Origin of the sequence: Polynucleobacter sp. Tro8-14-1, assembly GCF_018881655.1 — a bacterium.
Classification (GTDB): Bacteria; Pseudomonadota; Gammaproteobacteria; order Burkholderiales; family Burkholderiaceae; genus Polynucleobacter.
Genome location: NZ_JACVPX010000002.1, coordinates 54,882 through 110,043, shown reverse-complemented (window position 1 = coordinate 110,043; position 55,162 = coordinate 54,882). Strand labels below are relative to the sequence as shown.

Genomic DNA, 55,162 nt, shown 5'->3' with positions numbered 1-55,162 from the left:
TGCGAAAGAACGGCAGCAATTTCTTTGCTCCCCATATAAGGGCTCAGCGCATTAGCCCACAACAAGAGAGCTGAATGCTCTGGAGTCTCATCGCTATTGGCTGATCGCCCTGCAACCACGATGACAAATTCACCCTTAAGGCTCTCTGCCACCTCTAGCCAGTGAGTAACGTCTTGCGCTTGAAGTGGCACTAGTTGCTCAAATTTTTTGGTTAACTCACGGCAGACTAAAAGCTGACGATCAGCCTCTAAATTTTTTGCAAGCAATGCAAGTGTTTCTTTAATGTGGTGCGGAGACTCGAAAAAGATGCTTGCCTTTTTGCTGCTGGAGATATCGTGCAGCAGAGCATCACGCTCTTTAGTTTTATTGGGCCAAAAACCTAAAAACTGAAAGCGTCCTTCCGAGTGATGCATCACTGAGCCGGCTGCTGAGATGGCGCTTGATACAGCGCTTGCGCCCGGAATGGGAATTACTCTTAGCCCTGCTTTTTGAACCTCATTTACCAGCTTTGCCCCTGGGTCCGAGACTCCCGGGGTTCCGGCATCTGAAATATAAGCCCAGCGCTCATTGTTCAAAAGGTGTTGTATGACTGTTTGAGCGCCGCCAATTTCATTGTGTTCGTGCAACGCTAAACATTTTTTATGAATGCCAAATTGTTGGAGTAATGCCGCACTATGTCTGGTGTCTTCACAAGCAATCCCATCGACTGAATTGAGAACATGCAGGGCGCGTAAAGTAATGTCGCCCAAATTGCCGATAGGTGTCGCAACCATATACAGAGCTCCTACAGGTAAATCCTGCTGCTTTAAGAAATCGAAAGAGCTAAGTTCCATGGGGGCTGCCTGCAAAAAGTTAAACAATTAGTAAGAGGATACGTTGCTTTTGGGATAAGCTGATTGCTACTGAAATTAGGACATCTTTGGCGCATAATATTGTTATGGAAAAAGATATCAACGAACGTTTGCGTCTGCGTGCCTCCCAGCATTTTCTGGACAGCATTGCCGTGAAACAAGAGGCTGAAAAACTGCTCCCCGAATCTGTTGCTAGGGGCGTACTGGCGATGGTCGATTGTTTGCGTGCCGGCGGTAAGATCATGGCCTGTGGCAATGGTGGTTCTGCAGCCGATGCGCAGCACTTTGCAGCAGAGCTCGTTGGTCGTTTTGAAAGGGAGCGCCAAGAGTTGGCTGCAATTGCTTTGACGACCGACACTTCAATTCTTACGGCCATTGGAAATGACTATAGCTACGATGAGATTTTTAGTAAGCAAGTTCGCGGTCTTGGGAAAAAAGGTGACATTCTGTTGGGTATTTCAACCTCAGGGAATTCGAAGAACGTGATTAAAGCCATTGAGGCTGCCAAAAAGCTCGGTATGAAAATTATTGCATTCACCGGCAATGGTGGCGGCAAGATAGCTCAGTTATTAGATAAAGATGATATTCACTTGTGCGCACCATCAACGCGTACAGCGCGCATTCAAGAAACGCATTTGGTTTTGCTGCATGCTTTATGTGATGGCGTAGATCATGTTTTGCTTGATTAAAAATTATTGATAGCTCACATTAGAAAACATATCCATGAAAATTTTTTCCACGTTTAAATTACTTATTGTTTTACTCATAGTCACGCAGTTAACTGCGTGTGGGGTATTGGCTGTTGGCGGTGTTGCTGCTGGAGCAACAGTGCTCGCAGACCGTCGCACACCAGCCGTACAAGCAATCGATAAAGGAATTGAGTTAGAGGCAGAAAATGCGTTAGCAAAACGCTTTGGCGATAACGCACACATTAACGTGACTTCATTTAATCAAAAAGTATTGCTCACTGGCGAAGTGAAGGATGCTGATATTAAGGGTGAGGCAGGCGCTTATGTCAAGGCGATGAAAAATGCGCGAGCCGTGTTTAATGAATTGGTTATTGGACCCAACAGTAGCTACACATCACGTGCAAACGATTCTTATCTTGAATCTAAGATCAAAACACAAATGGTCTTTACAGATCAGTTGCCGTCAAACTCTATGGTTATAGTTGCAGAAAGTAGCAGCGTTTATCTTATGGGCATCTTGACTCAAAGTGAGGCTGACCTTGCTAAGAAAGTTGCGAGTAATGCAAATGGCGTAAAAGATGTTTACGTTTACTTTGACATCATTTCTGAAGAAGAAAAAGTGCGTCTAGAAAAGCAAGGCAAAGCAGATCAAACTCAACCTAGTAGCCCTCCAAAATTTCAATAATTTTTTCGTAGGTTGGTGATGTTTAAAAAGCGAGCGATTGTAAAAATAGTTTTTTTATTTACAGTGCTCGCTTATTTCTTGCCTACTGCGCAGGCGAATATTCAAGACGAGAATGCATTCGCACTTGCAAAACAAAATGCTTGCTTGGGCTGCCATGCAATCAATAAAAAAATTGTTGGCCCTAGTTTTCAAGCGGTGGCAGAAAAATATAAGAGCGACCCCAATGCTCAAGCATTTTTAAAAAATAAAATTGCTAAAGGAGGGTCTGGTTCTTGGGGCATTGTGCCTATGCCGGCCAACTCAAAATTGAGTGATGCGGATTTATCTACATTAACTAGCTGGATATTGCGTGGCGCACCCAACAAAAACTAAGGCTAGAAGTTAAGGCGCTAGACCGGGTCTTCCTAAGAGCCACCACCAGGCTTGATTAGAGCGTTTGAGGTTTTCTTTTAGGGCGTAGTCCATGCCAGCCCACTGCGCATTGGCAGCCTCTTCCACAATAGTCGCGGGATTTGCTGGGGGCAACTTAAGGCAAGCATCAGCATCGCCATAGGCGTATTCAACGGTCATCCCTGCCTTTTGAGCCAAATGCATCATGGCTTTGTTATTGGCAAGACAATGAACGTAAAGGGTTTCAATGCTGGTATTGCGTGAGTGAACGGCTGAGCGTTGTAACAACGCTGTGCCCAGGCCCTGGGAGCGCCCTTCTGGTAACACAGACACACCAAATTCAGCAGCTCGCGCCTCACCCTTATGCTCAGGCAAATAGGCTAGATGGGCCATACCAACTAGCTTCAGATCTAAATTGAAAACACCAAAAATGACATCCCGATTGAAATCAAGACCTTCTACATAGTGACGAATCACCTCATCAGGAGTCTGGGTACCAAACCGTAGCCGCCTATCTTCATCATTTAGTTGTAGTAAATGATTCAATATTTCCCGTCTATATCCAGCGTGAAGTTCGCGAACGGGCACAGCCTGCCCAGCCATATAAGGGCTTGAAGGTAAGTGACTATTCGCTAATTTATTGTGCATAGCAATATTTTAGCAGGGATAGCTAAAAATTACAGGGTTTTCCCTAAGTTTGTTGCAAATAGGCCAAATCAGCATCAAAAAACAGCGTAATTTTTGGTTTGTTTAGGGCTAAACCTTAAAAAATAAGAAATTTCGAAAAAAAGTTGAAATTTTTTTCGAAATATAACCCATTGTTTTAATTGGATATATTTTTAAACTAAGAAAAAACTTAGCCTTTTTTAATTAAAAGAGTACGAAAGGTGTTGACGACCCTAAAAATGTGGGATATAGTCTCACCTCTCTGCTGAATGTTTTACGAAATACGAAAAACAAGTCAGCCCTCTTTAAAAATTAGTCAACCGATAATTGTGGGTACTAAGTGAAAGCATCCAGTCCTTCGGGACAGATGTAAATAAATAGTACTCATAGACAGTAAAAAGATTTGGTTTTATTACCAAGTCAATTTCTTGAATGAGTGCGACGATCCGCAAGGATCACAGGAATTGAACTGAAGAGTTTGATCCTGGCTCAGATTGAACGCTGGCGGCATGCCTTACACATGCAAGTCGAACGGCAGCACGGGTGCTTGCACCTGGTGGCGAGTGGCGAACGGGTGAGTAATACATCGGAACGTACCTTATCGTGGGGGATAACGCAGCGAAAGCTGTGCTAATACCGCATACGCCCTGAGGGGGAAAGCGGGGGATCGAAAGACCTCGCGCGATTAGAGCGGCCGATGCCTGATTAGCTTGTTGGTGGGGTAAAAGCCCACCAAGGCGACGATCAGTAGCTGGTCTGAGAGGACGATCAGCCACACTGGGACTGAGACACGGCCCAGACTCCTACGGGAGGCAGCAGTGGGGAATTTTGGACAATGGGGGAAACCCTGATCCAGCAATGCCGCGTGAGTGAAGAAGGCCTTCGGGTTGTAAAGCTCTTTTGTCAGGGAAGAAACACCGGCTCTAACACAGTCCGGGAATGACGGTACCTGAAGAATAAGCACCGGCTAACTACGTGCCAGCAGCCGCGGTAATACGTAGGGTGCAAGCGTTAATCGGAATTACTGGGCGTAAAGCGTGCGCAGGCGGTTATACAAGACAGGCGTGAAATCCCCGGGCTTAACCTGGGAATGGCGCCTGTGACTGTATAGCTAGAGTGTGTCAGAGGGGGGTAGAATTCCACGTGTAGCAGTGAAATGCGTAGATATGTGGAGGAATACCAATGGCGAAGGCAGCCCCCTGGGATAACACTGACGCTCATGCACGAAAGCGTGGGGAGCAAACAGGATTAGATACCCTGGTAGTCCACGCCCTAAACGATGCTGACTAGTTGTTCGGGATTTACATCCTGAGTAACGTAGCTAACGCGTGAAGTCAGCCGCCTGGGGAGTACGGTCGCAAGATTAAAACTCAAAGGAATTGACGGGGACCCGCACAAGCGGTGGATGATGTGGATTAATTCGATGCAACGCGAAAAACCTTACCTACCCTTGACATGTCACTAACGAAGTAGAGATACATTAGGTGCTCGTAAGAGAAAGTGAACACAGGTGCTGCATGGCTGTCGTCAGCTCGTGTCGTGAGATGTTGGGTTAAGTCCCGCAACGAGCGCAACCCTTGTCTTTAGTTGCTACGCAAGAGCACTCTAAAGAGACTGCCGGTGACAAACCGGAGGAAGGTGGGGATGACGTCAAGTCCTCATGGCCCTTATGGGTAGGGCTTCACACGTCATACAATGGTGCATACAGAGGGTTGCCAACCCGCGAGGGGGAGCTAATCTCAGAAAATGCATCGTAGTCCGGATCGTAGTCTGCAACTCGACTACGTGAAGCTGGAATCGCTAGTAATCGCGGATCAGAATGTCGCGGTGAATACGTTCCCGGGTCTTGTACACACCGCCCGTCATACCATGGGAGTGGGTTTTGCCAGAAGCCGTTAGCCTAACCGCAAGGAGGGCGACTGCCACGGCAGGGTTCATGACTGGGGTAAAGTCGTAACAAGGTAGCCGTATCGGAAGGTGCGGCTGGATCACCTCCTTTCTAGAGAAAAGATGCTGAATCCTAGTGCCCACACTTATCGGTTGACAATAAAAGCCACGGGTCTGTAGCTCAGCTGGTTAGAGCACTGTGTTGATAACGCAGGGGTCGTAGGTTCAAGTCCTACCAGACCCACCACCAGCCAGAAACAAGACTTAGTGGGACGTTGGGGGATTAGCTCAGCTGGGAGAGCACCTGCTTTGCAAGCAGGGGGTCGTCGGTTCGATCCCGTCATCCTCCACCATCATCTAAATGTCAAAACTAAGCGAATATTTAATCGTTTAGTTTTGCCATTTATGGCTGTTCTTTAAAAATTTGAGTAAGCAAAGTGTCAAATGTTTCTTTGAGAGGACATTTGACAATGTAATAAGGGTAAAGATTGAATCATCAATCAGTAATACAAACGAGTTTTACCAAGTTCTTAACAAAGTACTTACAGTTTGGATTACGGCAAACATGTCAGAAGTAGAAGTAAACCTGTAACAGGTACTAGCAATGGTGCTCGTTATAGGATCAAGTGAATAAGTGCACATGATGGATGCCTTGGCGATTACAGGCGACGAAAGACGTTATAACCTGCGATAAGCCCCGGGGAGCTGGTAAATAAGCTTTGATCCGGGGATTTCTGAATGGGGAAACCCACCACTTTTGTGGTATCCATACCTGAATACATAGGGTATGAGAAGCGAACCTTGTGAACTGAAACATCTAAGTAGCAAGAGGAAAAGACATCAACCGAGATTCCCAGAGTAGTGGCGAGCGAAATGGGAAGAGCCTTCTAGTGATATCTCAGTAATTAACAGAATGGAATGGAAAGTCCAACAATAAAGGGTGATAGTCCCGTATGTGAAAATTATTGAGTGGTACTAGGCTAGAGACAAGTAGGGCGGGACACGTGAAATCCTGTCTGAATATGGGGGGACCATCCTCCAAGGCTAAATACTCGTAATCGACCGATAGTGAACAAGTACCGTGAGGGAAAGGCGAAAAGAACCCCGGGAGGGGAGTGAAATAGATCCTGAAATTGTGTGCATACAAACAGTAGGAGCCTCGTAAGGGGTGACTGCGTACCTTTTGTATAATGGGTCAGCGACTTACATTCAGTAGCAAGCTTAACCGAATAGGGAAGGCGTAGCGAAAGCGAGTCCGAATAGGGCGCTAGTTGCTGGGTGTAGACCCGAAACCAGTTGATCTATCCATGGCCAGGTTGAAGGTGCGGTAACACGTACTGGAGGACCGAACCCACTAACGTTGAAAAGTTAGGGGATGAGCTGTGGATAGGGGTGAAAGGCTAAACAAAACTGGAAATAGCTGGTTCTCTCCGAAAACTATTTAGGTAGTGCCTCGTGTATCACTGTAGGGGGTAGAGCACTGTCATGGTAGTGGGGTCCATTGCGGATTACTGCGCCATAGCAAACTCCGAATACCTACAAGTGCAAGCACGGGAGACAGACATCGGGTGCTAACGTCCGGTGTCAAGAGGGAAACAACCCAGACCGCCAGCTAAGGTCCCTAATATATGCTAAGTGGGAAACGAAGTGGGAAGGCTAAAACAGTCAGGAGGTTGGCTTAGAAGCAGCCATCCTTTAAAGAAAGCGTAATAGCTCACTGATCGAGTCGTCCTGCGCGGAAGATGTAACGGGGCTAAGCATATAACCGAAGCTGCGGATCACAGCAATGTGATGGTAGGAGAGCGTTCTGTAAGCCTGTGAAGGTGTCTTGTAAAGGATGCTGGAGGTATCAGAAGTGCGAATGCTGACATGAGTAGCGATAAAGGGGGTGAAAAGCCCCCTCGCCGTAAGCCCAAGGTTTCCTGTTCAACGTTCATCGGAACAGGGTGAGTCGGCCCCTAAGGCGAGGCAGAGATGCGTAGCTGATGGGAACAAGGTTAATATTCCTTGACCATTGTTAGATGCGATGGGGGGACGGATCGCGGAAAGTTGTCCGGGTGTTGGAAGTCCCGGTTCTTGCGTTGGAGATGGCTATTAGGTAAATCCGGTAGCGTAATTCAAGGGCGTGAGACGAGCGAATTTATTCGCGAAGCAATTGGAAGTGGTTCCAAGAAAAGCCTCTAAGCTTCAGTCTAACAAGACCGTACCGCAAACCGACACAGGTGGGCGAGATGAGTATTCTAAGGCGCTTGAGAGAACTCAGGAGAAGGAACTCGGCAAATTTGTACCGTAACTTCGGGATAAGGTACGCCCTGGTAGTTTGACCCTGTACAAGGGGAGGACGAAAGGGTTGCAATAAAAAGGTGGCTGCGACTGTTTAATAAAAACACAGCACTCTGCAAACACGAAAGTGGACGTATAGGGTGTGACGCCTGCCCGGTGCTGGAAGATTAAATGATGGGGTGCAAGCTCTTGATTGAAGTCCCAGTAAACGGCGGCCGTAACTATAACGGTCCTAAGGTAGCGAAATTCCTTGTCGGGTAAGTTCCGACCTGCACGAATGGCGTAACGATGGCCACACTGTCTCCTCCTGAGACTCAGCGAAGTTGAAATGTTTGTGATGATGCAATCTACCCGTGGCTAGACGGAAAGACCCCATGAACCTTTACTGTAGCTTTGCATTGGACTTTGAATCGGTCTGTGTAGGATAGGTGGGAGGCGTTGATAACAGGATGCTAGTTCTGTTGGAGCCAACCTTGAAATACCACCCTGATTTATTTGAGGTTCTAACCTTGGCCCGTTATCCGGGTCGGGAACAGTGCATGGTAGGCAGTTTGACTGGGGCGGTCTCCTCCCAAAGTGTAACGGAGGAGTACGAAGGTACGCTTGGTACGGTCGGACATCGTACCTAAAGTGCAATGGCAAAAGCGTGCTTAACTGCGAGACCGACAAGTCGAGCAGGTGCGAAAGCAGGTCATAGTGATCCGGTGGTTCTGTATGGAAGGGCCATCGCTCAACGGATAAAAGGTACTCTGGGGATAACAGGCTGATACCGCCCAAGAGTTCATATCGACGGCGGTGTTTGGCACCTCGATGTCGGCTCATCTCATCCTGGGGCTGTAGCCGGTCCCAAGGGTATGGCTGTTCGCCATTTAAAGAGGTACGTGAGCTGGGTTTAAAACGTCGTGAGACAGTTTGGTCCCTATCTGCCATGGGCGTTGGAGATTTGACGGGGGCTGCTCCTAGTACGAGAGGACCGGAGTGGACATTCCGCTGGTGTACCTGTTGTTTCGCCAGAAGCATCGCAGGGTAGCTATGAATGGAAGAGATAACCGCTGAAAGCATCTAAGCGGGAAACTTGCCTGAAGATGAGATCTCCCGTAGGTTTAACCTACATAAAGGGTCGTTGAAGACCACAACGTTGATAGGTCGGGTGTGGAAGTGCAGTAATGCATTAAGCTAACCGATACTAATTGCCCGTTAGGCTTGATCCTATAACCAGCACTATTGTGTTGGATGTTTGCCAGATTTAATCTGCATCCTTATTACATGCTTACTCAAATAGAGTTGTTGATTTAATCAGCAACTCGACCCTCTACGCCCGGTGACCATAGCAAGTTGGAACCACTCCTTCCCATCCCGAACAGGACAGTGAAACGACTTTACGCCGATGATAGTGCGGATTACCCGTGTGAAAGTAGGTAACTGCCGGGCACCAATGCGACGCCCAGACCCTCTTAGGTCTGGGCGTTTTTACTTGTGCAAAGCGTTTAGAGATATTGACAGAAACTCCATTTGGAGTCAGAATATTGGGTTCGCGGAGGGGTGTCCGAGCGGCTAAAGGAGGCAGACTGTAAATCTGTTGGCTATGCCTACGTAGGTTCGAATCCTACCCCCTCCACCAGATGTGCGGGATTAGTTTAATGGTAAAACAGCAGATTTCCAATCTTCGGTCAAGAGTTCGATTCTCTTATCCCGCTCCAGAATTTGTTGCATTAGATTTCGCCCATGTGGCTCAGTGGTAGAGCACTCCCTTGGTAAGGGAGAGGTCGGCAGTTCGATCCTGCCCATGGGCACCATGTTTGATTTTATTAATTGTGTATTTCGTGTTTGGTTTAAGAGTTAACTAAAGGCAGATTAAAAATGGCAAAAGAAAAATTCGAGCGGACAAAACCGCACGTAAACGTAGGCACCATCGGTCACGTTGACCACGGTAAAACTACATTGACAGCAGCAATTGCAACCGTGCTTTCTAAAGCATTCGGTGGCGAAGCTAAAGCATATGATCAGATCGATGCTGCTCCTGAAGAAAAAGCACGCGGTATTACGATTAATACAGCGCACGTTGAGTACGAGACAGCAAACCGTCACTACGCACACGTGGATTGCCCAGGACATGCTGACTACGTGAAGAACATGATTACTGGTGCTGCTCAGATGGACGGCGCTATTTTGGTTTGTTCTGCTGCTGACGGCCCAATGCCACAAACACGTGAACACATCCTCTTGGCACGCCAAGTGGGTGTTCCTTACATCGTGGTGTTCTTGAACAAATGCGACATGGTTGATGACGCTGAATTGTTAGAGCTCGTTGAAATGGAAGTTCGTGAGCTTTTATCTAAGTACAACTTCCCTGGCGATGACACACCAATCATTCAAGGTTCTGCTAAGTTAGCCCTTGAAGGCGACGAAGGCCCATTGGGTAAAGAAGCCATCATGAAATTGGCTGAAGCATTAGATACTTATATCCCAACTCCAGAGCGTGCTGTTGATGGTGCCTTCTTGATGCCAGTAGAAGACGTGTTCTCTATCTCCGGTCGCGGTACTGTTGTGACTGGTCGTATCGAGCGCGGTATCGTTAAAGTAGGCGAAGAGATCGAAATCATCGGTATCAAGCCAACACTCAAGACCACTTGTACTGGTGTTGAAATGTTCCGTAAATTGCTCGACCAAGGTCAAGCAGGCGATAACGTTGGTATCTTGTTACGCGGTACAAAACGTGAAGAAGTTGAGCGCGGCCAAGTATTGGCTAAGCCAGGTTCAATCACCCCACATACTCACTTTACAGCCGAGGTGTACATCTTGGGTAAAGACGAAGGTGGTCGTCATACACCGTTCTTTAACAACTATCGTCCACAGTTTTACTTCCGCACAACGGACGTAACTGGTTCAATCGAGTTGCCAAAAGACAAAGAAATGGTCATGCCTGGCGATAACGTCACGATTACCGTAAAACTCATCGCGCCAATCGCGATGGAAGAAGGTTTACGTTTTGCGATCCGTGAAGGTGGCCGTACTGTTGGCGCCGGCGTGGTTGCAAAGATTTTGGCTTAAGTAGTAAGTTTTAATTAGTTTTTATAAAGGGGTGTAGCTCAATTGGCAGAGCGTTGGTCTCCAAAACCAAAGGTTGGGGGTTCGATGCCCTCCGCCCCTGCCACGATTTGAACTGAAAGCAAAATGTCTCATCAAACAGCAAGTCATACTGAAGAAAAAAGCAGCTGGGTCACTGTACTCGCTGCTTTAATCGTCGTTGCAGCGTTAGTTCTGTACTACACGCTCGCTGATCAATCTATGTTGATTCGTCTTGCTGTTTTATTTGGCGGCATTGCAGCTGCAGTTTTGATTGTGGCAATTTCTCCTGATGGGCGTCGTTTCATCGCCTACGCAAAAGATTCTTGGTATGAAGTAAAAAAGGTTGTTTGGCCAACTCGTAAAGAGACTACCCAAATGACTCTAGTCGTATTTGGCTTTGTTCTGATCATGTCCTTGTTTTTGTGGACTGCAGACAAATTGATTGAATGGCTAGTTTTTTCAGTCTTTTTGGGCTGGAAGTGAGTAAAAAATGATTGATTCTGAAGTAGCTACTAATCCACAAGCTATCGGCAATATGCGCTGGTACGTCATTCATGCTTATTCCGGAATGGAAAAGAGCGTGAAAAGAGGCCTTGAAGAGCGTATTGCTCGCTCTGGAATGCCTGAGAAATTTGGCCGTATTTTGGTCCCTTCCGAAGAGGTTGTAGAGATCAAGTCCGGCACCAAGTCAGTTTCCGAGCGTCGTTTCTTCCCAGGATATGTCCTGATTGAGATGGAAATGACCGATGAGAGCTGGCATTTGGTGAAGAACACACCAAAAGTAACCGGTTTCGTAGGCGGCGTTCGTAATCGTCCAAGCCCAATTTCTACGGCTGAAGTAGCCAAAATCATGGATCAAATGCAGGCTGGGGTGGATAAACCTAAGCCTAAGACCCTATTTGAGGTTGGCGAGATCGTGCGAGTTAAAGAAGGCCCATTTGTTGATTTCAACGGAAATATCGAAGAAGTCAATTATGAGAAGTCAAGATTGCGCGTTTCTGTTACAATTTTTGGCCGCGGTACCCCAGTTGAGCTGGAGTTCGGCCAGGTAGAAAAGATGTAAAAACAAGGACTTAGTCCTGGTTTTAGTAGTTAGTAGTTAAGTGGTTAGCAATAACCGAGGAGCGGAGCTAGAAAGCCAAAAACTAGCGAAGCGTTTACTCAACAGCGGTCTTTCCTAATGAGGTTAGGCGCGCTTTAAGGAGCACACATGGCAAAGAAGATTATTGGCTTTATTAAGCTGCAGATCCCTGCAGGTAAAGCAAATCCATCACCACCCGTAGGTCCAGCATTGGGTCAACGCGGCCTTAACATTATGGAATTCTGTAAGGCGTTCAATGCTCAAACTCAGAGCATGGAACCAGGCCTTCCAATTCCAGTCGTGATTACAGCGTTTGCTGATAAGAGCTTCACATTCATCATGAAGACTCCTCCAGCAACCATCATGATTAAGAAGGCTGCGAAGATTGAAAAAGGATCACCACGTCCTCATACCGATAAAGTGGGTTCAATTACTCGTGCTCAAGCGGAAGAAATCGCTAAAGCAAAAATGCCAGATTTGACAGCAGCCGATATGGACGCAGCTGTTAGAACAATCGCTGGTAGCGCCCGTTCCATGGGCATCACTGTGGAAGGTCTCTAATCATGACTAAATTATCTAAACGCGTTAAAGCAATTCAATCTAAAGTTGATCGCAACAAATTCTATTCATTAGATGACGCATTGAACCTCGTTAAAGAGTGTGCAACTGCTAAGTTTGATGAGTCTATCGACGTTGCAGTTCAGTTAGGTATTGATGCTAAGAAATCTGACCAAGTTGTGCGTGGCGCAGTAGTGCTCCCGGCTGGTACAGGTAAGCATGTTCGTGTAGCTGTTTTTGCTCAAGGTGAGAAGGCTGAACAAGCTAAAGCCGCTGGTGCAGAAATCGTTGGCATGGAAGAGCTTGCTGAACAAATTAAAGGCGGCAAAATTGATTTCGATATTTTGATCGCATCCCCAGACACAATGAAAATTGTTGGTACTTTAGGTCAAGTATTGGGCCCACGTGGTTTGATGCCGAATCCAAAAGTTGGAACAGTGACTCCTGACGTTGCTACTGCAGTTAAAAATGCAAAAGCGGGTCAAGTTCAGTTCCGCGTGGACAAAGCCGGTATCGTGCACGCAAGCATTGGCCGTCGTTCATTCGAGCCAACTGCATTGAAATCCAACTTGCTCGCATTGCTCGAGGCTTTGAATAAAGCGAAGCCACCTGCATCTAAGGGTATTTATTTAAAGAAGGTTGCCGTAAGCAGCACCATGGGTGCAGGCGTACGCGTAGACCAAGCATCGTTACAGGCAGCAGCTTAATTAGCCTGTAGCAAAAAAGAACTTTGGGTCGACGCCCACTCTTTGAGTGAGAGTCGAACATCAAAGACCGTTGGTGAATGAGTTTGCTTTTATAGGGATGAATTCTTAATCGTTACGAAAGTAATAGCCAGCGCAGATGGCGACCCTGAAAAGATTTTCACAAGAACCTTGTGAACAAATGATCAGACGCTGGTGTGTAACCCCAACTGGAAACAGTTGGTTTTTTAGGAGTTAAACCGTGCCTTTGAATGTACAAGACAAAAAAGCGATTGTTGCTGATGTCGGCGCTCAATTGGCTGGAGCCCAAACTGTCGTGCTCGCTGAATACCGTGGTATTCCAGTAGAGCAGTTGACAAAGCTACGTGCTAGCGCACGTGACCAAGGTGTATATCTTCGCGTTTTGAAGAACACATTGGCACGCCGTGCTGCACAAGGCACACAGTTTGAGCCTCTTGCCGATTCGATGGTTGGCCCCTTGATCTACGGCATTTCTGCTGATCCGATTGCTTCGGCAAAAGTATTGCAGAACTTTGCTAAGACTCAAGACAAGCTGGTCATTACTGCTGGCTTATATAACGGCAAGTTGTTGGACGTAGCGGGTGTTAAATCCCTCGCGTCTATTCCAAGCCGCGACGAGTTGTTATCTCAGTTGTTGGGTGTGATGTTGGCCCCAGTTTCTGCGATGGCTCGCGTATTGGGCGCAGTAGCAGCACAAAAGGCAGAAGGAGCACCTGCTCCTGTTGCAGCACCGGTAGCAGAAGTAGCAGCAGCCCCAGCAGAAGTAGTTGCTGAAGCCGCCGCTCCAGAAGCAAGTGCTGAGCCTGCAGCCTCAGCCCCAGAAGCTGGAACAGAAACACCTGAAACCCCTGCCGCTGAATAAGCGACAGATTAACTATTTAAGTATTAGGAGCTAAAAATGGCGATTACTAAAGAAGAAATCATTGATGCAGTAGGTAGCATGTCCGTTATGGATTTGAACGACTTGGTTAAGGCGTTCGAAGAGAAGTTTGGCGTTTCCGCTGCAGCGATGGCTGTTGCTGGTCCTGCTGGTGCAGCTGGCGGCGCTGCTGCTGAAGAGCAAACAGAATTCACTGTTAACTTGCTCGAAGCTGGCGCAAACAAGGTTTCAGTAATTAAGGCAGTTCGCGAAATTACTGGTCTTGGCTTGAAAGAAGCTAAGGACTTGGTTGACGGTGCACCGAAGCCAATCAAAGAAGCTGTTGATAAGAAGACGGCTGAAGAAGCTAAGAAGAAGCTTGAAGAAGCTGGCGCTAAAGCAGAACTCAAGTAATACATACAATGCTGGCGCCTCTCAAAAAGGGGCGTTAGCCATGTTGGGTTTGACCTCTAGAGGTCAAACCCGATTTCATTTCTGATTGAAATCGGGTTTGCCTTCTGATACGACTGCAGAATGCAAGTTTGGTCGGACACTAAATCTATCGGTTTAGTGTTGTCCGCCAGTGATTGGTAGTGGCCAATCGCCAAATCTTTGTACAGTCGCTGAATTCGGAGATGAAATGAACTATAGCTTCACCGAACGCAAGCGAGTCCGTAAAAGCTTTGCTAAGCGAGTAAATAACCACCAGGTTCCGTACCTGATCGCAACGCAGCTGGAATCCTACGCTAAATTTTTACAGGCTGAAAAGCCAGCAATGTCTCGTCTTACTGAGGGACTTCAAGCTGCCTTTACATCAGCATTCCCAATTGTGTCTAACAACGGCTATGCACGTATGGAATACGTGTCTTACCAGTTATCACAGCCACCATTTGACGTTAAAGAATGTCAACAGCGTGGTTACACATACCACTCTGCCTTGCGCGCAAAAGTTCGCTTGATTATTTATGATCGCGAAGCGCCTACTAAGGTTAAAGAGGTAAAAGAGAGCGAAGTCTACATGGGTGAAATTCCACTCATGACAGAAAATGGCTCTTTTGTGATTAACGGTACTGAGCGCGTAATCGTTTCTCAGTTGCACCGTTCCCCAGGCGTGTTCTTCGAACACGATAAGGGCAAGACACACAGCTCAGGTAAGTTGCTGTTCTCAGCACGCATCATTCCTTACCGTGGTTCATGGCTCGATTTTGAGTTTGATCCGAAAGACATTCTCTATTTCCGCGTTGACCGTCGTCGTAAGATGCCTGTCACCATTTTGCTCAAAGCAATTGGTTTAAACAACGAACAGATTCTTGCGAACTTCTTTAACTTTGATCATTTCTCATTAACTGCTAACGGCGGTTCAATGGAATTTGTGCCAGAGCGTTTGCGTGGTCAGTTGGCTAGCTTTGATGTGCTCGATAAGAATGGCGTTGTTGTCATTCAAAAAGACAAGCGTATCAATGCAAAGCATATTCGTGAACTCGAAGCTGCTAAAACTAAAACAATCGCTGTACCAGACGACTATTTAATTGGTCGTGTAGTAGCGCGCAATATCGTTGATCCAGATTCTGGTGAAATCTTGGCCTACGCTAATGATGAAATCACTGAAGAGGTATTGGCTACATTGCGCGATGCAGGCATCAAGCAATTAGAAACTATCTACACCAATGATTTGGATTCTGGTGCATACATTTCTCAGACATTGCGTACTGATGAAACAGCAGATCAAATGGCTGCTCGTATCGCCATTTACCGCATGATGCGTCCTGGCGAGCCTCCAACAGAAGATGCTGTTGAAGCCTTGTTCCAGCGCTTGTTCTATAACGAAGATACTTACGATTTGTCGCGTGTTGGCCGCATGAAGGTCAACAGCCGTTTGAACCGTCCAGAAATGGAAGGTCCAATGGTTCTGTCGAACGAAGATATTCTCGACACTATTAAGTCCCTCGTAGATTTGCGTAACGGCAAAGGCGAAGTAGACGATATCGATCACTTAGGTAATCGTCGTGTACGTTGCGTTGGCGAGTTGGCTGAAAACCAATTCCGTGCTGGTTTGTCACGTGTTGAGCGTGCGGTTAAAGAACGTCTTGGCCAAGCCGAAACAGAAAACCTCATGCCGCATGACTTGATTAACAGTAAGCCAATCTCTTCTGCGATTCGTGAGTTCTTCGGTTCTTCACAGTTGTCCCAGTTTATGGACCAAACCAACCCGCTTTCAGAGATCACGCACAAGCGTCGTATTTCTGCGTTGGGACCTGGTGGTTTGACCCGCGAGCGCGCAGGCTTTGAAGTGCGCGACGTGCATCCAACCCACTATGGACGTGTTTGCCCAATTGAAACTCCCGAAGGACCAAACATTGGTTTGATCAACTCACTCGCGTTATTTGCGCGTTTGAATGAGCATGGTTTCTTAGAAACTCCATACCGTAAGGTTTCCAATAGCAAGGTAAGCGATGAAGTGGTTTACCTCTCTGCGATTGAGGAAGCAAAGTATGTGATTGCTCAGGCAAACGCAACAATCGACAAGAGCGGTAAGTTGGCCGACGAATTAGTTTCTGCTCGTCAAGCTGGTGAAACCATGATGGTTAGCCCAGAGCGCATCGATTTCATCGACGTTGCTCCTAGCCAGATCGTTTCTGCTGCCGCTTCACTCGTTCCATTCTTAGAGCACGATGATGCAAACCGTGCGTTGATGGGTGCGAACATGCAGCGTCAAGCAGTTCCTTGCTTGCGTCCGGATAAGCCATTGGTTGGTACAGGTTTAGAGCGTATTGTTGCGGTTGACTCTGGCACTGTTATTTTGGCGTCCCGCGGCGGTATCGTTGATTATGTTGACGCTAACCGTGTTGTGATTCGTGTAAACGATGATGAGACAGCTGCTGGTGAAGTTGGTGTGGATATTTATAACCTCATCAAGTACACCCGTTCAAACCAAAACACCAACATTAACCAACGTCCTATCGTTCAGGCTGGTGATCGCGTAGCGCGTGGTGACGTTGTTGCTGACGGCGCATCTACCGATTTGGGTGAATTGGCTTTGGGTCAAAACATGACTGTGGCATTTATGCCATGGAACGGTTACAACTTCGAAGATTCAATCTTGATTTCTGAGAAAGTTGTTGCTGACGACCGCTACACCTCTATTCATATTGAAGAGTTGTCAGTGGTTGCGCGTGATACCAAGCTGGGTTCAGAAGAAATTACTCGCGATATCTCCAATTTGGCAGAGTCACAACTCTCCCGTTTGGATGAAAGCGGTATTGTTTACATCGGTGCTGAAGTTGAAGCTGGCGACGTATTGGTTGGTAAAGTAACTCCAAAGGGCGAGACTACTCTCACTCCTGAAGAGAAGTTACTACGTGCGATCTTCGGTGAAAAAGCATCTGACGTTAAAGATACTTCTTTGCGCGTTCCATCAGGAATGATCGGTACTGTTATTGATGTTCAGGTCTTCACCCGTGAAGGTATTGAGCGTGATGCACGTGCACAGTCAATTATCCAAGAAGAATTACAACGCTATCGTTTGGACTTGAACGACCAGTTGCGTATTGTTGAGGGCGATGCCTTCATGCGTTTAGAAAAACTGTTGATTGGTAAAGTTGCCAATGGTGGTCCTCAGAAATTAGCTAAAGGCACTAAGATTGACAAGGAATACCTTGCCAGCTTAGATAAATACCATTGGTTTGACGTTCGTCCAGCAGATGATGAGGTTGCCTCACAAGTTGAAGCAATTAAATCTTCTATCGAAGCGAAGCGTAAGCAATTTGATGAGGCTTTTGAAGAGAAGCGCACCAAGCTTACCCAGGGCGATGATTTACAGCCTGGCGTAACAAAGATGGTTAAGGTGTACTTGGCCGTTAAGCGTCGTTTACAGCCTGGTGACAAGATGGCCGGTCGTCACGGTAACAAAGGTGTGGTTTCTAAAATCGCCCCAGCTGAAGATATGCCATTTATGGCTGACGGACGCCCTGTTGACATCGTCTTGAACCCATTGGGTGTTCCTTCCCGTATGAACGTTGGCCAGATCTTGGAAACCCATTTAGGTTGGGCTGCCCAAGGTATTGGTAAGCGTATTGACGAGATGGTTCGTGAGCACGCTAAGCAAACTGAATTACGTAAGTTCTTCAAGCAGCTTTATAACGAAACAGGTCGTGTTGAAGACATCGACAACTTCACTGATGAGCAGATCAATGTTTTGGCTGAGAATCTCCGCCAAGGCTTGCCATTTGCTACTCCAGTGTTTGATGGTGCTACTGAAGCTGAAATCGGACGCATGCTCGAGTTGGCGTATCCAGAAGATGTTGCTAAATCTTTGAAGATGACCCCTTCACGTCAGCAAATGATTTTGTGCGACGGCCGAACTGGCGACCAATTTGAGCGTCCAGTCACTGTTGGCGTAATGCACGTCTTGAAACTCCACCATTTGGTCGATGACAAGATGCATGCACGTTCAACCGGACCTTACTCTTTAGTAACGCAACAGCCATTGGGCGGTAAAGCTCAGTTCGGTGGTCAGCGCTTTGGTGAGATGGAAGTCTGGGCCCTCGAAGCATACGGTGCTTCATATGTCTTGCAGGAAATGCTGACAGTGAAGTCCGATGACGTCGCAGGCCGTACCAAGGTTTATGAAAACATCGTCAAGGGCGAGCACACGATTGATGCTGGCATGCCCGAATCCTTCAACGTGCTGGTAAAAGAAATCCGTTCGTTGGGTATTGACATTGACATGGAGCGCAACTGATATGAAAGCATTGCTCGATTTATTTAAGCAAACGCAGGGCGAAGAGCAGTTTGATGTCATCAAAATTGGTCTCGCATCTCCTGAGAAAATTCGCTCATGGTCTTTTGGTGAAGTACGCAAACCAGAAACCATCAATTACAGGACTTTTAAGCCCGAGCGTGATGGTTTGTTCTGCGCCAAGATTTTTGGACCAACCAAAGACTACGAGTGCTTATGCGGTAAGTACAAGCGTTTAAAGTTCCGTGGCGTAATCTGCGAGAAGTGCGGCGTTGAAGTTACTCTCGCTAAGGTGCGTCGTGAGCGCATGGGCCACATTGAGTTGGCAGCCCCTGTAGCGCACATTTGGTTCTTGAAGTCATTGCCATCCCGTTTGGGTATGGTTCTCGATATGACATTGCGTGATATCGAGCGCGTTCTTTACTTTGAAGCATATGTAGTAGTTGATCCTGGTATGACTCCTGAAGGCGCGATGAAGCGCGGTCAGATCATGTCTGAAGATGAATACATTGCTAAGACCGAAGAGTATGGTGACGGTGCATTTACCGCCATCATGGGCGCGGAAGGTATTCGTGATCTCTTGCGTTCGATTGATATCGATCGTGAAGTAGAGACTATTCGCGCTGACTTAAAAGCCACTGGTAGCGATGCCAAGATCAAGAAATACGCTAAGCGCTTAAAAGTGCTCGAGGCGTTCCAGACTTCAGGCATCAAGCCTGACTGGATGATCATGGAAGTATTGCCAGTATTGCCACCTGAATTGCGCCCATTGGTGCCATTGGATGGCGGTCGCTTTGCTACTTCAGATTTGAACGACCTCTACCGTCGTGTGATCAACCGTAACAACCGTTTAAAGCGTTTGTTAGAGTTGCGCGCACCAGAGATCATCGTTCGTAACGAAAAACGGATGTTGCAAGAAGCGGTTGACTCATTGCTCGACAACGGTCGTCGCGGTAAGGCTATGACTGGCGCTAACAAGCGTCCTCTCAAGTCCTTGGCCGAGATGATTAAAGGTAAGAGCGGTCGTTTCCGTCAAAACTTGTTGGGTAAACGTGTTGACTACTCTGGTCGTTCAGTCATCGTGGTTGGCCCTACATTGAAGTTGCATCAGTGCGGCTTACCAAAATTAATGGCCTTGGAATTATTCAAGCCATTCATTTTCAACAAGCTTGAGACTTTGGGTATTGCAACCACGATTAAGGCTGCAAAGAAAGAAGTTGAAAGCCAGACTCCAATCGTTTGGGACATTCTCGAAGAAGTCATTCGTGAACATCCAATCATGTTGAACCGTGCGCCTACATTGCATCGTCTTGGTATTCAGGCTTTCGAGCCAATGCTGATTGAAGGTAAAGCAATCCAATTGCACCCATTAGTCTGCGCGGCATTTAATGCGGACTTTGACGGTGACCAAATGGCGGTTCACGTTCCTTTGTCGCTCGAAGCGCAAATGGAAGCACGTACATTGATGTTGGCTTCGAACAACGTATTGTTCCCAGCTAACGGCGAGCCATCAATCGTTCCGTCACAGGACGTGGTGTTGGGTCTGTACTACGCTACACGTGACAAGATCAACGGTAAGGGTGAAGGCATGGTTTTCGCTAACATTACTGAAGTAGTACGTGCATACGAAGCAGGTCAAGTTGAATTGGCTTCTCGTGTTGCTGTTCGTATTACTGAGTTTGAGATTGTGGACAAGAAGGCAGAGGGCGATGCCCGTTTTGCTGAAAAGACCAAGATCTATCAAACATCAGTTGGCCGTGCAATCTTGTCTGAGATTTTGCCTAAAGGCATGTCTTTCGAGGAAATTAACAAGCCTTTGAAGAAAAAAGAAATCTCACGCTTGATCAACACTTCATTCCGTAAGTGCGGTTTACGTGAAACTGTGATTTTTGCCGACCGCCTCTTGCAGTCTGGTTTCCGTTTGGCAACCAACGCTGGTATCTCAGTTGCGATCGACGATATGCTGATCCCAACTTCTAAAGAGCGCATCATCACTGAGGCATCTGCCAAGGTTAAGGAGTATGACAAGCAGTTCATGTCAGGTCTCGTAACCAATCAAGAGCGTTATAACAACGTAGTTGATATTTGGGGTGCTGCAGGCGACCAAGTTGGTAAAGCAATGATGGATGAGTTGTCACACGTTGACGTACTCGATCGTAACGGTAAGACTGTGCGTCAAGAATCCTTTAACTCCATCTACATGATGGCGGATTCTGGTGCGCGTGGATCTGCAGCGCAGATTCGTCAGTTGGCTGGTATGCGTGGTTTGATGGCTAAGCCTGATGGCTCCATCATTGAAACCCCAATTACTGCGAACTTCCGTGAAGGTTTGAACGTATTGCAGTACTTCATCTCAACCCACGGCGCTCGTAAAGGTCTGGCAGATACAGCGTTGAAGACAGCGAACTCGGGTTACTTGACACGTCGTTTATGCGACGTCACTCAAGATCTCGTGGTGATCGAAGATGATTGCGGCGCAACTAATGGTGTAACCATGAAGGCGCTGGTTGAAGGCGGCGAAATTATCGAAGCATTGCGTGACCGTATTTTGGGTCGTGTATGTATCGGTGACATCGTTCATCCTGACACACAAGAAGTCATTGTTCCGAACGACACCTTGCTCGATGAAGATCACGTTGATCAAATCGTTGCATTGGGTATCGACGAAGTTAAAGTTCGCACAGTATTGTCTTGCTTAACTCGCTTTGGTTTGTGCGCGAAGTGCTACGGACGCGATCTAGGTCGCGGTGGTTTGGTAAACGTTGGTGAAGCAGTTGGCGTGATCGCTGCTCAGTCCATCGGCGAGCCAGGCACACAGTTGACTATGCGTACTTTCCATATTGGTGGCGCAGCGTCACGTGCATTGGTTGCAAGCAACATCGAAGCTAAGTCTAATGGTGCTTTGAAATTCTCTGCCACGATGCGTGTTGTCAAGAATGCGAAGGGTGAGCAGATCGTGATTTCACGTTCTGGCGAAGCCTTGATCGTTGATGAGAATGGTCGTGAGCGCGAGCGTCATAAAGTGCCTTATGGTGCAACTCTCTTGTTGAAAGAAGATGCAGCTGTTAAGGCTGGCGCAAGCTTGGCGACTTGGGACCCATTAACACGTCCGATTATTTCTGAGTACGCTGGTATCGCCCGCTTCGACAACGTTGAAGAAGGTGTAACCGTTGCTAAGCAGGTAGACGAAGTTACCGGTCTTTCCACCTTGGTGGTAATTGACGGTAAGCGTCGTTCTGCAGCAAGCAAAGGCGTTCGCCCAGTGATCAACTTGGTTGATGACAAGGGTAACGAAGTCATGATCGCCGGTACTGATCACCCAGTAAACATTGGCCTCCAAGTGGGCGCGTTGATTACTGTTAAAGATGGTCAAAAAGTCGAAGTTGGTGAAGTATTGGCGCGTATTCCAATCGAATCACAGAAGACTCGCGACATTACCGGCGGTTTGCCACGCGTCGCTGAATTGTTCGAAGCACGTTCACCTAAAGATGCAGCTGTCTTGGCGAAAGTTACTGGAACAGTTTCCTTCGGTAAAGAAACCAAAGGTAAACAACGTTTGGTGATTACCGATATGGACGGCGAAGCCAATGAATTCTTGATTCCTAAAGAAAAGCAAGTTCTCGTTCATGACGGTCAAGTTGTGAACAAGGGCGAGATGATTGTGGAAGGCCCAGCTGATCCACATGACATCTTGACTCTCAGAGGTATTGAAGAGTTGGCGATCTACATCGTTGATGAAGTTCAAGACGTTTACCGTTTGCAAGGCGTGAAGATTAACGACAAGCACATTGAAGTGATCGTGCGTCAAATGTTGCGTCGTGTGCAGATCACTGATGGCGGCGATACCGCTTACATCACTGGTGAGCAAGTTGAGCGTTCAAAACTGTATGACGCTAACGATTTAGTGATTGCCGCAGGTAAGCGCCCAGCTCAGTTCGAAAACGTGCTGTTGGGTATTACTAAAGCATCCTTGTCGACCGACAGCTTCATTTCAGCGGCTTCTTTCCAAGAAACCACCCGTGTATTGACCGAAGCCGCAATTATGGGCAAGACCGATACACTCCGTGGCCTCAAGGAAAACGTCATTATTGGTCGTCTAATCCCTGCTGGTACCGGCTTGTCTTACCGCCGTGCACGCAAGGTCAGAGAGCAATTCGAGCGTGACCGCGCTCAAATGATTGCCGCCGAAGAGGAAGCAATAGCCAATATGCCTGTAGAAATAGAGGCTGAAGTCGTTGCTCCTGCTGGGGAGGCTGATCCGAGCTAATTTGGTAATTCTGGCCAGAAATGGCCAGTTTTTTCCCCATTTGGTTGACGGAAAAGGCTGGCCAAGCTAGAATGCTGAGTTCTACTGATTCAGAAGAGGGTCTTTTTGACCTAGAAATTCTCTAAGTCATTGATTTTCTTGAAGAAAGCAACAAAGAAGTACTAACCGAGCTATTTTATGCCAACAATTAATCAATTAATACGTAAGCCAAGATCCAGGCTGATCGTTAAAAGCAAGAGCCCTGCACTGGAAAACAGTCCGCAGCGCCGTGGTGTTTGTACACGTGTGTACACCACTACTCCTAAAAAGCCTAACTCTGCACTTCGTAAAGTAGCCAAAGTTCGCTTAACCAATGGTTTTGAAGTTATTTCATACATTGGCGGTGAAGGCCATAACCTCCAGGAACACTCGGTAGTGTTGATTCGTGGTGGTCGTGTAAAGGATTTGCCAGGTGTTCGTTACCACATCGTTCGTGGCTCACTTGACTTGCAAGGTGTTAAAGACCGTAAGCAATCACGTTCCAAGTACGGTGCTAAGCGCGCTAAGAAATCTGCTTAATCTTTCAATAGATTTTTGCTGAAGTATTTGTAGTAAGTCTTCGTTTGTCAGACTTAAAAGACAAGTAAGTGGTTGTCCCGTCTAAGAATCTTCTTAGATAGTAGGGCAACCGGAGCGGGTGATCCATGTGGGTCGCCCCTAACTGAACTGAAGGAGTAGTTATGCCACGTCGTCGTGAAGTTCCCAAACGGGAAATTTTGCCGGATCCAAAATTCGGTAATGTAGAAGTAGCTAAATTCATGAACGTCCTCATGTTGGACGGCAAGAAATCGGTTGCAGAGCGTATCGTTTACGGTGCCTTTGATCACATCGAGAAAAAAGCAAACAAAGAACCACTCGAAATTTTCTCAACAGCTATGGGCAACGTTAAGCCAATGGTTGAGGTGAAGAGCCGTCGTGTTGGTGGCGCTAACTACCAGGTTCCTGTTGAAGTTCGCCCATCACGCCGTTCTGCTTTGGCAATGCGCTGGGTGCGCGAAGCCGCTAAAAAGCGCGGTGAGAAATCTATGGCTCAACGTTTGGCCAACGAATTATTAGAAGCTGCAGAAGGTCGCGGCGGAGCAATGAAGAAGCGTGAAGAAGTTCACCGTATGGCAGAAGCTAACAAAGCTTTCTCACATTTCCGCTTCTAATCGCACAGCAAAGAAAAGGTACCAACAGTGGCACGTAAAACCCCCATCGACAGATACCGCAATATTGGTATCTCTGCGCACATTGACGCAGGCAAGACAACAACTACAGAACGCGTTTTGTTCTACACCGGTGTTAATCATAAGATTGGTGAAGTACATGATGGCGCTGCAACCATGGACTGGATGGAACAAGAGCAAGAGCGTGGTATCACGATTACTTCTGCTGCTACTACAACGTTCTGGAAGGGTATGGCTGGTAATTTCCCAGAGCACCGCATCAATATTATTGATACCCCAGGACACGTAGATTTCACTATTGAAGTTGAGCGTTCAATGCGCGTTTTGGATGGTGCTTGCATGGTTTACTGTGCGGTAGGTGGTGTACAGCCCCAATCTGAAACTGTTTGGCGTCAAGCTAACAAGTATCAAGTTCCACGTTTGGCTTTCGTAAACAAGATGGACCGCACCGGTGCGAACTTCTTTAAGGTCTATGACCAGATGAAGTTACGCCTTAAAGCAAATCCTATCTTGATCCAGATTCCTATTGGCGCTGAAGAAAACTTCAAGGGCGTTGTGGACTTGGTAAAAATGAAGGCCATCTATTGGGATGAGGCTTCACAAGGCACTAAGTTTAGCTACGAAGAGATTCCTGCTGAATTAAAGGCATCTGCAGATGAGTGGCGCGAAAAGATGGTTGAAGCCGCTGCTGAAAGTTCAGAAGAGTTGATGGAGAAGTATCTCGGTGGCGAAGAGTTAACCGAAGAAGAAATCAAAAAAGCGTTGCGTCAACGTACGATTGCTAATGAAATCATTCCAATGATGTGCGGAACTGCGTTCAAAAACAAAGGCGTTCAGGCAATGTTGGATGCGGTGGTTGAGTTATTGCCATCCCCATTAGACGTTCCACCAGTTCCTTGTGAATTGGAAGACGGAACTCCAACAACACGTAAAGCTGACGATGCTGAGAAATTCTCTGCATTGGCATTTAAGATCATGACTGACCCATTTGTTGGCCAGCTTATCTTTTTCCGCGTTTATTCAGGTGTAATGAAATCTGGCGACACAATCTACAACCCAATCAAGGGTAAGAAAGAGCGTGTTGGTCGTTTGTTGCAGATGCATGCAAACCAACGTGAAGAAATTAAAGAAGTTTATGCAGGCGATATCGCTGCTGCAGTTGGTCTAAAAGACGCAACTACTGGCGAAACATTATGTGACCCAGATAGCATTGTTATTTTGGAGCGCATGGTATTCCCAGAGCCAGTAATCTCACAAGCAGTTGAGCCAAAGACAAAACCAGACCAAGAAAAAATGGGTCTTGCTTTGAACCGCTTGGCACAAGAAGATCCTTCTTTCCGCGTTAAAACGGATGAAGAGTCTGGCCAGACAATTATTTCTGGAATGGGCGAGCTCCATTTGGAAATTTTGGTTGATCGTATGCGTCGTGAATTTGGTGTTGAAGCCACTGTTGGTAAGCCACAAGTTGCCTATCGCGAAACTATTCGTAAAGTTTGCGAAGAAATCGAAGGTAAGTTTGTTAAGCAGTCTGGTGGTCGCGGTCAATACGGTCACGTGGTATTGAAGCTTGAGCCACAAGAGCCAGGTAAAGGTTTTGAATTCATTGACGCTATTAAGGGCGGTGTAGTTCCACGCGAATACATCCCTGCAGTAGAAAAAGGAATTCGCGAAACATTGAATTCCGGTATTTTGGCTGGCTATCCAGTTGTAGATATCAAAGCTACATTGTTCTTCGGTTCATACCATGACGTTGACTCCAATGAAAACGCATTTAAGATGGCGGGTTCTATGGCATTCAAAGACGGTATGCGTAAAGCAGCACCAGTATTGCTTGAGCCGATGATGGCTGTTGAAGTAGAAACACCAGAAGATTTCATGGGTAACGTAATGGGTGATCTTTCATCCCGTCGCGGTATTTTGCAGGGTATGGATGACATTCCAGGCGGTGGCAAGATCGTCCGTGCTGAAGTGCCGTTAGCAGAGATGTTTGGTTACTCAACTGGCTTACGCTCGTTGACCCAAGGTCGCGCTACCTACACCATGGAATTTAAGCATTATTCCGAAGCACCGAAGAACGTTGCTGAAGCAGTTATGGCTGCTAAAGCGAAGTAATTTATCTACATTAATTTTGAATATTGACTAGCTAAAGAAGGCAGACAAAAATGGCAAAAGAAAAATTCGAGCGGACAAAACCGCACGTAAACGTAGGCACCATCGGTCACGTTGACCACGGTAAAACTACATTGACAGCAGCAATTGCAACCGTGCTTTCTAAAGCATTCGGTGGCGAAGCTAAAGCATATGATCAGATCGATGCTGCTCCTGAAGAAAAAGCACGCGGTATTACGATTAATACAGCGCACGTTGAGTACGAGACAGCAAACCGTCACTACGCACACGTGGATTGCCCAGGACATGCTGACTACGTGAAGAACATGATTACTGGTGCTGCTCAGATGGACGGCGCTATTTTGGTTTGTTCTGCTGCTGACGGCCCAATGCCACAAACACGTGAACACATCCTCTTGGCACGCCAAGTGGGTGTTCCTTACATCGTGGTGTTCTTGAACAAATGCGACATGGTTGATGACGCTGAATTGTTAGAGCTCGTTGAAATGGAAGTTCGTGAGCTTTTATCTAAGTACAACTTCCCTGGCGATGACACACCAATCATTCAAGGTTCTGCTAAGTTAGCCCTTGAAGGCGACGAAGGCCCATTGGGTAAAGAAGCCATCATGAAATTGGCTGAAGCATTAGATACTTATATCCCAACTCCAGAGCGTGCTGTTGATGGTGCCTTCTTGATGCCAGTAGAAGACGTGTTCTCTATCTCCGGTCGCGGTACTGTTGTGACTGGTCGTATCGAGCGCGGTATCGTTAAAGTAGGCGAAGAGATCGAAATCATCGGTATCAAGCCAACACTCAAGACCACTTGTACTGGTGTTGAAATGTTCCGTAAATTGCTCGACCAAGGTCAAGCAGGCGATAACGTTGGTATCTTGTTACGCGGTACAAAACGTGAAGAAGTTGAGCGCGGCCAAGTATTGGCTAAGCCAGGTTCAATCACCCCACATACTCACTTTACAGCCGAGGTGTACATCTTGGGTAAAGACGAAGGTGGTCGTCATACACCGTTCTTTAACAACTATCGTCCACAGTTTTACTTCCGCACAACGGACGTAACTGGTTCAATCGAGTTGCCAAAAGACAAAGAAATGGTCATGCCTGGCGATAACGTCACGATTACCGTAAAACTCATCGCGCCAATCGCGATGGAAGAAGGTTTACGTTTTGCGATCCGTGAAGGTGGCCGTACTGTTGGCGCCGGCGTGGTTGCAAAGATTTTGGCTTAAGTAGTAAGTTTTAATAAAAATATTTAGCGGTTTGCTAACCGGTGACATCAGTGCTGCTGATGTCACCGAGCTCTTTAGATGTATAACGTGGCAGCACCACAACGCTCTTTGGAATTAATATGCAAAACCAAAAAATTCGTATTCGCCTTAAAGCATTTGATTACCGTTTAATCGACCAGTCTGCAGCTGAAATCGTTGATACAGCTAAGCGTACTGGTGCAGTTGTTAAGGGTCCAGTACCTTTGCCAACCCGTATTGAGCGTTTTGATATCTTGCGTTCACCACACGTGAACAAGACATCCCGTGATCAGTTAGAGATCCGCACCCATCTCCGTTTGATGGATATCGTTGATCCTACAGAGAAAACTGTAGATGCTTTGATGAAATTAGACCTCCCAGCAGGTGTGGATGTCGAAATTAAGTTGCAGTAATTTGTATTTTCCAGTCTTTTTGCTTGTCAAGACTGGGTTTTCGGGATAGAATCTAAGGCTTCGCTCAATTATTTGAGCGAAAATCTTAGTTTTATCAGCACTAAAAACGTTGTAAGTTATTGATTTAGAAGTACTTTTACTTGTAAATCACTTAAATTAATTTTGCCGACCAATCGAAGTCGGCGTGGAGCATGAATATGAGCTTAGGCTTAATCGGCCGCAAGGTCGGCATGACCCGTCTATTTACGGACGAAGGGGATTCAATCCCTGTGACCGTAATTGACGTGAGCGACAACAGAATCGCTCAAATCAAGACCCAGGCAACTGATGGCTATGATGCTATCCAGTTAGCACATGGCACACGTAGAGCTACTCGCGTTACTAAGGCAATGGCTGGTCACTTCGCCAAAGCTGGTGTGATGGCAGGTAACGGCCTCAACGAATTCCAATTAGACGCAGCAAAAATCGCAGAAATGACGCCAGGACAAGTAATTCCTGCTGACACTGCATTTACTGCTGGTCAAAAAGTGGACGTACAGGGCGTGTCTATCGGTAAGGGCTACGCAGGTACCATCAAGCGTTATCACTTCGCTTCTGGTCGTGCATCCCACGGTAACTCACGTTCACATAACGTACCAGGCTCAATCGGTATGGCGCAAGATCCAGGTCGTGTTTTCCCTGGTAAGCGTATGACCGGTCACTTGGGTGACGTTACACGTACAGTTCAAAATTTAGTCATCGCACGCATTGATTCAGAACGTAACCTGATCATGGTTAAAGGCGCTATTCCAGGTGCCCCAGGCGGTAAAGTTATTGTTACTCCAGCGGTTAAAACACCGTTGAAGAAGAAATAAGGAGAGCGAATATGGAACTTAAGCTTCTCCAAGACAACGGTACTTTAGGTGCAGGCGTACAAGCTTCACCAGAAGTATTCGAACGTGAATATAACGAAGCATTGGTACACCAAGTTGTAGTGGCTTACCAAGCTAATGCACGTAGCGGTAACCGTGCACAAAAAGACCGTGAGCAAGTTAAGCACACAACCAAGAAACCTTGGCGTCAAAAAGGTACTGGTCGTGCACGTGCTGGTATGAGCTCTTCCCCGCTGTGGCGTGGAGGTGGCCGTATATTCCCGAATTCTCCAGAAGAGAATTTCAGCCAAAAAGTAAACAAGAAAATGTACCGCGCTGGTATGAGATCTATTTTGTCTCAGTTAGCTCGCGAAGGTCGTTTGAATGTTGTTGATCAATTTTCTCTTGACGCTCCAAAGACTAAAGTTTTAGCTGACAAAGTTAAAGCAATGGGCCTGGATTCAGTCTTGATTATTGTTGATCAGGTTAGCGAGAATTTGTACTTGGCATCACGTAACTTGCATAAAGTTGCTGTATGTGAGCCACAGCACGCTGATCCATTAGCTTTGGTCCAATACAAAAAAGTATTGGTTAGCAAAGCTGCGATCGCAAAAATTGAGGAGTTGCTGAAATGAGCCAAGTCCGTAAAAATGATCACAATCTAATGAGGGTTCTGCTTGGACCGGTTATCTCTGAAAAAGCCACTATGGTTGCAGAGAAAAACGAACAAGTAGTTTTCCAAGTAGCTCGCGACGCAAATAAGCTCGATGTAAAACAAGCAGTTGAATTGCTCTTCAAAGTGCAAGTTGACTCTGTTCAGATCGTGAATCAAAAGGGTAAGCCTAAGCGCTATGGCCGTTTTGAGGGTCGTCGTGACCACACTAAGAAGGCCTACGTAAGCTTGAAGCCAGGTCAAGAAATTAACTTTGAAGCGGAGGCGAATTAATCATGCCTTTGATGAAGACAAAACCGACCTCACCAGGTCGTCGTTCAATGGTCAAGGTGGTAAATCCTGACCTGCACAAGGGCAAACCTTTTGCAGCGTTGGTAGAGCCACAATTCCAAAAAGCGGGTCGTAACAATAATGGTCACATCACTACCCGTCATAAAGGTGGTGGTCATAAGCATCACTATCGTGTTGTTGATTTCAAACGCAATGACAAAGACGGTATTCCAGCAAAAGTTGAACGCTTGGAATACGATCCAAACCGTAGTGCAAATATTGCATTGATCGTGTTTGCTGATGGTGAGCGCCGCTACATTCTGGCAGCTAAAGGAATGACTGTTGGTCAAGCCTTGATGAGTGGTTCAGAGGCTCCAATTAAGTCTGGCAATAACTTGCCAATCCGTAATATTCCTGTTGGTAGCACAATTCACTGTGTAGAAATCATGCCAGGTAAGGGTGCTCAAGTAGCGCGCTCAGCCGGTGGTTCAGCGGTGTTGCTAGCCCGTGAAGGCGTATACGCTCAAGTGCGTTTGCGCTCAGGCGAAGTGCGTCGTGTTCTGATTGAGTGCCGCGCCACTATTGGTGAAGTTGGTAACGAAGAGCACAGCTTGCGTGTTATCGGTAAAGCTGGTGCAAATCGCTGGCGTGGTATTCGCCCAACCGTTCGCGGTGTGGCAATGAACCCAGTAGATCACCCACATGGTGGTGGTGAAGGTAAAACTGGCGAAGGCCGTGTACCAGTATCTCCATGGGGCACTCCAACCAAAGGTTATCGTACACGTCGTAACAAGCGTACAACATCGATGATCGTTCAACGTCGTCAAAAGCGTTAAGCGATTAAGGAAAAATAGATATGACACGTTCAGCTAAAAAAGGCCCATTTTGCGAAGCCAGCTTGGTAAACAAGGTTGAAGTCGCACAAGCCAACAAAGACAAAAAGCCGATCAAAACTTGGTCACGCCGTTCAACAATCCTCCCAGACTTCATTGGTCTGACGATTGCTGTGCATAACGGTCGTCAACACGTTCCGGTTTATGTATCAGAAAACATGGTGGGTCATAAGTTAGGCGAATTTGCCTTGACCCGTACTTTCAAAGGTCACGCTGCTGACAAGAAAGTAACGAAGAAGTAAGGGGATGATGATGGAAGTTAAAGCTATTCACAAGAGCGCCCGCATTTCTGCGCAAAAGACACGTTTGGTCGCAGACCAAATTCGTGGTTTGCCAATTGCACGCGCATTAAACATTTTGAATTTCAGCCCCAAGAAAGCTGCCTTCATTGTGAAAAAAGTTGTTGAGTCTGCAGTGGCCAACGCTGAACACAATAAAGGTGCTGATATTGATGAGCTCAAGGTTTCAACAATTATTGTTGATAAAGGCACTTCCTTGAAGCGCTTCACAGCACGCGCTAAGGGTCGTGGTAATCAAATTGAAAAACAAACATGTCACATTACCGTGACCTTGAGTAACTAAGGAAAGATATGGGACAAAAGATAAACCCAACCGGATTCCGACTCGCGGTAACGAAGAATTGGACATCACGTTGGTATGCAAACAATACTGACTTCGCGAAGATGTTGAAAGAGGACGTAAATGTCCGCATCTATCTCAAGAAGAAGTTGAAGAATGCATCCGTAAGTAAGGTTGTGATTGAGCGTCCTGCAAAGAATGCCCGTATTACTATCTATAGCTCACGTCCAGGCGTTGTAATCGGTAAAAAAGGCGAAGATATTGAAGTGCTCCGCCGCGAATTACAAAAGCGTATGGGTGTTCCAGTCCACGTAAACATTGAAGAAATTCGTAAGCCAGAAGTTGATGCGCAATTAATTGCTGACTCAATTACTCAGCAGCTCGAAAAACGTATTATGTTCCGTCGTGCGATGAAGCGTGCAATGCAAAATGCAATGCGTCTTGGCGCACAAGGCATCAAGATCATGTCATCAGGTCGTTTAAATGGTGCTGAGATTGCTCGTCGCGAATGGTATCGCGAAGGTCGCGTTCCACTTCATACATTGAAGGCTGATATTGATTACGCTACATCAGAAGCTGAAACAACATACGGCATCATTGGTGTAAAAGTTTGGGTATACAAAGGCGACACATTGGGTCGTGGTGCAGAAGCTCAAGTAGCTGCTCCATCCGCTGAACCAGCTGCCGAAGAAAAGAAAACTCGTCGTGCCCCAAGCAAGACAGCTGCTCGTAAACCAGCCGCTGGCACAGACAAGCCATTAGTTGCTGCTAAGCCAGCAGTAAAGCGTGTGCGTAAGGTTGAAACACCTGCCGCAGATACGCAGAAGTCAGGAGAGTAAGCATGCTACAACCAAAGCGTCGCAAGTATCGTAAGGAACAAAAAGGTCGTAACACTGGCGTGGCAACACGTGGTAGTTCCGTAGCCTTTGGTGACTTTGGATTGAAGGCCGTTGGCCGTGGTCGTTTGACTGCTCGTCAAATCGAGTCAGCACGTCGTGCAATGACTCGTCACATTAAACGTGGTGGCCGTATTTGGATTCGTATTTTCCCAGATAAGCCAATTTCACAAAAACCTGCTGAAGTACGTATGGGTAACGGTAAAGGTAATCCAGAGTACTACGTAGCTGAAATTCAACCAGGCAAAGTGCTCTACGAGATGGACGGTGTTGACGAGCAATTGGCGCGCGAAGCTTTCAAGCTTGCTGCTGCTAAGTTGCCTTTACAGACCACTTTCGTGATTCGCCACTTAGGTTGATCGGGATAGAGATTATGAAAAATACAGAATTAGCTTCAAAAGATCTGAATGCATTGAATGCAGAGTTAACCGAGTTGCTAAAGACCGGTTTCAAGCTCCGTATGCAAAAAGGCACTCAGCAACTCACAAATACCAGCCAATTGGGTAAAAATAAGCGCGACATCGCTCGTGTGAAGACTTTTATCGCCCAAAAGACTGCACAGAAATAAGGAAAAAGGGATATGACAGAATTATCTAAACCCTTGCGCCGCACCCTTGTGGGACGCGTTGTTAGCGACAAAATGCAAAAAACTGTGACGGTGTTGGTTGAGCGTCAAGTTAAGCATCCAGTGATTGGTAAATACGTTGGCCAATCTAAAAAGTACCACGCTCATGACGAAGCTGGCACATACAAGATGGGTGATACCGTTGAAATTGCTGAATCTAAGCCAATTTCACGCACTAAATCTTGGGTTGTGACCCGTTTGGTTGAGGCTTCAAAGGGTATTTAAAGAAATATTGGGGATTTTGGTGAAGATTCTTCCCAAATCCCTTTTTTACGTAGTAGAATAGAAGGCTTCTCTGGTTTTATTGGAGAAGCAGTGTTTTTCATTAATTCCGGGTTTTAACTCTCGTTAAAGCCCATAGACGGAACCAAGACTGTTTGCCTTTGGCCAATAAGTTGGGGATTAGAAATGATACAAACCGAAAGTAGATTACAGGTTGCCGATAACACAGGCGCCAGTGAAGTGTTGTGCATCAAGGTATTGGGCGGCTCTAAGCGTCGTTACGCCAGTATCGGTGATGTCATCAAAGTCAGCGTTAAGTCTGCTGCTCCACGTGGCCGTGTTAAAAAAGGTGACATTTATAACGCCGTAGTAGTGAGAACTGCTAAGGGTGTTCGCCGTCCAGATGGTTCATTGATTAAGTTCGATGGCAACGCTGCGGTATTGCTCAACGCTAAGTTAGAGCCAATTGGCACACGTATCTTTGGACCAGTGACGCGCGAGTTGCGTACTGAAAAGTTCATGAAGATCGTTTCTCTCGCCCCCGAAGTTATTTAAGAGGCTGATATGAAAAAGATTCGTAAAGGTGATTCCGTAGTTCTGTTGACTGGTCGCGATAAAGGCAAGCAAGGAACTGTTACAGCCGTTCTCGAGAACAAGTTAGTGATCGAAGGCGTAAACATTTATAAAAAGAGCGTTAAGCCAAATCCAGCGGCCGGTGTTACTGGCGGCATGATTGACAAGACGATGCCTGTTCACATTTCTAATGTGGCTGTGGTTGACGGTAACGGCAAGCCATCACGTGTTGGTATCAAACTCGTTGATGGTAAAAAGCAGCGTTTCCTCAAAACCACTGGCGCAACTTTAAGCGCATAAGGGGCACGGAGAAATTATGAGCACACGTTTTCAAGAACACTATCAAGCTAAAGTTGTTGCAGATTTGATCGCCAAATTTGGTTACAAATCTGTAATGGAAGTTCCACGTATCACCAAAGTTACCCTGAACATGGGCTTGGGTGATGCAGTGAACGATAAGAAAATTATCGAAAATGCAGTTGGCGATTTAACTAAAGTTGCGGGCCAAAAGCCAGTTGTAACTAAAGCCAAAAAAGCGATTGCAGGTTTCAAAATTCGTCAAGGCTACCCAATCGGTGCCATGGTGACATTGCGTGGTGCACGCATGTACGAATTCTTGGATCGTTTCGTTACTGTTGCATTGCCACGAGTACGTGACTTCCGCGGTATCTCTGGTAAAGCATTTGACGGCCGTGGTAACTACAACATCGGCGTTAAAGAACAAATCATTTTCCCTGAAATCGAATACGACAAGATTGATGCCCTCCGCGGTCTCAATATCAGTATTACGACGACTGCTAAAACCGACGAAGAAGCAAAAGCTTTGTTGGCAGCATTCAAATTCCCTTTCCGCAATTAAGAGGCTAACGTGGCAAAACTATCCCTAATTGAGCGCGAGAATAAGCGCGCAAAAACTGTAGAGAAGTACGCTGTAAAGCGTGCCGAACTCAAAGCGATCATTGCTGATCAGTCACGCAGCGATGAAGAGCGCTATGAAGCTCGCTTGAAGCTACAGGCACTTCCACGTAACGCAAGCCCGATTCGTCAAAGAAATCGTTGTTCATTAACCGGTCGACCACGTGGCACATTCCGTAAATTCGGTTTGGCTCGTAGCAAGATTCGTGAAATCGCCTTCCGTGGCGAAATCCCCGGTTTAACCAAGGCCAGCTGGTAAGCGGCGAAAGAATTAGGAGAACTCATGAGTATCAGCGATCCAATCGCCGACATGTTGACAAGGATCCGCAATGCGCAAGCAGTGCAGAAACCCGTAGTCTTGATGCCGTCGTCAAAAGTAAAAGTAGCCATCGCAAAAGTTTTGCAAGATGAAGGCTATATCGAAAGTTTTGAAATCAAAGGTGAAGCAGCTAAGCCAGTGCTCCACATCGATCTCAAATATTATGCAGGCCGTCCTGTTATTGAGCGTATTGACCGTGTATCAACACCAAGTCTACGTATCTATAAAGGCCGTCATGACATTCCAGAGGTAATGAATGGCTTGGGCATTGCAATTATTTCAACCCCTCAAGGTGTAATGACAGACCGTAAAGCACGTGCAACAGGCGTGGGCGGCGAAGTTATTTGCTACGTAGCTTAAGGAGCGAAATATGTCCCGCGTAGGTAAATCACCAATTACAGTTCCCAAGGGCGCTGAAATCAGCATCAACGGTGCAAACGTTACTGTTAAAGGCCCATTGGGTACTTTGACACACAACTTGCATCCTTCTGTTGGTTTGAAACAAGAAGATGGCGTATTGACAGTTGTTTTAAATAACGACTCACCAGAAGCTGGTGCACAGTCAGGTACAGCCCGTGCTTTGGTTAACAACATGGTTGTTGGCGTAACTGCTGGCTTTGAGCGCAAGCTCAGCTTGGTAGGCGTTGGTTATCGTGCTGCTGCTCAAGGCGAAACATTGAAATTGCAGTTAGGTTTCTCACACGACATTATTTACAACCTGCCAAAGGGTGTGAAGGCTGAGACTCCAACTCAAACTGAAATCATTATCAAAGGTTCCAACAAGCAGCAAGTTGGCCAGGTCGCAGCTGAAGTTCGCGCATACCGTTCACCAGAGCCATACAAAGGCAAAGGCGTTCGCTACGTGGATGAGGTTGTGCATCTGAAAGAAACTAAGAAGAAGTAAGCGAGATTAAAAAATGAATAAAGACGAATCCAGACAAAGACGCGCTAGGCAGACTCGTATTCGCATTGCCGAAGCTTTGGCAAATCGCTTAACAGTTATCCGTAGCAATACTCATATTTCTGCCCAGGTTTATAGCCCATGCGGAACCAAAGTTGTAGCAGCTGCTTCAACAATGGAAAAAGATTTGCGCCAAGCAATCAAAAACGGCGGCAACGCTGAAGCGGCAAAACAAATCGGCAAGTTAGTTGCTGAGCGTGCTGTTAAGGCAGGCATTGTTGATGTTGCATTTGATCGCTCCGGTCATCGTTACCACGGCCGTATTAAGGCCTTAGCTGAAGCTGCGCGTGAAGCCGGCCTGAAGTTCTAATAGGGTTTAGGAAAAAACATGGCAAAAATGCAAACTAAGATGCAAAACGAAGAGCGTGATGATGGTCTTCGCGAGAAGATGATTGCTGTTAATCGTGTAACTAAAGTGGTTAAGGGTGGTCGTATTCTCGGCTTCGCTGCACTCACTGTAGTTGGCGATGGCGATGGCCGCATCGGCATGGGTAAAGGCAAATCAAAAGAAGTTCCAGTTGCAGTTCAAAAAGCAATGGACGAAGCTCGTCGCAAGATGATCAAGGTAACTTTGCGTAAAGGTACTTTGCAGCACACTGTTACTGGCCAACATGGCGCATCACGCGTTTTGATTTCTCCAGCTAAAGACGGTACTGGAATTATCGCTGGTGGCCCAATGCGCGCAATTTTCGACGTAATGGGCGTAACAAACGTGGTTGCTAAGTCACTTGGCTCTACAAACCCATACAACTTGGTTCGTGCAACCATTGATGGTTTGAGCAAAATGAGTACTCCTGCTGAGATTGCTGCTAAGCGCGGTAAGTCAGTTGAAGAGATTCTCGGCTAAGACCAAAAATTAGGAATCTACAAATGACAACAACTAACTCCAAAGTCAAACTGCAATTAGTACGCAGCTTGATCGGTACACGCGAAAGCCACCGTGCAACTGTACGAGGCTTAGGCCTTCGTCGCATCAATTCAGTTTCTGAATTGGAAGACACTCCAGCTGTTCGCGGCATGATTAATAAAGTTTCTTATCTAGTTAAAGTCGTTGGCTAATAACTAGCAAGTAAATAGGCGAAGAATATGCAACTCAACACAATTAAACCTGCAGAAGGCTCCAAGAAAAACCGTCGTCGCGTTGGACGCGGCATTGGTTCTGGTCTTGGTAAAACTGCTGGCCGTGGTCACAAAGGTCAAAAATCCCGTTCTGGTGGTTTCCACAAGGTTGGATTTGAAGGCGGTCAGATGCCTATGTATCGTCGTTTGCCTAAACGCGGTTTCGTGTCTTTGACACGTCGTCACGTTGGTCAAATTACATTGAACGATTTAGCAAAAATCAATTTGCCAGAAGTGGACTTATTGGTATTGAAGGCACACGGCTTTGCTGGTGAGCAAATCAATGCAGTTAAGGTTATCAAGACTGGCGAACTCAAGATTGCTGTAACCCTCAAGGGTATTACAGCAACTGCCGGCGCAAAAGCAGCTATCGAAGCAGCCGGCGGCAAATTGGTTGAATTAGTTTAATAGGTCTTTTAGTAGATATGGCATTAGCACCTACCAATAACGCAAGCACTGCAGCAACAGGTGGTAAGTTTGGCGAATTACGCCAACGCTTAGTCTTTCTGGTGTTGGCTTTGCTCGTGTTCCGTTTGGGTGCTCATATTCCAGTCCCTGGAATCGATCCAGATCAATTGGCACAGTTGTTTTCTGGTCAAAAAGACGGCATCTTGGGAATGTTCAACTTGTTCTCTGGTGGCGCCTTATCTCGCTTCACGGTATTTGCTTTGGGAATCATGCCGTACATTTCTGCATCGATCATCATGCAGTTAATGACGATTGTTGTGCCTTCTCTAGAGTCTTTGAAAAAAGAAGGCCAAGCAGGTCAACGGAAGATTACTCAGTACACGCGCTACGGCACTGTATTCTTGGCTACATTCCAAGCATTAGGTATTTCCGTTGCTTTGCAGGCTCAACCAGGTTTAGTGATTAACCCAGGTTTGATGTTTGAATTGAATACAGTAGTTACTTTGGTAACAGGCACAATGTTCTTAATGTGGTTGGGTGAGCAAATTACTGAGCGTGGCTTGGGTAATGGTATCTCCATCATCATTTTTGGCGGTATTGTTTCTGGTTTACCAAATGCATTGGCAAGCTTGTTAGAGTTGGTACGTACTGGCTCAATGAATATTATTTCTGCTCTCTTGATCGTTGTGATCGTAGTAGCGGTAACTTATTTTGTGGTGTTTGTAGAGCGTGGTCAGCGCCGGATCTTGGTGAACTACGCCAAGCGTCAAGTTGGTAATAAGATTTACGGCGGCCAATCTTCTTACTTCCCATTGAAGTTAAACATGGCAGGTGTTATTCCTCCGATTTTTGCTTCATCGATTATTTTGTTCCCCGCAACGATTGCTGGCTGGTTTACATCAGGTGAGCCAACCAATATGTTCAGCAGAATTATTAAAGACTTAGCAGCGACTTTAGCTCCCGGTCAACCTGTGTATACGATTTTGTACGCAGCTGCGATTATTTTCTTCTGCTTCTTCTATACCGCATTGGTGTTTAACAGCCGTGAAACTGCTGAGAACTTGAAGAAGAGTGGCGCATTTGTTCCTGGTATTCGTCCGGGCGACCAAACAGCGCGTTATATCGATAAGATCTTGGTGCGCTTAACTTTGGCCGGTGCAATTTATATGGTTTTGGTTTGCTTGTTGCCAGAATTCTTAGTATTGAAGTACAACGTGCCGTTCTATTTCGGCGGTACTTCATTGTTGATTATTGTTGTTGTTGCAATGGATTTCATGGCTCAAGTCCAGTCATTCGTGATGCAGCAGCAGTACGGCTCTTTGATGAAGAAAGCCAACTTTAAGATGGGCGCTTAACTGAATGTCTAAAGACGATGTAATTCAGATGGCGGGAGAAGTTGTAGAGAATTTGCCGAACGCGATGTTTCGCGTAAAGCTGGAAAACGGACATGTGGTTCTAGGGCACATTTCCGGAAAGATGCGGATGCATTACATCCGTATTTTGCCGGGAGACAAGGTGACGGTGGAGATGACTCCTTACGACCTAACGCGCGCCAGAATCATTTTCCGTGCGAAGTAAAGATTAAGAAGTACCAATTTTTTTAGAGGTGAGTTATGAAAGTTTTAGCATCCGTTAAGTGTATTTGCAGAAATTGCAAGATCATTAAGCGCAAACGCGTTGTTCGCGTGATCTGTTCTTCAGACGCACGTCATAAGCAGCGTCAAGGCTGATCTGGTTAATTAAGAGGAAATCTCATGGCACGTATCGCTGGGGTAAACATCCCAAATCATCAACATACTGTTATCGGTTTAACAGCTATTTTTGGCATTGGCACAACTCGTGCTAACAAAATTTGTCAAACCACAGGTGTTGCAATCAATAAAAAAGTTAAAGACCTTACTGACGCTGACTTGGAAAAGTTGCGCGATGAAGTAGGTAAATTCATTACCGAAGGTGACCTTCGTCGTGAAGTAACTATGAGCATCAAGCGTTTGATGGACTTAGGTTGCTACCGCGGTGTTCGTCATCGTAAGGGCTTGCCTGTACGTGGTCAACGTACTAAGACTAATGCGCGTACCCGCAAGGGCCCACGCAAGTCTGGTGTGCAACTCAAGAAATAATCAAGAAAGTTTATTGACATGGCAAAACAACAATCCGCTTCCGCCGCTTCACAGCGCGCTCGTAAGAAGGTTAAAAAGAACGTTGCTGACGGTATTGCACACGTTCACGCTTCTTTTAATAACACCATTATTACGATCACTGATCGTCAGGGAAATGCGCTTTCATGGGCAACTTCTGGCGGCCAGGGTTTCAAGGGCTCACGTAAATCAACACCTTTTGCTGCTCAGGTAGCTGCAGAAGTTGCTGGTAAAGCAGCTGTTGAATGCGGCATCAAGAACTTGGAAGTTCAGATCAAAGGCCCAGGCCCAGGTCGTGAATCAGCAGTTCGTGCATTGAACTCATTAGGTATCAAGATCACTGAGATTCAAGACGTAACTCCAGTTCCACATAATGGTTGCCGTCCTCCTAAGCGTCGTCGTATTTAAGCTTGGAAGTTGGCAGTACAACAGTTTCAGTAGTTTTTTATTAAAGCCCACTGTTCGCCTGTTTTAAAAGGCGAACTCACCGTCGGTCGTAAGACTGCGGCAAAGAAAGGAAAGCATCGTGGCACGTTACTTAGGGCCTAAGGCCAAATTAGCACGTCGGGAAGGTACCGATTTATTTTTAAAGAGCGCTCGTCGCGCCCTGTCAGACAAGTGCAAGTTAGATACTAAGCCTGGTCAACATGGCCGTACATCTGGCTCAAGAACATCTGATTACGGTAATCAATTGCGTGAAAAGCAAAAGGTTAAGCGTATCTACGGCGTATTAGAGCGTCAATTCCGTCGTTACTTCGCAGAAGCTGAGCGTCGTAAGGGCAACACTGGCGAAACATTGCTCCAGTTACTTGAGTCACGTTTAGACAACGTGGTGTATCGCATGGGTTTTGGCTCTACACGCGCTGAAGCACGTCAGTTGGTTTCTCACTGTGCAATTTTGCTTAATGGTAGCCCTGTCAATATTCCATCAATTCAGGTTAAGCCTGGTGATGTAGTTGCGATTCGTGAAAAAGCGAAGAAGCAAGCACGTATTACAGAATCACTCAATTTGGTTGGACAAATGGCAGCCGTTACTTGGGTTTCAGTTGACGCAGCTAAGCTCGAGGGAACATTTAAGCAAGTGCCTGACCGTGAAGATATTAGCGGTGAAATTAATGAAAGTTTGATCGTCGAATTGTATTCACGCTAATTAGGCACTCTCAAGGAAAAAATATGCAAACAAATTTGCTCAAGCCAAAGATTATTTCTGTTGAAGCGCTTACCGCCAACCAAGCTAAGGTTGTTATGGAGCCGTTCGAGCGTGGCTATGGCCACACACTCGGAAATGCATTACGTCGCGTACTCTTGTCCTCGATGGTTGGTTATGCGCCAACTGAAGTAGCTATTGCCGGTGTTGTTCATGAGTACTCCACATTAGATGGAGTTCAAGAGGACGTAGTAAACCTCTTGTTGAACCTCAAAGGTATCGTATTTAAGTTGCAGTCACGTGATGAAGTTACTATCAATTTGCGTAAAGAAGGCCCAGGCGTTGTTACAGCAAAAGATATCGACTTGCCACATGATGTAGAAATCATGAACCCTGATCATGTGATCGCTCACTTGTCAGCGGGTGGTAAGTTGGACATGCAGATCAAGGTTGAAAAAGGCCGTGGTTATGTACCTGGTAACGTTCGTCAGTACAGCGACGAAGCTACTAAGATCATTGGTCGTATTGTGTTGGATGCCTCATTCAGCCCTGTAAGTCGTGTTAGCTATGCTGTTGAGTCTGCTCGTGTTGAGCAACGTACCGACCTCGATCGTTTAGTAATGACGATTGAAACTAACGGTGTGTTGTCTCCTGAAGAAGCAATTCGTCAAGCAGCTAGCATCTTGGTTGATCAATTGGTTGTATTCGCGGCTCTTGAGAGCAGCGAAGTTTCTGGTGATTTAGCACCAAGCCGCTCATCAATGGTTGATCCAATGTTGATGCGTCCGGTTGATGATCTCGAGCTCACAGTTCGCTCTGCAAACTGCTTGAAGGCTGAGAACATTTACTACATCGGTGACTTGATTCAACGTACTGAGAATGAATTGTTGAAGACGCCTAATCTGGGTCGCAAATCTTTGAATGAAATCAAAGATGTATTGGCTGCTCGTGGCTTAAGTCTTGGCATGAAACTCGAAAGCTGGCCTCCAGCGAACCTCGAGAAATAATTAGAAAGGAAGCATCATGCGTCACGGAAACGGCTTACGCAAACTAAACAGAACATCATCACATCGCCTAGCGATGCTGCGCAACATGTCCAATTCACTTTTGGAGCACGAAGTCATTAAAACGACTTTGCCAAAAGCAAAAGAATTGCGCATGGTTGTTGAGCCCTTGATTACCTTAGGTAAAAAAGACAACTTAGCAAACCGTCGCTTAGCATTCAATCGCACACGTGATCGCGATATCGTAGCTAAACTCTTCACAGAGCTCGGCCCACGTTACGCAACACGTCCAGGTGGCTACCTTCGTATTTTGAAGTTTGGCTTCCGTCATGGCGACAATGCACCAATGGCTTTGGTTGAGTTGGTAGATCGCCCAGAAGTTGAAGAAACAGCAGTAACTGAAGAGGCTTAAGTCTCGGTGTTACGGTAAAAAGCCAGGCTTCGGTCTGGCTTTTTTCATTTATCAGGTTATAAATACACAATGTCTGAAAACTCTCCAGCCAATTCCAGTAAGCTTTTGGTAGTGCTTACGAGTCTTCCCAATCTGGAGGCTGCCACAGCCTTGGCAAGAGCCTTGGTGGAGAGAAAATTCGCCGCTTGTGTGCAGCTTACAAACGGCATTCAATCGATTTATCGCTGGGAGGGTAAAGTTTGCGAGGAGCATGAAGTATTGCTTTCTGCAAAAACGACTGAATCAAAGTGGTCTGAAATTTCAGCCTTTATTCAAAGCGCGCATCCTTATGACTTACCAGAAATATTGGCCTTTTTTCCAGAGCAATATGAAAAGCAATACGGCAAGTGGGTACAGTCTGAGGTAAATTCGAAGTCATGAGAATGCATTCCTTTGTAGCAAAGATCTTTGCCCTATTTTTATTCCTGTCCGCGCAAGTTTTTGCTGCGCCGGATTTCTTGCCCCCAGAGAAAGCGTTCCGAGTGGAGGCTACTTGGTTGGAAAATTCCAATCAAGTGGAGCTGGAATTTTTGCCCACTAAAGGCTATTACATCTATCAAGAATCTTTAAAGTTTCAAGCGGGCACGCAGGCCGAGAAGCTAATCAATATAAGGCCTTCATTGCCAACGGGTGTGGTGAAGTTTGATGAGACTTTTCAGAAAAAACTGCAAGTTTATAAAGAATCCTTCCTAGTACTTTTAGATATAAAGCCTGCCGATGGCAAGCCGATCCATGCAGCTGTAACACTGCAAGGTTGCGCGGAGGCAGGCATTTGCTATCCACCTATGACCCTGAAATTTTTACTCGCAGGTCCCGGGGTTAAAGTAGCCCCTATTCCAGATGCTTTAGATGGCATGCCTTTATCTAGCCCCCAGGCTAGTGGCGAATTCAGCTTGGCTGATTTATGGCGTGAGCGTGATGACGTCAATGCTATTGCTCGCTTTTTAGAAAGCACTTCAACTGCTTATTTATTGCTAGCTTTCTTTGTATTGGGGCTTGCGCTCGCTTTTACACCCTGCGTCCTTCCCATGTTGCCTATTTTGTCGAGCGTTATCTTTGGCACTCAAGACGGTAAGGCTGTAACCAAGGGGCGTGCCAGCATCTTAGCGCTGGCCTATGTTTTTGGTATGGCATTGGTATACGCCTTGGCAGGAGTGCTTATGGCAGCCCTTGGTGGGAGCGTACAGCGGGCTTTGCAGAGTCCCTTCGCATTAGCTGCTTTTGCCCTATTACTTTTAGCCCTTTCAGGCAGTTTATTTGGCTTATATGACCTTCGGTTGCCGCAATCATGGCATCACCATGTAGATCGGTTGGCAGGGCGTCAAAAGGGCGGCAATGTGTTTGGCGCTTTTGCTTTGGGGGGTATTTCTACTTTAGTGGCCAGCCCCTGTATTACTGCGCCCCTAGCGGGCGTTTTGGCCTTTATTGCGCAAACCGGCTCTATGAGCCTAGGCGCAGGACTCCTTTTTGTAATGGCCCTAGGAATGGGTTTGCCACTATTTTTTATTGCGATTGAGGCCCGTATTCTGATTCCATCCACGGGTATTTGGATGGTTTATTTGCAGCGTACCTTGGGAGTTCTTCTGGTCGCCACGGCAGTATGGATTGCCTCGCCATTGATCCAGAAAAATGATCTTGCGGGAACCACAAAAACAGTCAATGGCCAGAGTATTCATCAAGTAGGTGATTTATCTTTTGTGGTGATTCATTCGCCTGCGGAGTTGGATGCGCAATTAAGCAAAGCCAAAGAGGAGAAGAAAGCGGTCCTCCTAGATTTTTATGCGGACTGGTGTATTAGCTGTAAGGAGATGGAAGTAAGTACCTTTACAAATCCAGAGGTAAGTAAAGAGCTAAAACAGTTTGTCTTATTGCAAGCGGACGTTACTGCAAACAGCCCGGAGAACCAGGTATTACTGAAGCGCTTCGGTTTATTTGGTCCCCCAGGAATTCTGATCTTTAATCAAAATTCAGAAGAGCTAAAAGACCAACGTGTGATTGGCTACATGCCACCCCAGCGTTTTATTGAACGATTAAAACAAGCAGCAAGCACTCAATAAAAAATCAAATTTGTTTTTTATTTGCCTGCTGCGTTTCTTTTAAGTAGGCGCGCTGCTTCGAGTGCAAAGTAAGTCAAAATACCATCAGCACCTGCGCGTTTAAATGCGAGCAGCGATTCCATCATCACAGCATCGTGATCTAGCCAGCCATTTTGTGCGGCAGCCTTGAGCATGGCATATTCACCGCTTACTTGATAGGCATAGGTGGGGTAGTCAAACTCTTCACGGACGCGACGCACGATATCCAAATAAGGCATACCGGGCTTCACCATGACCATATCTGCTCCTTCGCTGATATCAAGAGCAACCTCCCGCAAAGCCTCGTCGCTATTGGCGCAATCCATTTGATATGTTTTTTTATCGGCCTTACCTAGGTTTTTTGCAGAACCAACTGCATCTCTAAAGGGGCCATAAAAGGCAGAGGCATATTTAGCTGAGTAAGCCATGATTCGGGTGTGAATTAAATTCTTTTGCTCGAGCGCTTCACGAATTTTTCCGATGCGCCCATCCATCATGTCTGATGGTGCAACAATATCAACACCAGCTTCTGCTTGTGTGAGCGCTTGCTGAACTAAGATCGCGGTTGTTTCATCATTCAGAATACGACCTTGCTCATCGAGCACGCCATCTTGACCATGGCTTGTATATGGATCAAGTGCTACATCAGTCATGATGCCTAAATTGGGGAAACGTTTTTTGAGTTCGCGAACAGCCGTAGGAATAAGCCCTTTTGGATTAAAGGCCTCCTTGCCATCGGGCGTTTTTAACGCCGCATCAATGACAGGAAAAAGCGCAAGTACCGGAATGCCTAAATCTACACATTCTTGAGCGACCGACATGAGTAAGTCTAATGAAAGGCGGTTAACACCAGGCATAGAGGCAACTGCTTCGGATTTGCCTTGACCTTCAAGTAGAAAGACGGGGTAGATTAAATCATTGGCCGAAACATTGTTCTCTTGCATGAGGCGACGTGACCAATCATCACGACGCATGCGGCGAGGACGATGTCCAGGAAAATTAAGCAATGAGTTAGCTGGTGATTTCATCTTCATGAGTTTCTGCTTCAAATAGCCATTTAATAATTAAATTATCTGCCTCTTCTAGGCCAATCCGTTTGGTGCTTGAAAATAATTGTGCCGTAAGTTGCTTGGAGTCACCTGTTCCATCCGGTAGGTCTGGGTCATACTGCTGCAGTCGCTTAGTGACCGCCTCAAGAGCATGCTTACACTCGCTTTTATTCAATTTGTCGCACTTACTCAGCAAAACATGAATTGGTTTGCCGGTAGGTACAAACCATTGAATCATTTGCTCATCCAGGTCGGTTATTCCGCGTCTAGAGTCCACAATCAGGATCATGCCTACTAACTGCTCCCGCTCTTGTAGATAGTCACTTAGAAGGGCATTCCAGTGGTATTTGGTCTCGTGATTGACTGCTGCATAACCATAGCCTGGTAAGTCAACCAAATAAGCCAGCAGGTCATCTTTTGCAAAAACACCGAAATAGTTGATATGTTGGGTGCGTCCAGGCGTTTTACTGGCAAAAGCTAGCCTTTTTTGGTTGCAAAGGATGTTAAGGGCGCTAGATTTGCCCGCATTTGAGCGGCCGGCGAAGGCCACCTCTCGCAGCGGGGTGGCAGGCAGACAATGGGTATCATTGACTGTAGTGGCGAATCGGGCTTGAAAGAGTTTAGACATGTCCAGAAGCTATTGTAAAATCACGCAAAATCATGAAATATCTCATGGTGTTGGGTAAAAGGTTGTAAATGCAGGGCCCAAACACTTTTAGGAATTTTTGCCAAGGTAAACATAATGCGTCAAACCTCTCAAATCTCCAAATTAACTAGCTTACGGGCTGGTTTTGCGGTTCTCTCCATTTTCGCTCTGATCGGCGTATCTGGTGCAGCTTTTGCTGCCGATGCTGCTCCTATGGCAGCCGCTCCAGAAGCTAAAGCAGAAGTTCCAGGTAAACCTAAGGTTGATCCGGCCGCGGGTGAAGCACTGTATTCAAATGGTGATGCAACTCGTGGCGTAACCGCCTGTATCACTTGCCATGGCCCTAAAGGTCAAAGTGCGATTGGTACATGGCCAAAGCTTTCCGCACAGCATGCTGCATACCTCACAAAGCAGTTGAAAAACTTTAAAGAAGGCACTCGCGCAAATCCAATCATGATGGGTATGGCCGCCACTTTGACTCAAGAAGATATGCAAAATATCTCCGCTTTTTTATCTAAGCAGCCAATCTCCCAGGGTGTTGCTCAAGATAAAGAAACAATCGCATTAGGCCAAAGTATTTATCGTGGCGGTATTGCAGCAAAAGGCGTTCCAGCTTGTGCTGCCTGCCACAGCCCAACTGGCGCTGGTATTCCTGCTCAGTACCCGCTCCTAGGTGGTCAATGGGCTGAATACAGTAATGCCCAGTTGCTAGCGTTCCGTGAAGGCGTGCGCACCAATAGTAGTCAAATGACAACGATTGCTTCAAAGCTTTCGGATAAAGAAATGAAAGCGGTGGCCGATTACATCGCAGGTTTGCATTAATAAGCTAAAGCATTAAAACAAAAAACCCCGCTACTTCAGCGGGGTTTTTTATTGTCTAAAACTTTTGCGGATTATTAATTTGGCAAAACTGTTTCCGATGAAAACAAGTCAGTAGTTTTTTCACGGGCACGAATCACGTAAGCATTTTTTCCGTCAACCATAATCTCTGCAGGTTTAGGGCGTGTGTTGTAGTTGGACGCCATTACAAAACCATAAGCGCCAGCAGACAGAATAGCCAGAAGGTCACCCTCTTCTACTGCAAGATGGCGATCTCTTCCCAGCCAGTCGCCAGATTCGCAAACAGGACCAACGATGTCATAGGTCAATGCTTTTGCTACCTTCTTTTGTACGGGCACTATTCCATGATGTGCTTCATATAGGGCGGGGCGCATCAGTTCGGTCATAGCGGCATCAACAATGCAGAAGTTCTTTTCAGCGCCAGGCTTTAAATACTCCACGGTGGTTAGTAACACGCCAGCATTGCCCACCAATGATCTGCCTGGCTCAAGCACAACGTCTAGGTGACCAAAACCACGCTCAGCCACTCGATTCAACAGGGTGTTCGTAAAGTCAGTAATGTCTGGCGGAGTTTCATCGCTATAAGAAATGCCAAGACCACCACCGAGATCAAGATGGTGAATGACAATGCCTTCCTTCTTTAACTGCGCGACAAGATCTAAGACTTTATCCAGCGCGTCTAAATAGGGGGCGGTAGTAGTGATCTGTGAACCAATATGACAATCAATACCCACAACATCAATTTGAGAGAGTTGCGATGCTTCGCGATAGGTTTTTAAAACCTCGTGATAGGCGATACCAAATTTATTGCCCTTAAGTCCAGTAGAAATATAGGGATGGGTTTGTGCATCTACATCAGGATTAACACGCAAAGAAATTGGGGCGCGGCAATTGAGTTCAGTGGCTACGCGATTAATTTTGTGTAGTTCAGCAATCGATTCTACGTTGATGCATTTGACGCCAGCCTTGAGGGCAGTGGCGATCTCGGCGGCAGATTTACCTACGCCGGCAAATACCAAGCTCTTTGGATCTGCGCCAATTGCTAATGCACGAGCTAACTCACCGCCACTCACTAAGTCGAATCCGGCGCCCAGTTTTTTAAAGCAATCAATCACCGCTAAATTGCTATTGGCTTTCATGGCGTAGTGCACGCGAGCACGACGTTTACCACTGCCATCAACACAGGCCTTATCGTAGGCCTGGTAGGCTTCAGTCAATGCTTTTTTGCTATAGATATACAGCGGCGTACCAAATTCTTGTGCTAAATCTGCGAGCGGAATTTCTTCGGCGTACCAATTGCCATCGCGTTCAGTAAACCCAGATAACTTAGGAAGGGGAATTGCTTTGCTTGTCATTACTTGGCCGATGAAGAGTTGCTTGGGCTAGCAGAGGTTTGAGGTGGGTATAGCTTGCCTTTGGGTTCTGGCTCTGAAGGAGCAGGCGGAACTGGCGGCACATTTGGCATATATAGAGGTCCCCTTACCCCACACCCAAAAAGGGATATTAGAAGGCTAAAGCAGAGGGTTCTATTAAGAATCGCTATCATGAATGTCTCTAAAACGAATGATTGAATATAGCATGCAGGACTCCGGTATGAATCCAAATAATCCAGGCGTAGAAACCATTGATGACAAGCAGTTTTATCAGCTAGGAAGCAATTTATTGCAATCTATAGAGGTGGCATTGGAGGCTGCTGATGATGCGTTGGATCTTGACTTGGATATCGAGCGCCAGGGTGGGAATGTGATCAATATTCGTTTTAAGGATAAAAGTGTCATTGTGATCAATACCCAACCACCTTTGCATGAGATTTGGGTTGCTGCCAAATCTGGCGGTTATCACTATCGCTGGGCTGGCACGATGGCACAACCCTTGTGGCTGGATACCAAGACAGGGAAAGAGTTATTGAGCGACTTGACTGAGTTTGCGAGCGCTCAAGCTGGTCAAGCACTCAAAATTGGCTTGATTTAAGCTGCGCCAGTAGCAATTAGAGTTTCAATCACTTGCGCATCCGCTACGCTTTTAATCTGGGCTTTACCAATTTTTTCTAAAACGACGTAACGGATTTGCCCACCCTCAGTTTTTTTATCAACTTGCATGAGCTCCATATAGCGCCCCGCACCAAACTTTGGCGGTGTAATGGGTAAATTCATAGATTGGATGATTTTGGTGAGGCGCTGAACATCAGCGTCGCTAATGTAATTGAGTCGACGCGATAGATCTGCTCCCATCACCATGCCGCATCCAACAGCTTCACCATGTAACCATTCTCCGTAGCCCATACCCGCTTCAATTGCGTGACCAAAGGTATGACCAAAATTGAGAGTTGCACGGATACCGCCCTCTCTTTCATCGGCAGAAACCACTGCCGATTTAATTTCACAGGAACGTAAAACGGCATGCCCCATTGCTTCTGTGTCGCAGGCAAGCAGTGGTGCTGCATTGGATTCAATCCAATCTAAGAATTGGGCATCGGCAATAGCACCATGCTTTACAACTTCAGCAAGACCAGCAGACAGCTCTCTCGGAGGTAGAGTCTTTAAAGTATTTAGATCGGCAATCACAGCGGCCGGCTGATGAAAGGCACCAATCATATTTTTACCTAGCGGATGATTGATACCAGTCTTGCCCCCAACGGAAGAGTCCACCTGAGCAAGCAAGGTAGTGGGAACTTGGATAAAGCGAATGCCGCGCATAAAGCTAGCGGCAGCAAATCCAGTCATATCGCCTATTACGCCACCACCCAAAGCAACCAACATGGTATGGCGATCAGCGCCAAATTTTAAAAGGTCATCAAAAATCAACTGCAGATTTTTCCAGTCTTTATATGACTCGCCATCAGGTAGAACAATTGTTCTAACAGGCTTCCCAAAAGTGCTGAGCGTTTCAGTCAGGCGCTCGGCATAGAGAGGAGCAACAGTAGTGTTACTTACGATGTAAATAGAAGTTGCTTTTTCGCAGGCCTTAAATAAGCTTGCTTGATCAATCAGATCTTTGCCAATATAAATTGGGTAACTGCGATTGCCAAGATCAACTTCAAGTGTTTTCATCATAGTGCCAATGTATTTAAGCGGAAAGTTCAAGCTGCATGATTAAGGTGTTGACTAGTTGATTAACGCTGGGCTTGCCAGTCTCAATCACATGGTCAGCGATTTGACGATACAAAGGATCGCGAACGGCATACAGGTTTTCTAAAATCTTTTTGGCATCCCCATTTTTTAATAAGGGGCGACCCTCGCCACCTTTGGTGCGATGCCAAAGTTCAATTGGGTTTGCGTGAAGATAAATCACGGTGCCACCTTCACTTAATGCCTGCCGATTTTCTGGTGAGAGAACAGCGCCACCGCCGGTTGCCAAAATAATATCTTGCTCGGCAGTAATTTCACGGATGGCTTGCGTCTCTCTTTTGCGAAATCCTTCCTCACCTTCCATTTCAAAGATGACCGGGATTTTTACGCCACAGCGCTCTTCAATGACATGGTCGGCATCTAGAAAGCGACGACCTAATTTTTTTGCCAAGACTTTACCGACGGTCGACTTCCCAGCGCCCATGAGGCCGATTAGAAAGATATTGTTTGTCGAGGAGTTCACCCTCCGATTTTATTAGGGTTTGTCGAGAACGGTCGGAGTTAAAAAGACAAGTAGCTCGGTTTTATCTTGTAATTTAGATTTATGGCGAAAAAAATGACCAATGAGGGGTATATCGCCTAAGAGTGGGATTTTGACTTCGTCTTCCCGTTCGGTAGTTTGGAAAATGCCGCCAATGATGGCTGTCCCGCCATTTTCAACGGTGACCTCTGAGCTCAGGCTTTTGGTGTCAATGGCATATCCCTGTTCTGTTTTCATGCCTACAGTGTCCTTATTAATGCCCACTAGCATTGATATCTTTCCGTCTGGATGGATTTTTGGCAAAACCTCTAGACGAAGGTTTGCCTTTCTAAATTGCAACTTGCTGCCATTTTGATTCGAGGTTTGATAGGGCAGTTCTGTGCCTTGCTCAATGGTTGCCTTTACTTGGTCGCCAGTCATGATGCGAGGGTTGGAAAGAATCTTTCCCTGACCTTCAGATTCAAGCGCAGATAGTTCTGCCTGCAGAATACGGCTCCCATTTCTCGAGACTAAGGTTGCGGCCATGGTTGCTGGATTAAAACCACTCAAACCAGCGCCACCCAGATCCATGCTGCCAATCAATTTTTGATCTGCTTTATCCCCAACACCATTAGCTTGATATCCCAGCTTGACCCCTAGCTCACGGGCAAAGCGTTCATCAGCCTCAACTATTCGAGCTTCTATGAGGATTTGCCTTGGACTATTAATGTGGTCTCCACCAAAAGGAAGGGCGGCATCTTCACGCCGGAACTTCTGAAAGGCTTGGATTTCTGCGTGAGGCCCAATCCAGTAGATTTCTCCGTTGCGCACCAGTCGTAAGCCGCGGCTCGCCAGAATGGAGTGAAGGGCTGTTTGCCAGGGTGTATTTCTAAGGTCTATAGAGATCTTCCCCTTAATGGATTCGCTTAATAAGAAATTGGTATTACCCAATTTCGCCATAGTTTCTAAAAGTTCAGTTAATTCAATATCGGTAAATTGCAGGCTAATAGGGGTCATGAAATGATTTTGTGAAGGCGTATTACTCATTGCTGTATTGCTGGATAAAAGCATCAATACAGCTAACCAACAGGTGAGCAGTTTGAAGTATTTCTGGGGGTTATTTAGGCTGAGCTTCATTCGCTTTTTGAAGCCCTCAGAACCACAGATTTGCCTTGGGGATGCATTAGGGTCACTAGTGATTTTTCGATAGAACTTAGGCGCCATTCCCCTAAAACCTGCGCCCCCTTCTCAAAGGCAAGATGGCTTTTCCCTGTATGAAAATAGGCTTGCTGGGCATTGCCTATTTGGGATGTGCCAAGGTAGCGCCAGCGGTGTAGCTCCGACTCATGGGTTGGTGCTTGCGGCCTGTTCGGGGCTCTTGTTTCAGTCTTTCTTTCATTTAAAGAGTGAATACTTACTTCTATTTCATCAATTGCTATATATAGCTCATCCTGATTTTGGTTAATTTGATCGCGCGTTAATAGTATCTCTTTTTTCAATTCCGAAAGCTGTTGTTGGGATGCCTCCAAAGCATCTTGGGATTGCTTATTCAGTGAGGTGTAGGTCACAAAAAATCCCATAATTGCTGCCAGCAAGACGCCAATCAAGGCGATTGGAAGTGCAATTCCTTGGAGTGAATTGCGGATCTGAATAGGATTTAAGGACTCCGTAAAGGGATTGCTTTTGCCTTCGCTTGGAGCTCTATGGGGTGCGCCTTGTTGGGGAGGGGGCTTGCGTATTCCATGGGGGTCGGGGATGGCTGGATCATCGCCGAGATCACTCAGAATTTCATCAAAAGATTGGCTGGAAATATGGCGCGCAGGCATTCCCATATTCTTCTGTTTTGGGTGCTGAAAATCCATCAGCCTAGATTGAACCCACCGTCAGAAATTAGATCTTGTCTATGGGCCGGACGGGGGTTTTGGAGCTTTTAAGGAATTTGCCTAAGCGCCCTATAATTTGGACATATGGCCTTACCTCCAAAAGACAAGCCGCCGCTGAATCAGCGCCCCATTCGTCCATCCGATAGACGCCCTCGGAATTCACGAGTTGAGCCTGGCTTGCCAAGAAATTCATTAGGAAGTCCTCTAATAAAGGCTTTACTCATTGTTGCCGCTGTAGGCGCGATAGCCCTATCACTGCTCCTTGGTTATGCTTTTTTAATTGCCAAGCCGAATTTGCCAAAAATTTCCGCTTTAACTGATTACAACCCAAAAACACCTCTGCGGATTTACACCGCCGACAAGGTATTGATTGGTGAGTTTGGTGAAGAGCGTCGCAAAGTCATCCCGCTAAATCAAATTCCGATGGCAATGCGAAACGCCGTTATTGCTACAGAGGACGATCGTTTCTATTCCCATGGCGGGGTTGACTACGTTGGGGTTCTTAGAGCGGGGGTTGCCAATCTCCGCGGACATTTGGCTCAGGGCGCTTCAACCATCACAATGCAGGTGGCAAGAAATTTCTTCTTAAGTAACGAGAAGACATTTAGCCGCAAGATTTACGAAATTCTTTTGGCGTGGGAGATTGAATCTCAACTGACTAAAGACAAGATTTTAGAGATTTATATGAACCAAATTTTCTTGGGTCAAAGAGCTTTTGGTTTCTCAAGCGCAGCGCAAATTTACTTTGGCATTGAATTGAAGGACATCAGCATTGCTCAAGCCGCAATGCTGGCTGGACTGCCTAAGGCGCCTTCGGCTTATAACCCAGTGACTAACTACCGCCGCGCCAAGATTCGTCAAGAGTACATTCTTCAGCGCATGCGCGATCTGGGTTACATCACGCCAGAGGAATACCAAAAAGCGATGATTGAAGAATTGCATATTCGCGGCTTGGGCAATGAGTTCGCGGTTCGCGCTGACTTCCCCGCTGAAATGGTTCGTCAATTACTTTTCACGCAGTATGGCGAGGCAATCTATTCACAAGGGATCGAAGTCTATACGACCATCTTGAAGGCCGATCAAGATGCCGCTTACAAAGCAGTGCGACGTGGAATTTTTGAATACGATTTACGGCATGCTTATCGTGGCCCAGAGGGTTTTATCGATCTTCCTGAAGACTCTGTGAAACGCCAGCGCGCGATTGACGAGGCATTACTTGCTTACCCGCAGTTAGATGATTTGCAGTCTGGTGTCGTGCTCGATGTGAAGCCAAAAGAAATGCAAGTCATGATTTCGACTGGTGACACCATCACTATTAAAGGTGAAGGCATGAAGTTGGCGGCTGCCTCTATTACTGATAGTACTCAGCCCAAAAAACGCTTACGCCCAGGTGCTATAGTTCGTTTGTTATCGGATGGGGGAGTCTGGAAGTTGGCTCAACTCCCGCAAGTTGAAGCTGCTTTTGTCTCCATGAATGCAGAGACCGGTGCAATTTTGTCCTTAGTAGGCGGCTTTGATTTCCGTCGTAATCAGTTCAATCACGTGACGCAAGCATTGCGTCAGCCCGGCTCCTCATTTAAGCCTTTTATCTATGCTGCCGCCATTGAAAAAGGCTTTACCCCAAGCACGATGGTGAACGATGCACCTTTATCCATTGGCGGTATGGAGACTGGTAGTCAGGCTTGGGAGCCAAAAAACTACGATGGTAAATACGACGGCATGATGCGCTTGCGCAATGCCTTGGCAAAATCAAAGAACTTAGTCTCGGTTCGCATTATTCGCGCCATCGGCCCTTCTTATGCGCAAGAATATATTCAGCGTTTTGGCTTTGAGCCAGAAAAGCACCCCCCTTACTTAACAATGGCTTTGGGCGCGGGTTCTGTAACGCCGTTGCAGATGGCCTCTGCTTATAGTGTGTTTGCCAATGGCGGTTATCGTGTAGATCCATTCTTGATTGACAAGATGGTGGACTCTAAAGGCACCGTCATGTTCGAAGCAAAGCCTACGCATGCGGGTGAAGATGCGCCTCGTGTATTGGATGCGCGCACTGCATTTGTGATGGATAGCATGCTGCAAGAAGTCACCAAGACGGGTACTGCAGCCTCTGCGCGTGGTAAGTTGGGGCGAAGCGACATTGCAGGTAAAACAGGCACAACGAATGATTCGCACGATGCCTGGTTTGCTGGCTATAACCCTAAGGTAGTTGCGATTGCATGGATTGGCTTTGATAAGCCTGCGAGTTTGGGGGATCGAGAGACTGGTGGCGGACTTGCTTTGCCAATGTGGATTTCTTATATGGCGACTGCGTTAAAAGATAGCCCTCAGATCTCCCGCGAAGTCCCAAGCGGTGTAACGCAAGTTGATGGTGACTGGTTTATCCCGGACTTCTCTACTAACGGCGGTGTGCGCGAACTGCAATAGTTCGTTTTCAACATGGCACGGCAAGCTCGCACAGTAATACCAGGCCAAGCAATGCATGTGATGGTCCGCGGCAATAATCGTGAAACCATTTTCTTTGCCGATGAAGATCGTCGTACTTATCTAGAGTGGTTGCGTGAAGCAGCGAGGCAGTTTGGTTGTGCTGTGCATGCGTTTGCTTTAATGCCTAACCATGCGCATTTGCTCATGACTCCCCAAAGCGAAGATTCGCTTGCTAAAACAATGCAGTCTCTTGGCCGTCGTTATGCCCAGTACTTCAATCAACAGCACCGCCGCTCTGGAACTATTTGGGAGGGGCGCTATCGCTCGTCTTTGATTGACCCGGATTATTTTTTACGCTGCCAGCGTTATATAGAGCTCAATCCGGTGAGATCTGGATATGAATCCACCCCCCAAAGCTCTACATGGACGAGTTTTGTAACCCACGTTGGTGGTAATGCAGAGCCTTGGTTGGTAGATCATCAGCATTTTTGGAGGTTGGGTAATACCCCTTTTGAGAGGCAGATGAGCTGGTCGAACTTTGTAAAAGAGGGCGCACCTCACTGGGAAGACCGCCAAATCACAGAATCTCTATTGCGATCCAAACCTTGGGTCAGTGATATTTATGCCAAAAAGCTCTTTAAAGACGCTCCAGAGCTTGCATTAATTCGCCACCGTGGGCGCCCTAGAAAAATTAATTCTTTAAATTCAGTTACTTAGGTAATGAATAGTTTCCCTGTACGTCAAATAGGGTATTGAGTATTCCGACTCTGTCCCCATATATAGAATTCATATTGGTGCGACATCTAAATAAATGGGACAGACTCATTTTATTTCTATTGCATCGGTGTGGGTATTCACCTATATTGGATCCTCCAA

60 protein-coding genes, 6 tRNA genes, 3 rRNA genes and 1 pseudogene (1 of these 70 running past the window's edge) are annotated in these 55,162 nt (G+C 46.5%); 60 read left to right on the top strand and 10 right to left on the bottom strand.

What is annotated here, in order from left to right; translation table 11 throughout:
* Window positions 1-833: the 5' portion of a 16S rRNA (cytidine(1402)-2'-O)-methyltransferase gene (gene rsmI, locus ICN34_RS02965; protein WP_071464425.1), read on the bottom strand. The gene continues 61 nt to the left of window position 1, outside the view; 833 of the gene's 894 nt are visible here — the first part of the coding sequence; its start codon is at window positions 831-833; the stop codon falls past the left edge of the window.
* Between the two features lie 104 nt (window positions 834-937).
* On the opposite strand from rsmI, the gene ICN34_RS02960 reads away from it, so the two are divergent.
* Genes ICN34_RS02960 through ICN34_RS02950 form a run of 3 tightly spaced genes read left to right on the top strand, consistent with a single transcriptional unit; the run spans window position 938 to window position 2,597 of the window.
* A complete protein-coding gene (locus ICN34_RS02960; RefSeq protein WP_071464426.1) occupies window positions 938-1,540 on the top strand; it encodes a phosphoheptose isomerase in 603 nt (200 codons plus the stop codon).
* Window positions 1,541-1,574: 34 nt separating this feature from the next.
* On the top strand, window positions 1,575-2,225 hold the full coding sequence (locus ICN34_RS02955; RefSeq protein ID WP_072582057.1) for a BON domain-containing protein: 651 nt from the start codon (window positions 1,575-1,577) through the stop codon (window positions 2,223-2,225).
* Between the two features lie 18 nt (window positions 2,226-2,243).
* Window positions 2,244-2,597 (top strand): c-type cytochrome, encoded by a 354-nt coding sequence (locus ICN34_RS02950; RefSeq protein WP_071464428.1) that lies wholly within the window; start codon window positions 2,244-2,246, stop codon window positions 2,595-2,597.
* A gap of 9 nt (window positions 2,598-2,606) precedes the next feature.
* Here ICN34_RS02950 and ICN34_RS02945 read toward each other — a convergent pair whose 3' ends face one another.
* Entirely contained in the window at window positions 2,607-3,263 is a 657-nt protein-coding gene (locus ICN34_RS02945; RefSeq protein ID WP_072582058.1) for a GNAT family N-acetyltransferase, read from the bottom strand.
* 484 nt (window positions 3,264-3,747) lie between these two features.
* Between ICN34_RS02945 and ICN34_RS02940 the strand changes: the two genes are divergently transcribed.
* The 53 genes and pseudogenes from ICN34_RS02940 to dsbD all read left to right on the top strand — a co-directional run bounded on the left by ICN34_RS02940 (window position 3,748) and on the right by dsbD (window position 43,841).
* Window positions 3,748-5,280, top strand: a 16S ribosomal RNA gene (locus ICN34_RS02940).
* Window positions 5,281-5,338: 58 nt separating this feature from the next.
* Window positions 5,339-5,415: transfer RNA gene (locus ICN34_RS02935), tRNA-Ile, on the top strand.
* A 30-nt stretch (window positions 5,416-5,445) separates the two neighbouring features.
* Window positions 5,446-5,521: transfer RNA gene (locus tag ICN34_RS02930), tRNA-Ala, on the top strand.
* Between the two features lie 267 nt (window positions 5,522-5,788).
* A 23S ribosomal RNA gene (locus ICN34_RS02925) occupies window positions 5,789-8,662 on the top strand.
* 106 nt (window positions 8,663-8,768) lie between these two features.
* A 5S ribosomal RNA gene (gene rrf, locus ICN34_RS02920) occupies window positions 8,769-8,882 on the top strand.
* The 16S, 23S and 5S rRNA genes sit together here with 5 tRNA genes alongside, the layout of an rRNA operon.
* Before the next feature lie 105 nt (window positions 8,883-8,987).
* Window positions 8,988-9,072: transfer RNA gene (locus tag ICN34_RS02915), tRNA-Tyr, on the top strand.
* A gap of 5 nt (window positions 9,073-9,077) precedes the next feature.
* A tRNA-Gly gene (locus ICN34_RS02910) sits at window positions 9,078-9,151 on the top strand.
* Window positions 9,152-9,172: 21 nt separating this feature from the next.
* Window positions 9,173-9,247 (top strand) — tRNA-Thr (locus ICN34_RS02905).
* A gap of 64 nt (window positions 9,248-9,311) precedes the next feature.
* Complete coding sequence (gene tuf / locus ICN34_RS02900; protein WP_071464430.1) at window positions 9,312-10,502, top strand: elongation factor Tu; 1,191 nt, start codon at window positions 9,312-9,314, stop codon at window positions 10,500-10,502.
* A 27-nt stretch (window positions 10,503-10,529) separates the two neighbouring features.
* A tRNA-Trp gene (locus tag ICN34_RS02895) sits at window positions 10,530-10,605 on the top strand.
* 20 nt (window positions 10,606-10,625) lie between these two features.
* Window positions 10,626-11,003 (top strand): preprotein translocase subunit SecE, encoded by a 378-nt coding sequence (gene secE, locus ICN34_RS02890; protein ID WP_072582059.1) that lies wholly within the window; start codon window positions 10,626-10,628, stop codon window positions 11,001-11,003.
* Window positions 11,004-11,010: 7 nt separating this feature from the next.
* Window positions 11,011-11,583: a transcription termination/antitermination protein NusG gene (gene nusG, locus ICN34_RS02885; RefSeq protein WP_072582060.1), complete on the top strand. Its 573-nt coding sequence runs from the start codon at window positions 11,011-11,013 to the stop codon at window positions 11,581-11,583.
* A gap of 147 nt (window positions 11,584-11,730) precedes the next feature.
* A complete protein-coding gene (rplK, locus tag ICN34_RS02880) occupies window positions 11,731-12,162 on the top strand; it encodes a 50S ribosomal protein L11 (protein WP_068320088.1) in 432 nt (143 codons plus the stop codon).
* Window positions 12,163-12,164: 2 nt separating this feature from the next.
* A complete protein-coding gene (gene rplA / locus ICN34_RS02875; protein WP_071464433.1) occupies window positions 12,165-12,866 on the top strand; it encodes a 50S ribosomal protein L1 in 702 nt (233 codons plus the stop codon).
* Window positions 12,867-13,104: 238 nt separating this feature from the next.
* Window positions 13,105-13,623, top strand: a pseudogene (gene rplJ, locus ICN34_RS02870) (50S ribosomal protein L10); the annotation flags it as partial.
* Between the two features lie 159 nt (window positions 13,624-13,782).
* The gene (gene rplL / locus ICN34_RS02865; RefSeq protein WP_011901893.1) at window positions 13,783-14,157 is read left to right on the top strand and encodes a 50S ribosomal protein L7/L12; all 375 of its coding nucleotides are present in this window, start codon (window positions 13,783-13,785) and stop codon (window positions 14,155-14,157) included.
* A 226-nt stretch (window positions 14,158-14,383) separates the two neighbouring features.
* Entirely contained in the window at window positions 14,384-18,484 is a 4,101-nt protein-coding gene (gene rpoB / locus ICN34_RS02860; RefSeq protein ID WP_216120702.1) for a DNA-directed RNA polymerase subunit beta, read from the top strand.
* 1 nt (window position 18,485) lies between these two features.
* On the top strand, window positions 18,486-22,748 hold the full coding sequence (gene rpoC / locus ICN34_RS02855; RefSeq protein WP_072582062.1) for a DNA-directed RNA polymerase subunit beta': 4,263 nt from the start codon (window positions 18,486-18,488) through the stop codon (window positions 22,746-22,748).
* A gap of 177 nt (window positions 22,749-22,925) precedes the next feature.
* The gene (rpsL, locus tag ICN34_RS02850) at window positions 22,926-23,306 is read left to right on the top strand and encodes a 30S ribosomal protein S12 (RefSeq protein WP_072582063.1); all 381 of its coding nucleotides are present in this window, start codon (window positions 22,926-22,928) and stop codon (window positions 23,304-23,306) included.
* A gap of 161 nt (window positions 23,307-23,467) precedes the next feature.
* Entirely contained in the window at window positions 23,468-23,938 is a 471-nt protein-coding gene (rpsG, locus tag ICN34_RS02845; protein ID WP_011901897.1) for a 30S ribosomal protein S7, read from the top strand.
* 27 nt (window positions 23,939-23,965) lie between these two features.
* The gene (fusA, locus tag ICN34_RS02840) at window positions 23,966-26,068 is read left to right on the top strand and encodes an elongation factor G (protein WP_072582064.1); all 2,103 of its coding nucleotides are present in this window, start codon (window positions 23,966-23,968) and stop codon (window positions 26,066-26,068) included.
* A 50-nt stretch (window positions 26,069-26,118) separates the two neighbouring features.
* Window positions 26,119-27,309, top strand: coding sequence for an elongation factor Tu (gene tuf, locus ICN34_RS02835; RefSeq protein ID WP_071464430.1), 1,191 nt, complete (start codon window positions 26,119-26,121; stop codon window positions 27,307-27,309).
* Window positions 27,310-27,428: 119 nt separating this feature from the next.
* A complete protein-coding gene (gene rpsJ, locus ICN34_RS02830) occupies window positions 27,429-27,740 on the top strand; it encodes a 30S ribosomal protein S10 (protein WP_011901899.1) in 312 nt (103 codons plus the stop codon).
* A 197-nt stretch (window positions 27,741-27,937) separates the two neighbouring features.
* The gene (gene rplC, locus ICN34_RS02825) at window positions 27,938-28,594 is read left to right on the top strand and encodes a 50S ribosomal protein L3 (RefSeq protein WP_072582122.1); all 657 of its coding nucleotides are present in this window, start codon (window positions 27,938-27,940) and stop codon (window positions 28,592-28,594) included.
* Window positions 28,595-28,605: 11 nt separating this feature from the next.
* A complete protein-coding gene (gene rplD / locus ICN34_RS02820; protein WP_011901901.1) occupies window positions 28,606-29,226 on the top strand; it encodes a 50S ribosomal protein L4 in 621 nt (206 codons plus the stop codon).
* The gene (rplW, locus tag ICN34_RS02815; RefSeq protein WP_072582065.1) at window positions 29,223-29,537 is read left to right on the top strand and encodes a 50S ribosomal protein L23; all 315 of its coding nucleotides are present in this window, start codon (window positions 29,223-29,225) and stop codon (window positions 29,535-29,537) included. Before rplD ends, rplW begins: the two co-directional genes overlap by 4 nt.
* A 2-nt stretch (window positions 29,538-29,539) precedes the next feature.
* Window positions 29,540-30,370: a 50S ribosomal protein L2 gene (gene rplB, locus ICN34_RS02810; protein ID WP_215321274.1), complete on the top strand. Its 831-nt coding sequence runs from the start codon at window positions 29,540-29,542 to the stop codon at window positions 30,368-30,370.
* 20 nt (window positions 30,371-30,390) lie between these two features.
* A complete protein-coding gene (rpsS, locus tag ICN34_RS02805; protein WP_046329379.1) occupies window positions 30,391-30,669 on the top strand; it encodes a 30S ribosomal protein S19 in 279 nt (92 codons plus the stop codon).
* Window positions 30,670-30,676: 7 nt separating this feature from the next.
* Window positions 30,677-31,009, top strand: coding sequence for a 50S ribosomal protein L22 (rplV, locus tag ICN34_RS02800; protein WP_202816811.1), 333 nt, complete (start codon window positions 30,677-30,679; stop codon window positions 31,007-31,009).
* An 8-nt stretch (window positions 31,010-31,017) separates the two neighbouring features.
* Window positions 31,018-31,845, top strand: a complete 828-nt coding sequence (gene rpsC, locus ICN34_RS02795; protein ID WP_216120700.1) for a 30S ribosomal protein S3 — start codon at window positions 31,018-31,020, stop codon at window positions 31,843-31,845.
* Window positions 31,846-31,847: 2 nt separating this feature from the next.
* The gene (gene rplP, locus ICN34_RS02790; RefSeq protein WP_011901907.1) at window positions 31,848-32,261 is read left to right on the top strand and encodes a 50S ribosomal protein L16; all 414 of its coding nucleotides are present in this window, start codon (window positions 31,848-31,850) and stop codon (window positions 32,259-32,261) included.
* Window positions 32,262-32,275: 14 nt separating this feature from the next.
* Window positions 32,276-32,470, top strand: a complete 195-nt coding sequence (gene rpmC / locus ICN34_RS02785; protein ID WP_068320118.1) for a 50S ribosomal protein L29 — start codon at window positions 32,276-32,278, stop codon at window positions 32,468-32,470.
* Window positions 32,471-32,482: 12 nt separating this feature from the next.
* Window positions 32,483-32,752 (top strand): 30S ribosomal protein S17, encoded by a 270-nt coding sequence (gene rpsQ, locus ICN34_RS02780; RefSeq protein WP_011901909.1) that lies wholly within the window; start codon window positions 32,483-32,485, stop codon window positions 32,750-32,752.
* Between the two features lie 183 nt (window positions 32,753-32,935).
* Window positions 32,936-33,304: a 50S ribosomal protein L14 gene (gene rplN / locus ICN34_RS02775; RefSeq protein ID WP_072582069.1), complete on the top strand. Its 369-nt coding sequence runs from the start codon at window positions 32,936-32,938 to the stop codon at window positions 33,302-33,304.
* A 9-nt stretch (window positions 33,305-33,313) separates the two neighbouring features.
* The gene (gene rplX / locus ICN34_RS02770) at window positions 33,314-33,622 is read left to right on the top strand and encodes a 50S ribosomal protein L24 (RefSeq protein WP_011901911.1); all 309 of its coding nucleotides are present in this window, start codon (window positions 33,314-33,316) and stop codon (window positions 33,620-33,622) included.
* Window positions 33,623-33,638: 16 nt separating this feature from the next.
* The gene (gene rplE, locus ICN34_RS02765; RefSeq protein ID WP_046329383.1) at window positions 33,639-34,181 is read left to right on the top strand and encodes a 50S ribosomal protein L5; all 543 of its coding nucleotides are present in this window, start codon (window positions 33,639-33,641) and stop codon (window positions 34,179-34,181) included.
* 9 nt (window positions 34,182-34,190) lie between these two features.
* The gene (gene rpsN / locus ICN34_RS02760) at window positions 34,191-34,496 is read left to right on the top strand and encodes a 30S ribosomal protein S14 (protein ID WP_011901913.1); all 306 of its coding nucleotides are present in this window, start codon (window positions 34,191-34,193) and stop codon (window positions 34,494-34,496) included.
* A 24-nt stretch (window positions 34,497-34,520) separates the two neighbouring features.
* Window positions 34,521-34,916, top strand: coding sequence for a 30S ribosomal protein S8 (gene rpsH / locus ICN34_RS02755; protein WP_011901914.1), 396 nt, complete (start codon window positions 34,521-34,523; stop codon window positions 34,914-34,916).
* 10 nt (window positions 34,917-34,926) lie between these two features.
* Window positions 34,927-35,460, top strand: coding sequence for a 50S ribosomal protein L6 (rplF, locus tag ICN34_RS02750; protein ID WP_071464447.1), 534 nt, complete (start codon window positions 34,927-34,929; stop codon window positions 35,458-35,460).
* A 13-nt stretch (window positions 35,461-35,473) separates the two neighbouring features.
* Window positions 35,474-35,827: a 50S ribosomal protein L18 gene (gene rplR / locus ICN34_RS02745; RefSeq protein ID WP_046329386.1), complete on the top strand. Its 354-nt coding sequence runs from the start codon at window positions 35,474-35,476 to the stop codon at window positions 35,825-35,827.
* A gap of 18 nt (window positions 35,828-35,845) precedes the next feature.
* On the top strand, window positions 35,846-36,364 hold the full coding sequence (rpsE, locus tag ICN34_RS02740; RefSeq protein ID WP_011901917.1) for a 30S ribosomal protein S5: 519 nt from the start codon (window positions 35,846-35,848) through the stop codon (window positions 36,362-36,364).
* Between the two features lie 23 nt (window positions 36,365-36,387).
* Window positions 36,388-36,576 (top strand): 50S ribosomal protein L30, encoded by a 189-nt coding sequence (gene rpmD, locus ICN34_RS02735; RefSeq protein ID WP_046329387.1) that lies wholly within the window; start codon window positions 36,388-36,390, stop codon window positions 36,574-36,576.
* A 27-nt stretch (window positions 36,577-36,603) separates the two neighbouring features.
* Window positions 36,604-37,044 carry a 50S ribosomal protein L15 gene (gene rplO, locus ICN34_RS02730; RefSeq protein WP_071464448.1) on the top strand — a complete coding sequence of 147 codons (441 nt, stop codon included), beginning with the start codon at window positions 36,604-36,606 and terminating at the stop codon, window positions 37,042-37,044.
* Window positions 37,045-37,061: 17 nt separating this feature from the next.
* The gene (secY, locus tag ICN34_RS02725; protein ID WP_072582070.1) at window positions 37,062-38,399 is read left to right on the top strand and encodes a preprotein translocase subunit SecY; all 1,338 of its coding nucleotides are present in this window, start codon (window positions 37,062-37,064) and stop codon (window positions 38,397-38,399) included.
* 4 nt (window positions 38,400-38,403) lie between these two features.
* Window positions 38,404-38,622: a translation initiation factor IF-1 gene (gene infA, locus ICN34_RS02720; RefSeq protein ID WP_068320132.1), complete on the top strand. Its 219-nt coding sequence runs from the start codon at window positions 38,404-38,406 to the stop codon at window positions 38,620-38,622.
* Between the two features lie 35 nt (window positions 38,623-38,657).
* A complete protein-coding gene (gene rpmJ / locus ICN34_RS02715; protein ID WP_012357167.1) occupies window positions 38,658-38,774 on the top strand; it encodes a 50S ribosomal protein L36 in 117 nt (38 codons plus the stop codon).
* Between the two features lie 24 nt (window positions 38,775-38,798).
* Window positions 38,799-39,164 (top strand): 30S ribosomal protein S13, encoded by a 366-nt coding sequence (rpsM, locus tag ICN34_RS02710; RefSeq protein WP_071464450.1) that lies wholly within the window; start codon window positions 38,799-38,801, stop codon window positions 39,162-39,164.
* A gap of 18 nt (window positions 39,165-39,182) precedes the next feature.
* A complete protein-coding gene (gene rpsK, locus ICN34_RS02705; RefSeq protein ID WP_011901923.1) occupies window positions 39,183-39,590 on the top strand; it encodes a 30S ribosomal protein S11 in 408 nt (135 codons plus the stop codon).
* Between the two features lie 118 nt (window positions 39,591-39,708).
* Window positions 39,709-40,332 (top strand): 30S ribosomal protein S4, encoded by a 624-nt coding sequence (gene rpsD, locus ICN34_RS02700; RefSeq protein WP_011901924.1) that lies wholly within the window; start codon window positions 39,709-39,711, stop codon window positions 40,330-40,332.
* Between the two features lie 23 nt (window positions 40,333-40,355).
* Window positions 40,356-41,336: a DNA-directed RNA polymerase subunit alpha gene (gene rpoA / locus ICN34_RS02695; protein ID WP_215321281.1), complete on the top strand. Its 981-nt coding sequence runs from the start codon at window positions 40,356-40,358 to the stop codon at window positions 41,334-41,336.
* 16 nt (window positions 41,337-41,352) lie between these two features.
* Window positions 41,353-41,745: a 50S ribosomal protein L17 gene (gene rplQ, locus ICN34_RS02690; protein WP_072582073.1), complete on the top strand. Its 393-nt coding sequence runs from the start codon at window positions 41,353-41,355 to the stop codon at window positions 41,743-41,745.
* 69 nt (window positions 41,746-41,814) lie between these two features.
* Window positions 41,815-42,165, top strand: a complete 351-nt coding sequence (cutA, locus tag ICN34_RS02685) for a divalent-cation tolerance protein CutA (RefSeq protein WP_072582074.1) — start codon at window positions 41,815-41,817, stop codon at window positions 42,163-42,165.
* Window positions 42,162-43,841 (top strand): protein-disulfide reductase DsbD, encoded by a 1,680-nt coding sequence (dsbD, locus tag ICN34_RS02680; protein WP_072582075.1) that lies wholly within the window; start codon window positions 42,162-42,164, stop codon window positions 43,839-43,841. The genes cutA and dsbD overlap by 4 nt, the downstream gene beginning before the upstream one ends.
* Before the next feature lie 17 nt (window positions 43,842-43,858).
* Here the strand turns inward: dsbD and hemB are convergent, their stop codons facing one another.
* On the bottom strand, window positions 43,859-44,893 hold the full coding sequence (gene hemB / locus ICN34_RS02675; RefSeq protein WP_072582076.1) for a porphobilinogen synthase: 1,035 nt from the start codon (window positions 44,891-44,893) through the stop codon (window positions 43,859-43,861).
* On the bottom strand, window positions 44,871-45,536 hold the full coding sequence (gene yihA, locus ICN34_RS02670; RefSeq protein WP_216120694.1) for a ribosome biogenesis GTP-binding protein YihA/YsxC: 666 nt from the start codon (window positions 45,534-45,536) through the stop codon (window positions 44,871-44,873). Before yihA ends, hemB begins: the two co-directional genes overlap by 23 nt.
* A 114-nt stretch (window positions 45,537-45,650) precedes the next feature.
* On the opposite strand from yihA, the gene ICN34_RS02665 reads away from it, so the two are divergent.
* Window positions 45,651-46,376, top strand: coding sequence for a cytochrome c (locus ICN34_RS02665; RefSeq protein WP_083564188.1), 726 nt, complete (start codon window positions 45,651-45,653; stop codon window positions 46,374-46,376).
* Between the two features lie 74 nt (window positions 46,377-46,450).
* On the opposite strand, the gene lysA is transcribed toward ICN34_RS02665, so the two are convergent.
* Both lysA and ICN34_RS02655 read right to left on the bottom strand, forming a co-directional pair.
* On the bottom strand, window positions 46,451-47,749 hold the full coding sequence (gene lysA, locus ICN34_RS02660; RefSeq protein WP_216120692.1) for a diaminopimelate decarboxylase: 1,299 nt from the start codon (window positions 47,747-47,749) through the stop codon (window positions 46,451-46,453).
* Window positions 47,749-47,940 carry a lipoprotein gene (locus tag ICN34_RS02655; RefSeq protein WP_072582079.1) on the bottom strand — a complete coding sequence of 64 codons (192 nt, stop codon included), beginning with the start codon at window positions 47,938-47,940 and terminating at the stop codon, window positions 47,749-47,751. Before ICN34_RS02655 ends, lysA begins: the two co-directional genes overlap by 1 nt.
* A gap of 17 nt (window positions 47,941-47,957) precedes the next feature.
* On the opposite strand from ICN34_RS02655, the gene cyaY reads away from it, so the two are divergent.
* Window positions 47,958-48,365, top strand: coding sequence for an iron donor protein CyaY (gene cyaY, locus ICN34_RS02650; protein ID WP_255538557.1), 408 nt, complete (start codon window positions 47,958-47,960; stop codon window positions 48,363-48,365).
* On the opposite strand, the gene aroB is transcribed toward cyaY, so the two are convergent.
* The 4 genes from aroB to ICN34_RS02630 are packed head-to-tail and all read right to left on the bottom strand — an operon-like array spanning window position 48,362 to window position 51,844.
* Window positions 48,362-49,444 (bottom strand): 3-dehydroquinate synthase, encoded by a 1,083-nt coding sequence (gene aroB / locus ICN34_RS02645; protein ID WP_255538566.1) that lies wholly within the window; start codon window positions 49,442-49,444, stop codon window positions 48,362-48,364. The two genes, cyaY and aroB, sit on opposite strands and share 4 nt — an antisense overlap.
* 16 nt (window positions 49,445-49,460) lie before the next feature.
* Entirely contained in the window at window positions 49,461-49,985 is a 525-nt protein-coding gene (locus ICN34_RS02640) for a shikimate kinase (protein WP_072582081.1), read from the bottom strand.
* A 12-nt stretch (window positions 49,986-49,997) separates the two neighbouring features.
* Window positions 49,998-51,119: a secretin and TonB N-terminal domain-containing protein gene (locus tag ICN34_RS02635; RefSeq protein ID WP_255538556.1), complete on the bottom strand. Its 1,122-nt coding sequence runs from the start codon at window positions 51,117-51,119 to the stop codon at window positions 49,998-50,000.
* Complete coding sequence (locus tag ICN34_RS02630; protein ID WP_216120688.1) at window positions 51,116-51,844, bottom strand: YhcB family protein; 729 nt, start codon at window positions 51,842-51,844, stop codon at window positions 51,116-51,118. The genes ICN34_RS02635 and ICN34_RS02630 overlap by 4 nt, the downstream gene beginning before the upstream one ends.
* Before the next feature lie 105 nt (window positions 51,845-51,949).
* Between ICN34_RS02630 and ICN34_RS02625 the strand changes: the two genes are divergently transcribed.
* Together ICN34_RS02625 and ICN34_RS02620 are read left to right on the top strand one after the other, a co-directional pair.
* Complete coding sequence (locus ICN34_RS02625) at window positions 51,950-54,286, top strand: penicillin-binding protein 1A (protein ID WP_072582083.1); 2,337 nt, start codon at window positions 51,950-51,952, stop codon at window positions 54,284-54,286.
* A gap of 12 nt (window positions 54,287-54,298) precedes the next feature.
* The gene (locus ICN34_RS02620; protein ID WP_216120687.1) at window positions 54,299-55,003 is read left to right on the top strand and encodes a transposase; all 705 of its coding nucleotides are present in this window, start codon (window positions 54,299-54,301) and stop codon (window positions 55,001-55,003) included.
* The last annotated feature ends 159 nt before the right edge of the window (window positions 55,004-55,162 follow it).

What these genes read in the sequence shown, in the direction of transcription:
- rplQ (WP_072582073.1), top strand. Translation starts at nt 41,353, where the DNA reads ATGCGTCACGGAAACGGCTTACGCAAACTAAACAGAACATCATCACAT.
- rpmD (WP_046329387.1), top strand. Translation starts at nt 36,388, where the DNA reads ATGACAACAACTAACTCCAAAGTCAAACTGCAATTAGTACGCAGCTTG.
- rpmJ (WP_012357167.1), top strand. Translation starts at nt 38,658, where the DNA reads ATGAAAGTTTTAGCATCCGTTAAGTGTATTTGCAGAAATTGCAAGATC.
- ICN34_RS02625 (WP_072582083.1), top strand. Translation starts at nt 51,950, where the DNA reads ATGGCCTTACCTCCAAAAGACAAGCCGCCGCTGAATCAGCGCCCCATT.
- rplK (WP_068320088.1), top strand. Translation starts at nt 11,731, where the DNA reads ATGGCAAAGAAGATTATTGGCTTTATTAAGCTGCAGATCCCTGCAGGT.
- rpoC (WP_072582062.1), top strand. Translation starts at nt 18,486, where the DNA reads ATGAAAGCATTGCTCGATTTATTTAAGCAAACGCAGGGCGAAGAGCAG.
- rpsL (WP_072582063.1), top strand. Translation starts at nt 22,926, where the DNA reads ATGCCAACAATTAATCAATTAATACGTAAGCCAAGATCCAGGCTGATC.
- rplA (WP_071464433.1), top strand. Translation starts at nt 12,165, where the DNA reads ATGACTAAATTATCTAAACGCGTTAAAGCAATTCAATCTAAAGTTGAT.
- ICN34_RS02945 (WP_072582058.1), bottom strand. Translation starts at nt 3,263, where the DNA reads ATGCACAATAAATTAGCGAATAGTCACTTACCTTCAAGCCCTTATATG.
- rplX (WP_011901911.1), top strand. Translation starts at nt 33,314, where the DNA reads ATGAAAAAGATTCGTAAAGGTGATTCCGTAGTTCTGTTGACTGGTCGC.
- dsbD (WP_072582075.1), top strand. Translation starts at nt 42,162, where the DNA reads ATGAGAATGCATTCCTTTGTAGCAAAGATCTTTGCCCTATTTTTATTC.
- rplR (WP_046329386.1), top strand. Translation starts at nt 35,474, where the DNA reads ATGAATAAAGACGAATCCAGACAAAGACGCGCTAGGCAGACTCGTATT.
- ICN34_RS02665 (WP_083564188.1), top strand. Translation starts at nt 45,651, where the DNA reads ATGCGTCAAACCTCTCAAATCTCCAAATTAACTAGCTTACGGGCTGGT.
- rplB (WP_215321274.1), top strand. Translation starts at nt 29,540, where the DNA reads ATGCCTTTGATGAAGACAAAACCGACCTCACCAGGTCGTCGTTCAATG.
- ICN34_RS02635 (WP_255538556.1), bottom strand. Translation starts at nt 51,119, where the DNA reads ATGAAGCTCAGCCTAAATAACCCCCAGAAATACTTCAAACTGCTCACC.
- ICN34_RS02960 (WP_071464426.1), top strand. Translation starts at nt 938, where the DNA reads ATGGAAAAAGATATCAACGAACGTTTGCGTCTGCGTGCCTCCCAGCAT.
- ICN34_RS02620 (WP_216120687.1), top strand. Translation starts at nt 54,299, where the DNA reads ATGGCACGGCAAGCTCGCACAGTAATACCAGGCCAAGCAATGCATGTG.
- tuf (WP_071464430.1), top strand. Translation starts at nt 9,312, where the DNA reads ATGGCAAAAGAAAAATTCGAGCGGACAAAACCGCACGTAAACGTAGGC.
- lysA (WP_216120692.1), bottom strand. Translation starts at nt 47,749, where the DNA reads ATGACAAGCAAAGCAATTCCCCTTCCTAAGTTATCTGGGTTTACTGAA.
- rpsH (WP_011901914.1), top strand. Translation starts at nt 34,521, where the DNA reads ATGAGTATCAGCGATCCAATCGCCGACATGTTGACAAGGATCCGCAAT.
- rplV (WP_202816811.1), top strand. Translation starts at nt 30,677, where the DNA reads ATGATGGAAGTTAAAGCTATTCACAAGAGCGCCCGCATTTCTGCGCAA.
- secY (WP_072582070.1), top strand. Translation starts at nt 37,062, where the DNA reads ATGGCATTAGCACCTACCAATAACGCAAGCACTGCAGCAACAGGTGGT.
- ICN34_RS02955 (WP_072582057.1), top strand. Translation starts at nt 1,575, where the DNA reads ATGAAAATTTTTTCCACGTTTAAATTACTTATTGTTTTACTCATAGTC.
- rplE (WP_046329383.1), top strand. Translation starts at nt 33,639, where the DNA reads ATGAGCACACGTTTTCAAGAACACTATCAAGCTAAAGTTGTTGCAGAT.
- hemB (WP_072582076.1), bottom strand. Translation starts at nt 44,893, where the DNA reads ATGAAGATGAAATCACCAGCTAACTCATTGCTTAATTTTCCTGGACAT.
- rpsE (WP_011901917.1), top strand. Translation starts at nt 35,846, where the DNA reads ATGGCAAAAATGCAAACTAAGATGCAAAACGAAGAGCGTGATGATGGT.
- rplL (WP_011901893.1), top strand. Translation starts at nt 13,783, where the DNA reads ATGGCGATTACTAAAGAAGAAATCATTGATGCAGTAGGTAGCATGTCC.
- cyaY (WP_255538557.1), top strand. Translation starts at nt 47,958, where the DNA reads ATGATTGAATATAGCATGCAGGACTCCGGTATGAATCCAAATAATCCA.
- aroB (WP_255538566.1), bottom strand. Translation starts at nt 49,444, where the DNA reads ATGAAAACACTTGAAGTTGATCTTGGCAATCGCAGTTACCCAATTTAT.
- yihA (WP_216120694.1), bottom strand. Translation starts at nt 45,536, where the DNA reads ATGTCTAAACTCTTTCAAGCCCGATTCGCCACTACAGTCAATGATACC.
- cutA (WP_072582074.1), top strand. Translation starts at nt 41,815, where the DNA reads ATGTCTGAAAACTCTCCAGCCAATTCCAGTAAGCTTTTGGTAGTGCTT.
- rplD (WP_011901901.1), top strand. Translation starts at nt 28,606, where the DNA reads ATGGAACTTAAGCTTCTCCAAGACAACGGTACTTTAGGTGCAGGCGTA.
- rpsK (WP_011901923.1), top strand. Translation starts at nt 39,183, where the DNA reads ATGGCAAAACAACAATCCGCTTCCGCCGCTTCACAGCGCGCTCGTAAG.
- ICN34_RS02630 (WP_216120688.1), bottom strand. Translation starts at nt 51,844, where the DNA reads ATGGATTTTCAGCACCCAAAACAGAAGAATATGGGAATGCCTGCGCGC.
- tuf (WP_071464430.1), top strand. Translation starts at nt 26,119, where the DNA reads ATGGCAAAAGAAAAATTCGAGCGGACAAAACCGCACGTAAACGTAGGC.
- rpmC (WP_068320118.1), top strand. Translation starts at nt 32,276, where the DNA reads ATGAAAAATACAGAATTAGCTTCAAAAGATCTGAATGCATTGAATGCA.
- rpoB (WP_216120702.1), top strand. Translation starts at nt 14,384, where the DNA reads ATGAACTATAGCTTCACCGAACGCAAGCGAGTCCGTAAAAGCTTTGCT.
- secE (WP_072582059.1), top strand. Translation starts at nt 10,626, where the DNA reads ATGTCTCATCAAACAGCAAGTCATACTGAAGAAAAAAGCAGCTGGGTC.
- ICN34_RS02655 (WP_072582079.1), bottom strand. Translation starts at nt 47,940, where the DNA reads ATGATAGCGATTCTTAATAGAACCCTCTGCTTTAGCCTTCTAATATCC.
- rplP (WP_011901907.1), top strand. Translation starts at nt 31,848, where the DNA reads ATGCTACAACCAAAGCGTCGCAAGTATCGTAAGGAACAAAAAGGTCGT.
- rpoA (WP_215321281.1), top strand. Translation starts at nt 40,356, where the DNA reads ATGCAAACAAATTTGCTCAAGCCAAAGATTATTTCTGTTGAAGCGCTT.
- rplF (WP_071464447.1), top strand. Translation starts at nt 34,927, where the DNA reads ATGTCCCGCGTAGGTAAATCACCAATTACAGTTCCCAAGGGCGCTGAA.
- rpsQ (WP_011901909.1), top strand. Translation starts at nt 32,483, where the DNA reads ATGACAGAATTATCTAAACCCTTGCGCCGCACCCTTGTGGGACGCGTT.
- rpsC (WP_216120700.1), top strand. Translation starts at nt 31,018, where the DNA reads ATGGGACAAAAGATAAACCCAACCGGATTCCGACTCGCGGTAACGAAG.
- rpsJ (WP_011901899.1), top strand. Translation starts at nt 27,429, where the DNA reads ATGCAAAACCAAAAAATTCGTATTCGCCTTAAAGCATTTGATTACCGT.
- ICN34_RS02950 (WP_071464428.1), top strand. Translation starts at nt 2,244, where the DNA reads ATGTTTAAAAAGCGAGCGATTGTAAAAATAGTTTTTTTATTTACAGTG.
- rpsS (WP_046329379.1), top strand. Translation starts at nt 30,391, where the DNA reads ATGACACGTTCAGCTAAAAAAGGCCCATTTTGCGAAGCCAGCTTGGTA.
- rplC (WP_072582122.1), top strand. Translation starts at nt 27,938, where the DNA reads ATGAGCTTAGGCTTAATCGGCCGCAAGGTCGGCATGACCCGTCTATTT.
- rplO (WP_071464448.1), top strand. Translation starts at nt 36,604, where the DNA reads ATGCAACTCAACACAATTAAACCTGCAGAAGGCTCCAAGAAAAACCGT.
- rpsM (WP_071464450.1), top strand. Translation starts at nt 38,799, where the DNA reads ATGGCACGTATCGCTGGGGTAAACATCCCAAATCATCAACATACTGTT.
- infA (WP_068320132.1), top strand. Translation starts at nt 38,404, where the DNA reads ATGTCTAAAGACGATGTAATTCAGATGGCGGGAGAAGTTGTAGAGAAT.
- nusG (WP_072582060.1), top strand. Translation starts at nt 11,011, where the DNA reads ATGATTGATTCTGAAGTAGCTACTAATCCACAAGCTATCGGCAATATG.
- rplW (WP_072582065.1), top strand. Translation starts at nt 29,223, where the DNA reads ATGAGCCAAGTCCGTAAAAATGATCACAATCTAATGAGGGTTCTGCTT.
- rplN (WP_072582069.1), top strand. Translation starts at nt 32,936, where the DNA reads ATGATACAAACCGAAAGTAGATTACAGGTTGCCGATAACACAGGCGCC.
- rpsG (WP_011901897.1), top strand. Translation starts at nt 23,468, where the DNA reads ATGCCACGTCGTCGTGAAGTTCCCAAACGGGAAATTTTGCCGGATCCA.